General features: G+C 70.9%; 46 protein-coding genes, 1 tRNA gene and 1 pseudogene (2 of these 48 cut by a window edge). 18 read left to right on the top strand and 30 right to left on the bottom strand.

Going from position 1 to position 57,671, the window contains the following annotated elements:
- The 3 genes in view from OG485_RS34795 to OG485_RS34785 are tightly spaced (each overlapping or abutting the next) and all read left to right on the top strand, a layout consistent with a single transcriptional unit that may run on beyond the window.
- Positions 1–812, top strand: the 3' portion of a protein-coding gene (locus OG485_RS34795) for an ABC transporter ATP-binding protein (RefSeq protein WP_328672533.1). It extends 340 nt beyond the left edge of the window; the window shows 812 of its 1,152 coding nt (coding positions 341–1,152); the start codon falls outside the window, past its left edge; it ends in the stop codon at positions 810–812.
- Positions 809–1,519, top strand: coding sequence for an ABC transporter permease (locus tag OG485_RS34790; protein WP_328672532.1), 711 nt, complete (start codon positions 809–811; stop codon positions 1,517–1,519). Before OG485_RS34795 ends, OG485_RS34790 begins: the two co-directional genes overlap by 4 nt.
- Complete coding sequence (locus tag OG485_RS34785; protein ID WP_328672531.1) at positions 1,516–2,190, top strand: ABC transporter permease; 675 nt, start codon at positions 1,516–1,518, stop codon at positions 2,188–2,190. The genes OG485_RS34790 and OG485_RS34785 overlap by 4 nt, the downstream gene beginning before the upstream one ends.
- A gap of 97 nt (positions 2,191–2,287) precedes the next feature.
- Here the strand turns inward: OG485_RS34785 and OG485_RS34780 are convergent, their stop codons facing one another.
- From OG485_RS34780 to OG485_RS34765, 4 genes are read right to left on the bottom strand one after another with little or no spacing between them, the layout of a single operon-like run.
- Positions 2,288–2,926, bottom strand: a complete 639-nt coding sequence (locus OG485_RS34780; protein ID WP_443048812.1) for a GTP-binding protein — start codon at positions 2,924–2,926, stop codon at positions 2,288–2,290.
- Entirely contained in the window at positions 2,877–3,308 is a 432-nt protein-coding gene (locus tag OG485_RS34775; RefSeq protein WP_328672530.1) for a DUF742 domain-containing protein, read from the bottom strand. Before OG485_RS34775 ends, OG485_RS34780 begins: the two co-directional genes overlap by 50 nt.
- A 58-nt stretch (positions 3,309–3,366) precedes the next feature.
- Positions 3,367–3,843 (bottom strand): roadblock/LC7 domain-containing protein, encoded by a 477-nt coding sequence (locus OG485_RS34770; protein ID WP_328672529.1) that lies wholly within the window; start codon positions 3,841–3,843, stop codon positions 3,367–3,369.
- Positions 3,843–6,398: an ATP-binding protein gene (locus tag OG485_RS34765; protein WP_328672528.1), complete on the bottom strand. Its 2,556-nt coding sequence runs from the start codon at positions 6,396–6,398 to the stop codon at positions 3,843–3,845. The genes OG485_RS34770 and OG485_RS34765 overlap by 1 nt, the downstream gene beginning before the upstream one ends.
- A 400-nt stretch (positions 6,399–6,798) precedes the next feature.
- Between OG485_RS34765 and OG485_RS34760 the strand changes: the two genes are divergently transcribed.
- The 3 genes from OG485_RS34760 to OG485_RS34750 all read left to right on the top strand — a co-directional run bounded on the left by OG485_RS34760 (position 6,799) and on the right by OG485_RS34750 (position 11,185).
- Entirely contained in the window at positions 6,799–7,701 is a 903-nt protein-coding gene (locus OG485_RS34760; RefSeq protein WP_443048964.1) for an ABC transporter substrate-binding protein, read from the top strand.
- Positions 7,702–7,810: 109 nt separating this feature from the next.
- Positions 7,811–9,421, top strand: a complete 1,611-nt coding sequence (locus OG485_RS34755) for an aromatic amino acid lyase (RefSeq protein ID WP_328672526.1) — start codon at positions 7,811–7,813, stop codon at positions 9,419–9,421.
- Positions 9,422–9,487: 66 nt separating this feature from the next.
- Positions 9,488–11,185, top strand: a complete 1,698-nt coding sequence (locus OG485_RS34750) for a serine/threonine-protein kinase (RefSeq protein WP_328672525.1) — start codon at positions 9,488–9,490, stop codon at positions 11,183–11,185.
- A 40-nt stretch (positions 11,186–11,225) separates the two neighbouring features.
- Here the strand turns inward: OG485_RS34750 and OG485_RS34745 are convergent, their stop codons facing one another.
- From OG485_RS34745 to OG485_RS34720, 6 genes are all read right to left on the bottom strand, one after another.
- Positions 11,226–11,630 carry a hypothetical protein gene (locus OG485_RS34745; RefSeq protein ID WP_443048811.1) on the bottom strand — a complete coding sequence of 135 codons (405 nt, stop codon included), beginning with the start codon at positions 11,628–11,630 and terminating at the stop codon, positions 11,226–11,228.
- Positions 11,631–11,797: 167 nt separating this feature from the next.
- Positions 11,798–13,546, bottom strand: coding sequence for an oxalyl-CoA decarboxylase (oxc, locus tag OG485_RS34740; protein ID WP_328672524.1), 1,749 nt, complete (start codon positions 13,544–13,546; stop codon positions 11,798–11,800).
- Between the two features lie 161 nt (positions 13,547–13,707).
- Positions 13,708–13,920: a formate dehydrogenase subunit delta gene (locus tag OG485_RS34735; protein ID WP_328672523.1), complete on the bottom strand. Its 213-nt coding sequence runs from the start codon at positions 13,918–13,920 to the stop codon at positions 13,708–13,710.
- A gap of 1 nt (position 13,921) precedes the next feature.
- Positions 13,922–16,792: a formate dehydrogenase subunit alpha gene (fdhF, locus tag OG485_RS34730; protein WP_328672522.1), complete on the bottom strand. Its 2,871-nt coding sequence runs from the start codon at positions 16,790–16,792 to the stop codon at positions 13,922–13,924.
- Entirely contained in the window at positions 16,789–18,441 is a 1,653-nt protein-coding gene (locus OG485_RS34725; protein ID WP_328672521.1) for a formate dehydrogenase beta subunit, read from the bottom strand. The genes fdhF and OG485_RS34725 overlap by 4 nt, the downstream gene beginning before the upstream one ends.
- Entirely contained in the window at positions 18,438–18,917 is a 480-nt protein-coding gene (locus OG485_RS34720) for an NAD(P)H-dependent oxidoreductase subunit E (protein ID WP_328672520.1), read from the bottom strand. The genes OG485_RS34725 and OG485_RS34720 overlap by 4 nt, the downstream gene beginning before the upstream one ends.
- Positions 18,918–19,301: 384 nt before the next feature.
- On the opposite strand from OG485_RS34720, the gene OG485_RS34715 reads away from it, so the two are divergent.
- Positions 19,302–19,991: a GntR family transcriptional regulator gene (locus OG485_RS34715; RefSeq protein ID WP_328672519.1), complete on the top strand. Its 690-nt coding sequence runs from the start codon at positions 19,302–19,304 to the stop codon at positions 19,989–19,991.
- A 47-nt stretch (positions 19,992–20,038) separates the two neighbouring features.
- Here OG485_RS34715 and OG485_RS34710 read toward each other — a convergent pair whose 3' ends face one another.
- From OG485_RS34710 to OG485_RS34690, 5 genes are all read right to left on the bottom strand, one after another.
- Positions 20,039–20,890, bottom strand: coding sequence for an acyl-CoA dehydrogenase family protein (locus tag OG485_RS34710; RefSeq protein ID WP_328672518.1), 852 nt, complete (start codon positions 20,888–20,890; stop codon positions 20,039–20,041).
- 192 nt (positions 20,891–21,082) lie between these two features.
- Positions 21,083–21,634, bottom strand: coding sequence for a beta-class carbonic anhydrase (locus OG485_RS34705; RefSeq protein ID WP_328672517.1), 552 nt, complete (start codon positions 21,632–21,634; stop codon positions 21,083–21,085).
- A gap of 306 nt (positions 21,635–21,940) precedes the next feature.
- Positions 21,941–23,371, bottom strand: coding sequence for a HupE/UreJ family protein (locus tag OG485_RS34700; protein ID WP_328672516.1), 1,431 nt, complete (start codon positions 23,369–23,371; stop codon positions 21,941–21,943).
- The gene (locus OG485_RS34695; protein ID WP_328672515.1) at positions 23,368–24,570 is read right to left on the bottom strand and encodes a DUF3500 domain-containing protein; all 1,203 of its coding nucleotides are present in this window, start codon (positions 24,568–24,570) and stop codon (positions 23,368–23,370) included. The genes OG485_RS34700 and OG485_RS34695 overlap by 4 nt, the downstream gene beginning before the upstream one ends.
- Before the next feature lie 551 nt (positions 24,571–25,121).
- Positions 25,122–25,916: an SGNH/GDSL hydrolase family protein gene (locus tag OG485_RS34690; RefSeq protein WP_443048810.1), complete on the bottom strand. Its 795-nt coding sequence runs from the start codon at positions 25,914–25,916 to the stop codon at positions 25,122–25,124.
- Positions 25,917–26,248: 332 nt separating this feature from the next.
- On the opposite strand from OG485_RS34690, the gene OG485_RS34685 reads away from it, so the two are divergent.
- Positions 26,249–27,127, top strand: coding sequence for an ABC transporter substrate-binding protein (locus OG485_RS34685; protein WP_328672514.1), 879 nt, complete (start codon positions 26,249–26,251; stop codon positions 27,125–27,127).
- Positions 27,128–27,187: 60 nt separating this feature from the next.
- Here the strand turns inward: OG485_RS34685 and OG485_RS34680 are convergent, their stop codons facing one another.
- Positions 27,188–29,968: a SpoIIE family protein phosphatase gene (locus OG485_RS34680; protein ID WP_328672513.1), complete on the bottom strand. Its 2,781-nt coding sequence runs from the start codon at positions 29,966–29,968 to the stop codon at positions 27,188–27,190.
- A gap of 293 nt (positions 29,969–30,261) precedes the next feature.
- Here OG485_RS34680 and OG485_RS34675 point away from each other — a divergent pair, with 293 nt between their 5' ends.
- Complete coding sequence (locus OG485_RS34675; RefSeq protein ID WP_328672512.1) at positions 30,262–30,876, top strand: 2'-5' RNA ligase family protein; 615 nt, start codon at positions 30,262–30,264, stop codon at positions 30,874–30,876.
- A 334-nt stretch (positions 30,877–31,210) separates the two neighbouring features.
- Positions 31,211–32,398 (top strand): L,D-transpeptidase, encoded by a 1,188-nt coding sequence (locus tag OG485_RS34670; protein ID WP_328672511.1) that lies wholly within the window; start codon positions 31,211–31,213, stop codon positions 32,396–32,398.
- Positions 32,399–32,585: 187 nt separating this feature from the next.
- On the opposite strand, the gene OG485_RS34665 is transcribed toward OG485_RS34670, so the two are convergent.
- Positions 32,586–32,670 (bottom strand) — tRNA-Leu (locus tag OG485_RS34665).
- Positions 32,671–32,811: 141 nt separating this feature from the next.
- Between OG485_RS34665 and OG485_RS34660 the strand changes: the two genes are divergently transcribed.
- Positions 32,812–34,146 carry a DUF2254 domain-containing protein gene (locus OG485_RS34660; RefSeq protein ID WP_328672510.1) on the top strand — a complete coding sequence of 445 codons (1,335 nt, stop codon included), beginning with the start codon at positions 32,812–32,814 and terminating at the stop codon, positions 34,144–34,146.
- Positions 34,147–34,275: 129 nt separating this feature from the next.
- Here the strand turns inward: OG485_RS34660 and OG485_RS34655 are convergent, their stop codons facing one another.
- The 3 genes from OG485_RS34655 to sucC form a co-directional block, all read right to left on the bottom strand.
- The gene (locus OG485_RS34655) at positions 34,276–35,880 is read right to left on the bottom strand and encodes an aldehyde dehydrogenase family protein (protein WP_328672509.1); all 1,605 of its coding nucleotides are present in this window, start codon (positions 35,878–35,880) and stop codon (positions 34,276–34,278) included.
- Positions 35,881–36,021: 141 nt separating this feature from the next.
- Positions 36,022–36,960 carry a succinate--CoA ligase subunit alpha gene (gene sucD, locus OG485_RS34650; protein ID WP_328672508.1) on the bottom strand — a complete coding sequence of 313 codons (939 nt, stop codon included), beginning with the start codon at positions 36,958–36,960 and terminating at the stop codon, positions 36,022–36,024.
- 11 nt (positions 36,961–36,971) lie between these two features.
- A complete protein-coding gene (gene sucC, locus OG485_RS34645; protein ID WP_328672507.1) occupies positions 36,972–38,102 on the bottom strand; it encodes an ADP-forming succinate--CoA ligase subunit beta in 1,131 nt (376 codons plus the stop codon).
- A 164-nt stretch (positions 38,103–38,266) separates the two neighbouring features.
- Between sucC and frc the strand changes: the two genes are divergently transcribed.
- The 4 genes and pseudogenes from frc to OG485_RS34625 form a co-directional block, all read left to right on the top strand.
- Positions 38,267–39,499, top strand: coding sequence for a formyl-CoA transferase (frc, locus tag OG485_RS34640; protein ID WP_328672506.1), 1,233 nt, complete (start codon positions 38,267–38,269; stop codon positions 39,497–39,499).
- Between the two features lies 1 nt (position 39,500).
- The gene (locus OG485_RS34635; protein ID WP_328672505.1) at positions 39,501–41,648 is read left to right on the top strand and encodes an acetate--CoA ligase family protein; all 2,148 of its coding nucleotides are present in this window, start codon (positions 39,501–39,503) and stop codon (positions 41,646–41,648) included.
- A gap of 123 nt (positions 41,649–41,771) precedes the next feature.
- Entirely contained in the window at positions 41,772–43,160 is a 1,389-nt protein-coding gene (locus tag OG485_RS34630; RefSeq protein ID WP_328672504.1) for an OFA family MFS transporter, read from the top strand.
- Positions 43,161–43,168: 8 nt separating this feature from the next.
- A pseudogene (locus OG485_RS34625) lies at positions 43,169–43,414 on the top strand (MFS transporter); the annotation flags it as partial.
- Positions 43,415–43,527: 113 nt separating this feature from the next.
- Here the strand turns inward: OG485_RS34625 and OG485_RS34620 are convergent.
- From OG485_RS34620 to OG485_RS34595, 6 genes are all read right to left on the bottom strand, one after another.
- Positions 43,528–44,532 (bottom strand): sugar phosphate isomerase/epimerase family protein, encoded by a 1,005-nt coding sequence (locus OG485_RS34620; RefSeq protein WP_328672503.1) that lies wholly within the window; start codon positions 44,530–44,532, stop codon positions 43,528–43,530.
- 12 nt (positions 44,533–44,544) lie between these two features.
- On the bottom strand, positions 44,545–45,756 hold the full coding sequence (locus OG485_RS34615) for a Gfo/Idh/MocA family protein (RefSeq protein WP_328672502.1): 1,212 nt from the start codon (positions 45,754–45,756) through the stop codon (positions 44,545–44,547).
- A gap of 82 nt (positions 45,757–45,838) precedes the next feature.
- Complete coding sequence (locus tag OG485_RS34610; RefSeq protein ID WP_328672501.1) at positions 45,839–46,888, bottom strand: substrate-binding domain-containing protein; 1,050 nt, start codon at positions 46,886–46,888, stop codon at positions 45,839–45,841.
- A gap of 20 nt (positions 46,889–46,908) precedes the next feature.
- Positions 46,909–47,928, bottom strand: coding sequence for an ABC transporter permease (locus tag OG485_RS34605; RefSeq protein ID WP_328672500.1), 1,020 nt, complete (start codon positions 47,926–47,928; stop codon positions 46,909–46,911).
- A complete protein-coding gene (locus OG485_RS34600) occupies positions 47,925–49,463 on the bottom strand; it encodes a sugar ABC transporter ATP-binding protein (protein WP_328672499.1) in 1,539 nt (512 codons plus the stop codon). Before OG485_RS34600 ends, OG485_RS34605 begins: the two co-directional genes overlap by 4 nt.
- A gap of 155 nt (positions 49,464–49,618) precedes the next feature.
- Positions 49,619–50,800 (bottom strand): ROK family transcriptional regulator, encoded by a 1,182-nt coding sequence (locus tag OG485_RS34595; protein ID WP_328674767.1) that lies wholly within the window; start codon positions 50,798–50,800, stop codon positions 49,619–49,621.
- Between the two features lie 242 nt (positions 50,801–51,042).
- On the opposite strand from OG485_RS34595, the gene OG485_RS34590 reads away from it, so the two are divergent.
- Positions 51,043–52,314 (top strand): low temperature requirement protein A, encoded by a 1,272-nt coding sequence (locus tag OG485_RS34590; protein ID WP_328672498.1) that lies wholly within the window; start codon positions 51,043–51,045, stop codon positions 52,312–52,314.
- Positions 52,315–52,371: 57 nt separating this feature from the next.
- Here OG485_RS34590 and OG485_RS34585 read toward each other — a convergent pair whose 3' ends face one another.
- The 4 genes from OG485_RS34585 to OG485_RS34570 form a co-directional block, all read right to left on the bottom strand.
- Positions 52,372–53,046: a GntR family transcriptional regulator gene (locus OG485_RS34585; RefSeq protein ID WP_328672497.1), complete on the bottom strand. Its 675-nt coding sequence runs from the start codon at positions 53,044–53,046 to the stop codon at positions 52,372–52,374.
- A gap of 159 nt (positions 53,047–53,205) precedes the next feature.
- Positions 53,206–54,153, bottom strand: a complete 948-nt coding sequence (locus tag OG485_RS34580; RefSeq protein ID WP_328672496.1) for a beta-ketoacyl-ACP synthase III — start codon at positions 54,151–54,153, stop codon at positions 53,206–53,208.
- Positions 54,154–54,288: 135 nt separating this feature from the next.
- Entirely contained in the window at positions 54,289–54,423 is a 135-nt protein-coding gene (locus OG485_RS34575; RefSeq protein ID WP_326784583.1) for an MFS transporter small subunit, read from the bottom strand.
- Positions 54,392–55,723 (bottom strand): OFA family MFS transporter, encoded by a 1,332-nt coding sequence (locus OG485_RS34570; protein WP_328672495.1) that lies wholly within the window; start codon positions 55,721–55,723, stop codon positions 54,392–54,394. Before OG485_RS34570 ends, OG485_RS34575 begins: the two co-directional genes overlap by 32 nt.
- Before the next feature lie 445 nt (positions 55,724–56,168).
- Between OG485_RS34570 and OG485_RS34565 the strand changes: the two genes are divergently transcribed.
- Positions 56,169–57,140, top strand: a complete 972-nt coding sequence (locus OG485_RS34565; RefSeq protein ID WP_328672494.1) for a 2-dehydropantoate 2-reductase — start codon at positions 56,169–56,171, stop codon at positions 57,138–57,140.
- Between the two features lie 175 nt (positions 57,141–57,315).
- A protein-coding gene (gene fdhD / locus OG485_RS34560) for a formate dehydrogenase accessory sulfurtransferase FdhD (protein ID WP_328672493.1) crosses the window boundary here: on the top strand, positions 57,316–57,671 show its start. 508 nt of this gene lie beyond the right edge of the window; only the first 356 of its 864 coding nucleotides appear in the window; the start codon lies at positions 57,316–57,318; its stop codon lies beyond the right edge, outside the window.

Below are 57,671 nucleotides of genomic sequence, written 5' to 3'. Positions count from 1 at the left end.
GCGCCGCGGAACTGATGGAACGGGTCGGCCTCGATCCGGCCATGGCCCGCCGCTATCCGTACCAGCTCTCCGGCGGTCAGCAGCAACGGGTCGGCGTCGCCCGCGCGTTGGCGGCCGACCCGCCCATCCTGCTCATGGACGAGCCGTTCTCCGCGGTCGACCCGGTCGTACGCCGGGGACTCCAGGAGGAGTTGCTGCGCATCCAGGGCGAACTGGGCAAGGCCATCGTGTTCGTCACCCACGACATGGACGAGGCGATCACCATCGGCGACCGCATCGCCGTGCTGCGCACCGGCGGCAAGCTCGCCCAGTTCGCGGCCCCCGACGAGATCCTCTCGGCGCCGGCCGATCCGTTCGTCGAGCAGTTCCTCGGCGCGGACCGGGGCATCCGCGGTCTGTCGTTCCTCTCCACCCGCGATCTCGGACTCGACCGCTCCCGGGTCTTCCCCGTCGGCTCCGACTGGCGGGAGATCGCCGGACGCGACCCGGAGGGGACGCCCGTGCTGGTGACCGACGCCGACGGCAGGCCGCTCGGCTGGGCCGACCCCGGCACCTGGGGCGGAGACGTCGCGGACCTCGAACCGTACGGCCCGAGCTTCGAGGTGGGCCGCGACTCGCTGCGGGTCGCGCTGGACCGTGCCGTGCTGTCGCCGACCGGACAGGCCGTCGGCGTCGACGGTTCCGGGAAGGTCCTCGGGGTCGCCGGGCAGGAGACGGTCGCCGCGGCGATCCGGTCGGCCCGGAAGCGCCGGGCGGCGGACGCCCCGCAGGAGACGGCGTCGGCTCCGGCTTCGGCGAAGGCCGGGCGATGAACGAGTACTTCCACATGCCGAGCGCCATCCAGCACAGCTATACCGGCCTGATCCTCCTCCATCTGCAGGAGGCGCTCGTCCCCGTGCTGGCCGGTCTGCTGCTGGCCCTGCCGATCGGACTGCTGTGCGTCCACTACGACTGGCTCTACGCGCCGGTGCTGTGGACCTCGACGGTGCTCTACGCGATCCCCTCCATCGCCTTCTTCGTGGTGCTCATCGACTACACCGGGCTGAGCCTGCTGACGGTGATGATCCCGCTGTGCCTGTACAGCCTCGTCGTGCTCGTCCCGGCGGTGGTCGACGGGGTCCGCTCGGTCCCCGAGGAGACGAACGCCGCCGCCTCGGCCATGGGCATCGGTGTCGTGCGCCGCTACTTCCAGGTCCAACTGCCCATCGCCGTACCGGCGATCATGGCCGGGCTGCGGGTGGCCGTCGCGTCGAGCATCAGCCTGGTGAGCGTCGGCGCGCTGATCGGCAACCAAGGGGCGTTCGGGAATCTGCTGACCTACGCGCAGTTGTACGGTCTCCCCCGGCTCGCCGTGACCGCGGTGGTCACCACCGCCGTTCTCGCGGTCGTGATCGACGCCCTGCTGGTCCTGCTGCGGCGGGTCCTCACCCCCTGGCAGCCGCCGTCCGGCGGTGCCGCCGGGCGCTCCGGAGCCGCGACCGCGGACGTCGGCGTCGGCATCACGGAGGACGCCTCGTGAACGTACTGAACTTCATGCAGGCCTTCTTCAGCGACGGTTCGCACTGGCACGGCTACGACGGCATCCCGCAGCGGGTGTGGGAGCACGTCCAGTACACGGCGGCTGCCCTCGCGATCGCCTCGGCCATCGGTCTGCCGATCGGCCTGGTCACCGGGCACACCGGGCGCGGCGGCAACGCCCTGGCCTTCGTGTCCGCCGGAGCGCGCGCACTGCCGACCTTCGGGCTCCTGGTCCTGATGTTCGTCTGGCTGGGCCTCGGCATCGTGCCGGTGATGATCCCGCTCGTGGTGCTGGCGATCCCGCCGGTCCTCATCACCACCTACGAGGCGGTCCGCACCGTGGATCCCTCCCCCGTCGACGCCGCCCGCGGCATGGGCATGCCCGAGGCACGGATCCTCTTCCAGGTCGAGGTCCCGGCGGCGCTGCCCCTGATCCTCAGCGGGCTGCGCTCGGCGACGGTCCAGATCGTCTCGACGGCCACGATCGCGGCCTACGTGTCCCTCGGCGGGGTCGGCCGCTACATCCTGGACGGCCTGTACCAGCACAACTACGAGAAGGTGGCCGGCGGAGCCGCCCTCACGGCCGTCCTCGCACTGCTCGTCCTCGTGCTGTTCTGGGCCGTGGGCCGGGTGGCGGTCTCACCCGGGGTACGCAGCCGCCGCGCCGCGTAGCGACACCACCCGGTAGCGGTACCACCACGACGGGGACGGCCTTCAGGCCGTCCCCGTCCTCGTCCCGGCCGAACCGGCGGGCGGTACGTGCCCTCGCTCAGGCACCCTCTCCCCGGCTGTGCGCCGATCTCTCGGCCCTGGCCAGGGCGTGTTCGAGGACGACGAGCAGCGCGTCGCGTACGGACCCCCGGTCACGGGCGTCGAACACGGTCAGCGGCACGTGGTCGGCGACGTCGAGGGCCCACCGCACGTCGTTCAGATCGTGTTCGACCCGGCCGTCGAACGCGTTGACGGCCACCGCGAAGGGGATGTCCCGGTGCTCGAAGTAGTCGACGGCCGCGTAGCAGTCGTCGAGCCGCCGGGTGTCGACGATGACGAGTCCGCCGAGCGCGCCCTCGACGAGGTCGTCCCACATGAACCCGAACCGTTCCTGGCCGGGGGTCCCGAACAGGTAGAGCTTCAGGGTCGGATCGAGGGTGACACAGCCGAAGTCCATGGCGACGGTCGTCGTCACCTTCTCCGGGGTGTGGGAGAGGTCGTCGACACCGGCGGCGACCGAGGTGATGGACGCCTCGGTGGTCAGCGGCTCGATCTCCGAAATGGCCCCCACCGTCGTGGTCTTGCCCACGCCGAAGCCGCCCGCGATCACCATCTTGACGGGCAGCGGCGGCCGGGGACGCTCGTCGTCATCCCTCACGGATCGAGCCCCGGGAGTCGGGGACAGCTCGGAGACCATCGATCACCCTTCGCAGAACAGTCACATCGCGGTTGGAGCGGGCCTGCGGCGCGTACAGGGCCAGTTGACCGTCGGCGCGCAGGTCGTCGGCGAGAACCCGGACCACATTCAAGTGCATCCGGAGTCGCGCCGCGATCTCCGCGAGCGACTGCGGCTCACGGCAGACCGTGATGATGTCGCGGTGCTGGTCGAAGACGAAGCGGTCCAGCGTCGCCAGTCCCGCATCCGTGGCCACCACCTGTGTCTCGATCGGGATCGGCGGTACGAGACTGTCGCCGCCCGCGATCCGTCCCGCGGTCAGCAGGAACGGCCGGACGACCGAGGCGGGGCGCTCAGCTCCCCGTTCGGCGCCGCCGCCGGCCAATGGCTCGCCGGACGTCATCACGTCCTCCCCCTTCACCTGTGGGCGCGTCACCGGTCATGTGACGCGCCGTCGGACATCAGCCGGCCGGTGCGACGCCCACGGTTCTCTTCAGCTCCATCACCAGTTGCGGACTCAGCACCGCACCGGCCCGGTTGGCGAAGAGGGTCATCTCGTAGGCGATGTTGCCGAGTTTCGCCTCCTTCGAGGTGACCACGCCGAGCACCGCTCCGGCGCCGAGCGCGGACACCAGCACATGCCCTTCCTCCAGGTCGATGATGACCTTGTTGAGGCTGCCGAGGCCGTAGTTGCCGGAGGCCCCCATCGCGAGGCTGGTGATTCCGGAGACGATCGCCGCGAGCCGCTCGGAGTCGGCCTGGCCGCGCAGTTGGGACACCGCGATGAGCAGCCCGTCGGAGGAGACACCGATCACGTCCACGACCCCGGCCGTCTCGGTGGCGAATCGGTTGAGCAGCCAGTTGAAGTCGGCAGCGGCGGCCTTCACGTCCGCCGCGGGTTCCGCTGTCCGGGACTCGGGTCCGCCTGTCCACATCATCACGTGCTCATGCCTTCCGGGGAAGAGGGTCTTCTGTTCTGGGTGTCGGTCCCGGCGGGACCGCCGGTTCTGCCGCCCGGCCGGAGCACCGCGGTCGCGTGGTCCTCGGTAGCGCTCTCGCGCTCGGCCCGCAGGACGGCGGCCTCGAACTCGTCGAGTTCGGAGCGCGCGGCCTCGGCGTCCGTGGGCTGCCAGGAGGGCGGCCTGCGGTGGGTGGGTGGTTCGGTGGGTCTGGGGAGCCGGCTCGCGGCGGTGCCGGCCGACAGGGTCGCCCCGCGCACCCTGCGGCGCAGCGGACCGGTATCGCCGGACCGCGCCGGGCCGGTGGGTGCCGGGTCGGCTGCGGTGCCGGGCCGGGCACCGCCGTGCGTCGTCGCGCGCTCGGCGCCGGTGTCCGCCGCCTCCGAACGGCGGGCGTGATTGGGTGGCTCGGCGCCACGGGGCCGCGAGGGCACCCTGCGGGGCAGGCCCGCGGGTCCGGCCGGCGCCTCGAGCCGCGCCTTGCGCGGTTCACCGGGGCCGGGGCGGCGCGCGGCCGGCTGCATCCGCGGGGCCCGTACGGGGACGGAGGCCTGGTCACCGGGCACGAGGTGGGCCGCGGGCACCGCGACGGTGGCGGTGACGCCTCCGCCCGGGGTGCGGGACAGGGCGACCTCGATGCCCCAGCGCCGGGACAGACCGCCGACCACGAACAGACCGAGCACTTCCGTCGGCGCCAGGTCGAGACGCTCGCGCCGGATCAGCCGGGCGTTCTCCTGCGCCAGCCGCTCGGGGCTCATGCCGAGTCCGTGGTCGATGATCTCGACGAGGGCTCCGCCCCCTTGGTGCCGGGGCCGCAGGACGACCTCGACGCCGCTGGTCGCCGGGGAGAACATCACGGCGTTCTCCAGGAGTTCGGCGAGCATGAGGGTCAGATCGCCGACGATGTCGGGGACGACGGTGACATCGCCCTCGGCATGCGGAGTCACCCGCTGGAAGCCCTCGATCTGGCCGAGCGAGGCACGGACGATGTTGCTGAGCCGCATCGGCTCGGTGTTCAGACCGGTCTCGCTGATACCGGCGAGCAGCATGAGACTGTCGGCGTTGCGCTGGAGACGGACGGCGATGTGATCGATTCGGTAGAGCCGGTCCAGCACCTCGGGGTCGGTCTCGCCGCGCTCCACCGAGTCGATCAGGGCGAGTTGGCGGGCCGTCAGATTGCTGACCCGGCGGCCGACGTTGCCGAACATCTCGGCGATGTTGCGCCGGCTGACGACCTGGCGTTCCAGCAGCGCGCTCGCGGTCACCTGAACCTGGTTGAACGCTTCGGCCAGTTGACCGATCTCGTCGCGCACCAGCACGGGAACGGCCTCCAGCCGCGGAGGGCTCGCGTCGTCGGCGTCGTCGTCCGCGACGCGGGCGAGCTCGCTCCCCGCGGCACCGGCCACATGCTGGGCCGCCGCCGTCAGGGTCCGTACGGTGCGCACCACGGAACGCCGGGTCAGCACGGAGAACAGCAGCCAGGCCGCGAACGCGGCCAGGATGCCGGCGATCAGCCAGACCACCCGCCACCAGGCGGAGTTCGACGCGGACTGGGCGTTCCCCGCGATCCCGCCGATCAGCGACTGGACGATCTTCAGCCGGTTCTCGGCCTGCCGCTCATAGGTGGGCCCGGCGCGCAGCGCCTCGTCGAGCGCGGTCCGCAGCTGTGCCGCGTTCTCGGCGACCAGCGCTCCGGTGTCGACCTGGAGCGCGGCCCAGTGCTGGGTGATGACGCTCTGGTACGGGCTGTGCTCGATCTCGGCGAGGTCGCTGCCCTGTTCCGTGCCGGCGAACCGGGTGAACCGCTCGGCCTGGTAGGTGTACTGGTCGTAGTCGCCGACGGCACCGGTGAACTCGATGAGCGCGTTGGAGTCACGGGTGCGGGCGGCGAAGACGCTGGTCTCGAAGGACGCGTGGGCGGTGTCGGCGCGCAGCAGCGCGTCGAGCAGGCTGCCCGCGGACGCGGAGGACTCGCTGCCCGACCGGCCGAGACCGAGGCCGTCGATGAGCCCCTCGATCACCGATCCGTACGCGGGGTCGATGTTGTCGGCGGGGATCGGTCCCTGCTCGACGGTCTTGCGGAGGCTGTCCAGGCCTTCGAGCTCCTTCAGCGCCTGGGCCTCGCCGTCGGGCAGCCGGTCGCCGTAGGCGGCCCGGACCGCTTCGATGCGGGTGCCGACGTGCGCCTGCGCGGCCAGGTAGGCGGCGGTGTCCGGCGCGCTCTTCGCCGAGGGCGCGGCCTCGTAGCGCAGCGAGACCAGGAGGGCCTGCCGGTGCTCGGTCTGCACGGCGTCGATGAGTTTCGTCACCTGCGCGCTGTCGCGGACGAGTTGGGCGGTGTCGGCGGCGGACCGGGCACGGCCGATCTCGCCGGAGACGACATAGGCGAGCATCACGGAGATGACGGCGAGCGGCACGATCACCAGAACGTTGAGTTTCCGGCGGAAGGGCCAGCGGTCGAGCAGAGACGGTGTCCGGCCGGTCCCGAGAGCATTGGACGGCTGCCCCGAGGCGGCTTTTCTGTGCGCGGGCACCCAACCTCCTTGACTTCATTCCCCGTTGGAAGCCTCTAGCAGGCCGCCTGCATGGATCAAATGGTCACGAGCAGCGCGATCGGGCCGACAAGTGGAAGGGGGCCCTCGACGCGGCCAACACTAGCGGCTGCCGTCAGAGTACGGCCATGATCAACCGAAAAGTGGCACGCGAAGACGCCTGGTTCGCTCCTGTTTCGATCACGTTGTGCCTACAGGCTGAAGCTGTACGGTCCCCATCAGTGATCTATTCGTGTCTTGACGGTACTTGAGGCGGCTCGATTGGATCGTCAGGACCGTCACCCGTGCCCACCAGCCACCAACGCCCCACCGATTGCCAAGTCTGGATGAACAAGTGACCATCGCCCGAAGCACTCGAACCTCCGCAACCTCCGCTGTTTCCCTGCTGGTTGTGGCCGCTGCCGCGCTGACGGGCTGCGGCTCGTCCAACGACACGGACGGCAAAGACCCGTTGAAGGGCGACGCCGCCAAGGCCGGTACGGTCGTTGTCGGTTCCAACAACTTCCCCGAGAGCATCCTGCTCGCCGACATCTACGGCGAGGCCCTCAAGTCCAAGGGCATCAAGGTCAGTTACAAGCTGAACATCGGCAGCCGTGAGACCACGTACGGTCTGATCAAGAACGGTACGATCACGGTCCTTCCGGAATACAACGGCGCGCTGCTCGCCTATCTGGACGCCAAGGCCGCTCCGACGTCCGTCGAGGAGACCAGCCAGGCCATCTCGGCCAAGCTCGACCCCAAGCTCTCGCTGTTGGTCCCGTCCCAGGCCCAGGACAAGGACGCGATCGCCCTGAACGAGGCGACGGCCAAGAAGTACAACCTCACGGACAAGTCGTCCATCAGCGACCTCTCCGACGTGGCGAAGAGCCTGGTCGTCGGCGGCTCGCCCGAGTTCCAGACCCGGCAGCAGGGCCTGAAGGGCCTGAAGTCCGTATACGGTCTCGATTTCAAGAGTTTCAAGGCACTGGACGCGGGCGGCCCGCTGACCGTGGCGGCACTGAAGGGGAACAGCATCCAGGCCGCGGACATCTTCACGACGGACCCCGGAATCAGCAAGAACAAGTTTGTCGTGCTCCAGGATCCCAAGAATCTCTTCGGGTTCGAGAATGTCACTCCCCTGACATACAAGAGCGCTCTGCCCGCGGCCGGAGTCTCGGTTCTCAACGACGTCTCGGCGAAGCTCGACACCGAGACCCTGGTGAAGCTCAACAGCGAGGTGCAGGACGGCAGCAAGGACCCGCTGGACGTGGCCAAGAACTGGCTGGCCTCGGCGGGACTGAGCTGACGTCGGTATCGGCACCGGCAGCCGGACGAGCGCCCAGGGCCGGGAGGGTGACCCTCCCGGCCCGGCCTCCTGACGGCGACCGCGTACGGCTGAGGAGTGAACGTCCGTCATGCTCGAGCGCACGGCCGACACGGCCACCGGCGCCCCGGCCGCCGGGAGCGCGCCGCCGGGTGTCGTCCTCGACGGCCGGGGTCTCGACGCCGCCGCGGTGGCCCGGATCGCCGGTGGGGCGACACCGCTCTCCCTGTGCCCGAAGGCACTTGAGGCGATGGAACGCACGCGCCGGGCGGCCCATCGGCTGGCCGCCGAGGGGGCCCGCGTCTACGGACGCAGCACCGGCGTGGGAGCGCACCGGGGACTCGCCGTCGAGGAACACGACGGCGCGGGCCACGATCTGCGGCTGCTGCTGAGCCACGCGGGCGGTGTGGGAGAAGCCCTGCCGGCCCGCCGGGTCCGCGCGATGATGGTGGTACGCGCCAATCAACTCCTGGCCGGTGGTTCGGGGCTGGGCCCCGAGATCGCCGCGGCCGTCGCGCAGGCACTGCGAGCGGGGGTGCGTCCCCGGGTGCTCGAGTACGGGTCCGTGGGCACCGGTGACCTGACCGCGCTGGCCCGGCTGGGTCTCGCGCTCTTCGGCCACGACCCGTGGTTGCCCGAAGGTCCGCTGCCCCGGAGACCGTCGGCCGGGCACCCGTTCCCCGAGCGCCTTCCCCTGCGACGCGGGGACGCGCTGGCCCTGTTGAGCAGCAACGCCCTCACCCTCGGAGAATCCGCTCTCGCCTGGCACGACCTCGGGATCCCGCTGCGTGCCGCACCCCTCGTGGCCGCGCTCGCCCTGCACGCGGTGGACGGCTCCCTCGAACCGTACGCGCCCGAGGTCCACGAAGCCCACGCGCACCCGTCGACCGCACAGGTGGCGGCACACGTCCGGTGGCTGCTCGGAGCAACGACCGGTAGGGACACGGGTGTACCGGGGCTGCCGGACAGAATGCCGGCCCGGGTGCAGGACCCCTTCGGCTTCCGGTGCTTCCCGCAGGCTCACGGCCCCGCGACGGAGGCGTGGTCCGGCCTGGACCGGGTGCTGTCCATCGACCTCAACTCCGCCGCCGAGAACCCCCTCATCGGCTGGGACGACCTCACGGACCGTCCCGTCGCCCGGCATCACGGCGGCTTCTTCACCGCACCGCTCACTCTCGCGCTCGACCAGCTCGCCCTCGCCGTGCTCGGCACGGCCCGGCTCTCGGCGGCCCGGCTGTCCGCCCTGGGCCGCCCCGAACTGACCGGACTGCGCTCCTACTTGGCCGACGCCTCCTCGGCCGGGTCCGGGATGATGATCCTGGAGTACAGCGCCGCCTCGGCCCTCGCCGAGATACAGGCGTGCGCCACCCCGGCCTCGCTCGGGCATGTCGTGCTGTCCCAGGGCATGGAGGAGGCGGCGACCTTCTCGCCCCAGGCCGCCCGCAAGGCGCTGCGGGCGGCGCAGGCGTACCGGCTGGTCCTGGCCTGCGAACTCGTTGCCGCCGTACGGGCGTTGCGGCTGCGGGGCACCCCGCCCGCGCCCGGCACCCCGGCGGGCCGCGCCTACGCCCGCGCGGCGGCGGCACTGGACCCGGACATGCGGGACCGTCCCCTCACCGACGACGTGACCGTGGCCGCGGCCCTGCTGGACGAATTCGCCGAACTCACGGGCGACGCGTGGGAACCCGCACGGCTGGGCTAGAGTCGGCGCGGTCCCCGGCCGGACCCTCTGCCGTGGGTGGGCTGTGCGTTGGGGGATGACGGCACCATGCGGTACGAGCACGTGGAACTCTCCGGGTACGAGATCCAGGAGGTCCTCGGCCGGGGCGGCTTCGCCACCGTCTACCGGGCGCACCAGGTGGCGGTGGGCCGGGAAGTCGCGCTGAAGGTCGACAGCAGGGTGCTGGCCTCTGACCGCGACCGGCAGCGCTTCCTGCGCGAGGTCACGGCCGCGGGCCGGTTGTCCGGACATCCGCACGTGGTCCCGGTCTACGACGCGGGCGTCCTCGGCGACGACCGCCCGTACATGGTCATGGAGTTGTGTCCGGGCGGCTCGCTCGGCGAGCGCCTGCACCGCCATGGACCGCTCGCCGTCAAGGAGGCCCGGGACATCGGGCTCGGCATCGCCGACGCGCTGGCCGCGGCGCACGCCGCCGGGGTGCTGCACCGTGACATCAAGCCGGGCAACATCATGGTCAACCGGTACGGCACCGCCGCCCTCACCGACTTCGGACTGGCCGCCATGCCCAGACCCGGCCGGGACCTGTCGGTGACGCGCGAGGCGCTGACCCCGGCGTACGCGCCGCCCGAGGCCTTCCATCTGGCCGAACCCACGACGACGGGCGACGTCTACTCGCTCGCCGCGACGCTCTACGCCCTCCTGCGGGGCCGCCCGCCGCACCACCCCGACGACGGCACCCAGCTCAGCCTCGCGGAGCTCATCGTCCGGCACACCTGGCCCTACGCCGACCTGCCGGGAGTGCCGAGCGCCCTCAACGCCGTGCTCCGACAGGCCCTGGAGACGGATCCGGCCTCCCGGACCCCGGACGCGTCAACCTTGCGGGACGCCCTGGCCGCCGTCGACGTCGACAGCGCCGTACAGGACGGGTTCGGGCCGGTACCCCGTACGGCCCCCACCCGTCCCACCCATCGGGACACGCCCCCCACGTCCTACACCCCCCTTCCCCCACCGCCCCCGGACCCGCGTGCTCCGGGCCCGGCGCGGCCGGACGGCCGACCGGGCAGGGCGGGCGGGAACGGCGGGCCCCGGGCCGACGGCGGCCGGACGGAGGACGGTCACGGCCGGCCCGCCGCCGGTGGAGACGCGAGCACGGTGGCCGAACCGGCGACGCGCGGGGCCTCTCGGTGGCGTCCCGGCCTGATCGGCGTCCTGGCGGCCGTGGTCTCGGTGAGTGTGTCCGTCACCTGGGTGGTCAACGAGTACGGGTCGCCGGGCGGCCCCGGCTCCTCGGCGGGCGGATCCCCCACCCCCAGCACCTCGGCCAAGGCCTCGCCGGGCGCCGGGGCGGCCTTCGGCGGCGTACGGACCACCCGAAGCGGCTGCGCGGCCGCCGACGTCGAAGGGGTGGGCGGCCGCTGTGTCACGACCCCCGAGTGCTGGAGCGGCATCACCGACGTCTCGGGAACGATCACCGTCACCAGCGCGGACTGTCACGTCGCGCACGTGTGGCAGACCTTCGCCATCGCCCCGCTGCCCAAGGACGGGACGACGTACAACGCGAGGGATCTCGTCAAGCATCCCGACGTCAGGGCGCTGTGTTCGCAGCAGGTCATGCGTGACTCCCTGACGTCCACGAGCCGTTCGGACGGCACCCGCTGGAACGTGGACGTCCTGCCGCCGACCGCCCCCCAATGGGCCGAGGGGCTACGGGTGTTCCGCTGCGTCGCCGCGGCGATCACGGACGACGGCGAGACCACCGACAGCCACTTCGGAGCGAGCGGCTGACCCTCGCGCGGACCTGAACGGGCCCTGCCAGGCCGGGGATTCAGGCCACCGGGCGGTCCCTCCCGGCCCGACTCAGCAGCCACTGCCAGCGCCCGCGCTCCGTCACACAGGTCGCGGCGGCCAGCACGGTGACCGGGACCGCCGCCCAGGCGGGCCAGGCGAGCCACGAGAACACCACCGCGGCGACGAGTTGAAGCAGCACCAGCAGCACCGTCACCCAACCCGGCACCGGCACGACGACGTTGGCCTTGTCCCCCGGCGTCGAGAAGACCGTCGGCAGTCCGATGAGCACCACCACGGAAGCCACGGCGAGCAGCCACGAACGGTCGGACAGCGCCCAGGGGGTGGCCACCCAGGCCACGATCTCCGTCGCGAAGCGAAGAACGGACGGCAGACGGTCGTCGGGTCGCCCCGACGCGGTCGCTCCGTTGGCGATATCGGTCACCGCGGAACGATCCCACGCCGGACTCCGGATCACCAGCGGCTCACGGCTCCACCCCGCCGCCATCGTGTTCGCCCCCGGGGCTGCCGCAGAGGAAGGCTCGACGGCTGTTTCCCTCCCGTGAATGATGTCGGTGCCGAAACCGAATGTCCGGATGGAGAGTTCGGGGCTCACCTGGCCGGCGCGATGTTGCCGCCCGTGATGCCCTTCGGGTTCAGGTGGGCGATGTGGCCGCTCTCGGTCCCGGCGGAGGGGTCGATGACGCAGTCGATGAGCGCCGGGCCGCCGGAGGCCAGTGCCTCGGTGAGGGCCGCGGTGACCTCGGCCGGTGTGGTCGCGCGGTAGCCCTTGCCGCCGAACGCCTCGATCATCCGGTCGTGGCGGGCCGCGGGCATCAGGGTGGTCGGTGAGGGCGCGTCGCCGAGGGGATTGACGTCGTCGCCGCGGTACACCCCGCCGTTGTTCATGACGACCGTGACGACAGGCAGCCCGTACCGGCAGATCGTCTCCAGTTCCATGCCGCTGAACCCGAAGGCGCTGTCGCCCTCCACGGCGACGACCGGGGCGCCGCTCTCGACGGCGGCGGCGATCGCGTATCCCATGCCGATGCCCATGACACCCCAGGTACCGCTGTCGAGGCGGTGCCTCGGTACGTGCATGTCGATGACGTTGCGCGCGATGTCCAGCGCGTTCGCACCCTCGTTGACGATGTACGTCTCCGGGCGCTCGTGCACGACGTCGCGTACCGCCTTCAGGGCGCCCATGAACTGCATGGGGTGCGGATCCGCCTTCAGCCGCTCCGCCATCTTCGCGACGTTCTGCGCGGACCGTGCGCCCAGTTCGGCGCGCCAGGCGGCGGGGGCCGCGATCCGGCCGGGCTTGGCGCGCTCGGCGATCGCGTCCAGTACCGACTCGATGTCGCCGACGAGCGGGGCCGCGATGGGCTGGTTGCTGTCCATCTCCCTGGCCTCGATGTCGACTTGGATGAACCGGGCACCGGGGTTCCACTGCGGTGCCCGGCCGTGGTTCAGCAGCCAGTTGAGGCGGGCCCCGACGAGCATCACGACATCGGCCTTCTTCAGGGCCAGCGAGCGGGCGGTGGCCGCCGACTGCGGGTGGTCGTCGGGCAGCAGGCCCTTGGCCATCGACATCGGGATGAACGGGATGCCGGTGGACTCCACGAACTCGCGGACGCGTTCGTCGGCCTGCGCGTACGCGGCGCCCTTGCCGAGCACGAGCAGCGGCCGTTCGGCGCCCGCGAGCAGTTCCACGGCCCGGTCCACCGCCTCGGGCCCCGGGAGCTGGCGCGGCGCGGGGTCGACGAGCCGGCTCAGTGTCCTCGCGCCCGCCTCCGCGTCCATGACGGAGCCGAGGACCGCGGCGGGGATGTCGAGATACACACCGCCCGGACGTCCCGAGACCGCGGTGCGCAGGGCGCGGGCGATGCCCCGGCCGATGTCCTCCACGCGGCTCACCCGGTAGGCGGCCTTGCAGAACGGCTGCGCGGCGGCGAGCTGGTCCATCTCCTCGTAGTCGCCCTGCCTGAGGTCGACCAGGTGCCGTTCGCTGGAGCCGGAGATCTGCACCATGGGGAAGCAGTTGGTGGTGGCGTTGGCCAGTGCGACCAGACCGTTGAGGAATCCCGGCGCGGACACGGTCAGACAGATGCCGGGCTTCTTGGTGAGAAAGCCGGCGGCCGCCGCGGCGTGACCCGCGTTGCTCTCGTGCCGGAAGCCGATGTAGCGGATGCCCCGCGCCTGCGCGAGGCGGGCCAGGTCGGTGATCGGGATGCCGACGACGCCGTAGACGGTGTCGACGTCGTTCATCCTCAGCGCGTCGACGACCAGGTGATACCCGTCGGTGAGCTCGGTCCGCGCGGCGGCGTCCGCCGCGGTCTCCGTTGTCGAGGGGGCGGTCATGGTCCGAGGTCCTCCTTGGGCTGGTCCTGTCGGTTTCCGGTCCTGGCGGTGGCTGGTCCTGGCGGTGCGGCTGCTTCTCCCGCTCGCACCGCTCACTGCTGGCTCCCGCCTCTTGCCTCTTGCCTCTTGCTTCTTGCCTCTTGCCTCTTGCGGCGCCTCGCTCAGCGCAGGAGCCGCACCGCCGCGATCACCAGCGGATCCAGGCCGTCGGCTCCGGCGTCGGCGTACGTGAGGAGCCGGGAACGCATGCGCGGGTCCCAGAAGCGGCCGATGTGACCCGCGATGGCCTCGACGGCCGACTCCCGCGGCAGGTGACCGAGGTTCGCGGCGATGTCGTTCGCCATCCGGCGCTCGGGAGGCACGGTCGCCGCCATCTCAGTCCACCACCGTGAGTACGTCGGCGGCGGTCGGCCGCGGCGTCTCGTCCCCAGCGCCTACGGACCGCGCGCCCGGAGCCCCCTGCGGTGTCCCGTCGCCGTGCCCGAGCGGATGGGCGAGCCCGACCTGGACCGCGGTCACCTTGTACTCGGGGCAGTTGGTCGCCCAGTCCGAGTTCTCGGTGGTCACCACGTTGGCGCCGGTCACCGGATGGTGGAACGTGGTGTAGACGACGCCGGCCGGCATCCGGTCGGAGATCTCCGCCCGCAGTGTCGTCCGCCCGACCCGGCTGGCCAGTGTCACCAGCGCTCCGTCGGTGATGCCGCGGACCTCGGCGTCGTGCGGGTGCAGTTCCAGGATGTCCTCGGGATGCCAGGCGACATTGCCGGTACGCCGGGTCTGCGCGCCGACGTTGTACTGGCTGAGGATGCGCCCGGTGGTGAGCACCAGCGGGAAGCGCCGGGTGCTGCGCTCGCTGGTCGGCACGTACGAGGTGACGACGAACCGGCCCTTGCCGCGGACGAATTCGTCGACGTGCATGACCGGTGTCCCCTCGGGTGCGGAGGCGTTGCACGGCCACTGCACGCTGCCCAGTTTGTCGAGCAGGTCGAAGGACACTCCCGTGAACGTCGGCGTGACCGCGGCGATCTCGTCCATGATCCGGCCCGGATGGTCGTACGCCATCGGGTAGCCCATGGCGGTGGCGATCTCGCACACGATCTGCCACTCGTGCCTGCCCGTCCTCGGCTTCATCACCGCGCGCACCCGGTTGATCCGGCGCTCGGCGTTGGTGAACGTGCCGTCCTTCTCCAGGAAGGACGCGCCGGGCAGGAAGACATGCGCGAACCTGGCCGTCTCGTTGAGGAACAGGTCCTGCACGACGACGAGTTCCATCGCCTCGAGGGCGGCGGTGACGTGCTGGAGGTTGGGGTCGGACTGCGCGATGTCCTCGCCGTGCACGAACAGGCCGCGGAAGGTCCCGTCGATCGCGGCGTCGAACATGTTGGGGATGCGCAGCCCGGGTTCGGCGAGGAGCGTGCCGCCCCACAGGTTCTCGAACACCTCGCGGACGGCGTCGTCGGACACATGGCGGTAGCCGGGCAGTTCGTGCGGGAAGGAGCCCATGTCGCAGGAGCCCTGGACGTTGTTCTGGCCGCGCAAGGGGTTGACCCCGACGCCGTCGCGGCCGATGTTGCCGCACGCCATCGCGAGGTTGGCCATTCCCATGACCATGGTCGAGCCCTGGCTGTGCTCGGTGACGCCGAGCCCGTAGTAGATCGCGCCGTTGGGTGCTGTCGCGTACAGGCGTGCGGCGGCGCGCAGTCGGCCGGCGGGGACGCCGCTGATCTCCTCGGTGGCCTCCGGGCTGTTCTCGGGCAGGGCGACGAACTCCGCCCAGGCGTCGAACCCTTCGCACCGGGTGTCCACGAAGGACCGGTCGACCAGTTCCTCGGTGACGACCACGTGGGCCATGGCGTTGACGACGGCGACATTGGTGCTGGGCCTGAGCTGGAGGTGGTGCGCGGCCTCGACGTGCGGTGAGCGCACCAGGTCGATGCGGCGGGGGTCGGCGACGATCAACTGTGCGCCCTCGCGCAGGCGTCGCTTCATGCGGGAGGCGAACACCGGGTGTCCGTCGGTGGGATTGGCACCGATCACCATGATGACGTCGGCCTCCGCCACGGAGCGGAAGTCCTGGGTTCCGGCCGATTCGCCGAAGGTCTGCTTGAGCCCGTATCCGGTCGGGGAGTGGCAGACGCGGGCGCAGGTGTCCACGTTGTTGTTGCCGAACGCGGCGCGGACCATCTTCTGGACGACGTACACCTCCTCGTTGGTGCACCGCGACGAGGAGATCGCGCCGATCGAACCCGACCCGTGCCGACGCTGGATGTCCCGCATCCGCCGGGCGACCGTGCCGATGGCCTCGTCCCACTCGACCTCGCGCCAGGGGTCGGTGATCCTGTCACGGACCATGGGCTTGAACACCCGGTCGGGGTGGGTGGCGTAGCCGAAGGCGAAGCGCCCCTTCACACAGGAGTGGCCCTCGTTGGCGCCGCCGTCCTTGTACGGCACCATGCGGACGAGTTCGTCGCCGCGCAGCTCGGCCTTGAAGGAGCAGCCGACACCGCAGTAGGCGCAGGTGGTGACCACCGACCGGGTCGGCATGCCGAGTTCGACCACCGACTTCTCCTGGAGCGTGGAGGTCGGGCAGGCCTGGACGCAGGCCCCGCAGGAGACGCACTCGGAGTCCATGAACGTCTCCGCGGCGCCGGGCGAGACCTTGGAGCCGAAGCCGCGTCCCTCGATGGTGAGCGCGAAGGTGCCCTGGACCTCGCCGCAGGCGCGCACGCAGCGGGAGCAGGCGATGCACTTGGCGGGGTCGAAGTCGAAGTACGGGTTGGAGGTGTCCTTCCCGGCGTCGAGGTGGTTCTCGCCCTCGTAGCCGTACCGCACCTGCCGCAGCCCCACCACGCCCGCCATGTCCTGGAGTTCGCAGTCGCCGTTGGCGGGGCACGTGAGACAGTCGAGCGGATGGTCGGAGATGTACAGCTCCATGACTCCCCGGCGGAGCTTCTCCACCTTCGGTGTCTGGGTCCGCACCGTCATCCCGTCCGCCACCGGAGTGGTGCAGGAGGCCGGGGTGCCGCGCCGGCCGTCGATCTCCACCACGCACAGCCGGCAGGAGCCGAACGGCTCCAGGCTGTCGGTGGCACACAGTTTGGGTATGTCCACTCCGGCGAGCGCGGCGGCGCGCATCACCGAGGTGCCCTCGGGGACGGTCACCGCCAGCCCGTCGACCTCCACCACCACCGTGGCCTCGCCGGGCCGTTCCGGGGTTCCGAAGTCGGGTTCCTTGAGCAGTGTCATGACGTGGCCTCCCTCCTCGCGCCGCTCGGCGGGCGGGAGTTGGCCCCCCGGCCGGCCTCGCGGGCGAGGAAGTCGTCAGGGAAGTGGGTGAGGGCGCTCCGTACGGGCATCGGTGTCAGCCCGCCCATCGCGCACAGCGAGCCGTCGGTCATCAGGTCGCACAGGTCTTCCAGGAGCGCCAGGTTCTCGTCCGGGTGCCGGCCGGCCACGATCTTGTCGATGACCTCGACGCCGCGTACCGAACCGACCCTGCACGGTGTGCACTTGCCGCAGGACTCCGCGGCGCAGAACTCCATCGCGAAGCGGGCCTGGGCGGCCATGTCGACGGTGTCGTCGAAGACGACGACACCTCCGTGGCCGACCATCGCGCCTGCCTCCGCGAAGGCCTCGTAGTCCATCGGCAGATCGAACATCGACGTCGGCAGATAGGCGCCGAGCGGTCCGCCGACCTGCACCGTGCGCACCGGACGCCCGGAGAACGTGCCGCCCCCGTAGTCCTCGACCAGTTCGCGCAGGGTGACGCCGAACGCGGTCTCGACGATGCCGCCGTGCGCGATGTTGCCCCCGAGCTGGAAGACCTGGGTGCCGCGCGAGCGTTCGACACCGAGTTCCTCGTAGGCCCGGGCGCCGTCCGCGAGCACGACGGGGACGGTCGCGAGGGTGAGCACGTTGTTCACCACGGTCGGTCTGCCGAACAGGCCCTCGATCGCCGGGATCGGGGGTTTGGCGCGGACCATGCCGCGCTTGCCCTCCAGGCTCTCCAGCATGGAGGTCTCCTCGCCGCAGATGTACGCGCCGCCGCCGACGCGGACGTGCAGCTCGAAGTCGAGCGCGGAGCCGAGAATGCCCTCGCCGAGCCAGCCGTGTTCCTGTGCGATGCCGATCGCGGCCCGCATGGTGGCCACCGCGTCCGGGTATTCCGAGCGGATGTAGAGGTAGCCCTCGCTCGCGCCGACCGCGTACGCGGCGATGGTCATGCCTTCGATGAGCATGAACGGGTCGCCCTCCATGACCATCCGGTCGGCGAAGGTTCCGCTGTCGCCCTCGTCGGCGTTGCAGCAGACGAACTTCGGCTCGTCCGCGCAGTCGAGGACGGTCTTCCATTTGACGCCGGCCGGGAAGCCCGCGCCTCCGCGGCCGCGCAGGCCGGACGCGGTGATCTCGGCGACCACGTCCGCGGGCGGGCGTTCCAGCGCGGCACGCAGCCCGGCGAGGCCACCGTGCGCCACGTAGTCGTCCGTGGACAGCGGGTCGGTGACACCGACCCGGGCGAAGGTGACCCGGTTCTGCCCGGCCAGCCAGGGGAGTCGGTCCACGACACCGAGCCGCAGCGGATGGTCGGCGCCGTCGAGCATGCCGGCGGCGAGCAGGGCCTCGACGTCGGCCGGGGCCACGGGTCCGTATCCGACGCGTCCGTGCGGGGTCACCACCTCGACGAGGGGTTCCAGCCAGAGCATGCCGCGTGATCCGTTGCGTACGACGTCGAGGGCGAAGTCGCCTCGTACGGCGGCCTGTCGCAGGGCGTCCGCGACGTCGTCCGCGCCGACGGACCGGGCCGCCGAGTCGCGGGGTACGTACACGGTGGCCGTGGGGTGCTTCGTGCCGTCGGTCTCGTCGCTCACGACGGGAGTACCGGCCTCGCCCCTCATGACGAGACCTCCCCGTTCAGCATCGAGCCCAGCCGGGCAGGTCCGACGCGGCCGTACAGCCGGCCGTTCACCTCGACCGACGGGCCCAGGGCGCAGTTGCCGAGGCAGAAGACCTGCTCGACGGTGACGGCGCCGTCCGCGCTCGTCTCCCCGAGGACCAGTCCGGCCTCACGGACGTAGGTCACCAGGCCGTCGGCGCCGAGCGCCTGGCAGGCCTCGGCCCGGCAGATGCGCACGGCGGTGCGTCCGGCCGGTTCCGCGCGGAAGTCGTGATAGAAGGTCACCACTCCGTGGACGTCCGCCCGGGAGAGGTTGAACTCGTCGGCCAGCACGGGAATCGCCTCTTTGGGCACACACCCCAACTCGGCCTGTACGGCATGCAGTACGGGCAGGAGCGCGCCGCGCTGATCCCGGTGAACGGCCGCCGCCGTCCGGACCACGCTCTCGACCGTCACGTCACTCACGCCTGCCGTCATGATCGCTCCGCCTTCCGTCGTGCGGGTCCCCGGCGATGCGTGCTGGAGACTTGAACACTACCCCATACAGGCTTCTGTATACAGAACTCAATCCGAATCAACCCTCTTGCTCCGAGCGGCAATTGACCGCGCGGTGTGACAGCGACGGGCACCGCGGCCAGCGGACGGCACCCGCCGAGGAGCACCCCGCACACGGACGTCACCTCGCTCGCGGGCGCCACCGACCGCCGGCGGCACCCCGGCCGACCTGGGATCACCTCCCGACAACCCCCCATCCTGCATACGAAAACCTGTATGCTGACGCAGCCGTCGGCGACCCTCTCGGCGGCCACCTCTTGGCAGAGCCGTCGGCCCCGCGGGGGCCGGTGGCGGAACGGGGCTCCCATGCGCGAGGCACTCACGGCCGCCGCGACCCGGCGCGTCACCCGCCCGGCACCGCTGCGGCAAGCGGTTTACGACGCCCTGACCGAGCTGATCGTCAGTGGCTCCCTCAAGCCCGGCCAGCATCTCGTCGAGGCCGAGCTCGCCGAGCACCTCGGGGTGAGCCGCCAGCCCGTCCGGGAGGCGCTCCAGCGGCTCCAGACCGACGGCTGGGTCGACCTGCGTCCCGCCCAGGGAGCCTTCGTCCACTCCCCCACCGAGGAAGAGGCCGCCCAACTCCTCGGTGTCCGCGCGGTTCTGGAGACCTACTCGGCCCAACTCGCCGCCCAGCACGCGAAACCCGAGGATGTCGAGCGACTCTGGACGTTGCACCAGGAGGGTGTCGACGCGCTCGCCGCGAGCGACATCGAGCGCCTGGTCGCGGCCAACACCGCACTGCACACCTTCATCACCTCGATCGCCGACAACGCCGTCCTGGCCGAACTGATCGCGGGTGTGAGCCAGAAGGTGCGCTGGTACTACACGCCGATCGCGCGGCCCCGCGGCAAGGAGGCCTGGAACGAACACGCCCAGCTGATCAGGGCCATCGCCAAGGGCGACTCCGACCGCGCCGGCGAGGTCATGCGCAAGCACACCGAGCGCACCACCGGCTTCTATCGCAAGCAGCTCGCCGCCGGGGCGAACCAGGACTGACCGAGGGGCCCCTCGCAGGGGACACATCACCCGCGCCGCCCGCCGGATCACGCCGCGGACGCCGGCCGGAGGCCTTCGCCCCCGGGCCGGAGCGTGTCGGCGCCGGGCCGTAGGTCGCCGCCGGGCCGGAAGGTGTCGGCGCCGTAGCCAGGTCCGGGCAGTGCGCCCTCGACGGCGGCTCTCAGTTCCAGCAGCCACGGCCGCACGCTGCCCATCAGGACGCCGAGTCCTCCACCGTCCCGTCCGAGCATCACGTCGGCGGGAACGAGCACGGGATCCGCGTACAGGGTGGAGGCGCCACTGCCGCTGGGCCCTGCCCCGGCGGGCTTGGCCGGGACGAACAGATCCGTGGCCTGCGCCGGAACGACCCACAGCGTCAGACCGTCCCGCCCCGCGAGCGGTCGCGAGGACCAGAGGTAGCTGTCTGCCTCACCCGCCGCGACCACCTGCCGCTTACGGCCCCGCAGGGCGACCACGTCCGCGAAACGGACGGCGCCCGAGGGGGACCCCTCGAACTCCCTCCCGTACGGCTCGCCCTCCCACGGCCCGCCGGATCCGCCCTCGGACAGGGCGAGGCCGACCAGGTGCCGTCCGGCGGCGATCTCCTCCTGCACCCAGGAACCACCACAGGACTCGATGGCGGCGACCGCGGCGAAATGGGACGTGAGCACGGCAGCGGTCGCCGGGCAGACACGGGCGGTCCGCGCGACCACGTCGACGGCCTCGGACAGCCCGAGCCCACCGCCTCCGGACTCCGGGGCGACGGTGAGACCGAGGAGTCCGCCACGACCCAACGCCGACACGGCATCCCGGGGGAACCTGTCTTCCCTGACGGCCAGTTCGGCCGCGGGCGCGACGACTTCGGCCAGGACGACCGAGAGAGAAGTGCGATAGGACACGGGACGCCCCCTCCTCGCGAACAGCTTCCCAAGACTGCATACAGTATGCAGACAGTCGTCGAAGCGCGCCAGGGAGTTGCGGGGACGAATCCCGGAGGACTGCGCTCTCGCCGCCGGACGACGACCGGACACCCGGCGGCGAGCGCGCGACGACCCGTGACCGGCGACAAGAGAAGGGAAGAAGAGCGCGGCTCAGACGCGCGGGTCGATCTCCCTCAGCAGCCCGGTCGTGACGTCGAAGACGAAGCCGCGGACATCGTCGGTGTGGGGAAGGAACGGTGACGTACGGACGCGCTGCATCGACTGCCGTACGTCCTGGTCGACATCACGGAACGCCTCGACCGCCCAGGCCGGCCGCTGCCCGACCTCCATCTCCAGCTCGTGCCGGAACTCCTCCGTGATGCTCTGCAGCCCGCAGCCCGTGTGATGGATGAGTATGACGCTGCGGGTACCGAGGGCACGTTGACTGATCGTCAGGGAACGGATGGCGTCGTCGGTGACGACACCGCCCGCGTTGCGCACGGTGTGGCAATCGCCCAACTGGAGTCCGAGCGCGGCATGGAGGTCGATCCGGGCGTCCATGCATGCCACGACGGCGACGCGCTGGACAGGGCGGGCGTCCCTGCCGGTATCCACGAACTCGGCCGCGTACGCACGGTTGGCCGTCACGAGCCGGTCTATGACCGTCCCGCCGCCCGGAAGACGGTCGGCGGACCGGGCGGATCGGGGTGCTGGAGTCGACATGGCGGGCTACCTCACTCCGGTCGGTATCGAAAAGACCACTCATCAGCCGTGAACACGGACGGGAACGCCCGAGGACGCCCGAGAACGAGCACCCGGACACCGACTCGCGACCACCTGCTCACGGACGCACGTTCGCGACCACGGGAGAACGCCGTGGACCCGGCCGCATCCATGAGCATTCCCAGACACCGCCCCGTCAGGCACGTACCGCGGATCAAGGCGGCGAGGCCCGAGTGAACCACGGAGGGGCGCTTGCGTGCATAGTCCATACGGTATGGAGTGTTCGGTATTCTCGGGCCGGGGTCGCTACCTGTCCAGAGCCTCGGCACCGACCGCACCCGACCGTGACCGCAGCCGTGACCGCGGCCGTGACAGGGGTCCGGGGTGGAGGTCACCGTCCGGACCGGCCGGTGCGCGCCGGCGCGTGGACAGCGCCCAGCCGATGGCGGCGACCGCGGTCAGCGCGAGGGCGGCCGGTATCAGCGTGGTGTGCGACCCTGCGCTGTCGGCCGCCCGGGCGACCGGGTTGGGCACGCCGAGCCGGTCGAGCAGCCATCCGACCGCCGCCGTGGCGGTCAGCAGCGCGCCGCCCACCCGGAGCGCGGGCTGTACCCGCAGCCGCGCGAGGACCAGCAGCGCGGGCAGGGCCAGGCAGACGAGCAGGAGCTGGACCAGTTCGATGCCCAGGTTGAAGCCGAAGAGGCTGAACACCAGCTGTCCGGTCGACAGATGCATCTCCGCGAGCACGAACGAGAACGCCATGCCGTGGCCGAGGCCGAAGACGCCCGCCACCACAGCTTCCCGGCCCGGGAACAGGGGACGGATCGCGTGGACGGCACCGACGAGGATGCTTGCGGCGATGAAGGCCTCGACCGGTCGGCCGGGAATCTCCAGGCGCCCGAGGGCGGTGGCGGCCAGGGCGACGGAGTGACCGGCGGTGAAGGCGATCGTGATGCGGCCGATGCGCCCGAGCGCGGCACGGGCGCCGACCAGGCCGTGCCAGCGTCGACCGGCGGTCCGCAGCGGTGCGGGCAGGAGCAGGACGAGCAGGAACAACAGGTGGTCGGTACCGGTGAGAATGTGCTCGCCGCCGAGTTCGGTCATGGCGAGAAAGCCGCGCCAGGTACTGCCGTTCCCGAGGTCGACAGTCAGGGGCGGGACCTTCATGTGCCGGATGTCGAGACCGACCGTGCCGACCTGGGTGGCCCCTTTGCCGTCGACCCGGCCTGCGGCCCAGTCCTGTCGCACCGTCACCAGTGTTACGTGGGTGACGACCTGATGGACGATCACGTCGTAGTCCAGGGTGAAGTGCCGCACGTCCCCGCCGTTCGGAGGGGTGAGCACCGCTTCGGCGACCAGCTCGCGGTAGGGGCCGGTGGAGGTCTGCTCGGTGCGGCTGAGACTCAGCGCGCCGATACCGACCTGCCACGCCTTTCCCTGGAGGGTGGTCGGGCGGATGTGCCGGGCGAGGTAGGCGCGGACGGCCGTCGCCCTGGCGGGCAGGGCGGCCGGTTCGATGCCGGCCAGATCGATCCCGCTCGCCCGGGAGAAGTCGTCGACGGGCAGTTCCAGGCGCGCGGTGACCGATGCCTTGTACACGTCGAGCTGGACCACCGAGTGCGGCATCGGGTGCGCGGCGGCCGGCGGCGCCCCGAGCAGGAGCGCCGCCGGTACCGCGATCGCGATCCCGGCCACCAGGCGTAGTGCTGTGGTCAGCCAGTTCCGCGATCGGGTCATGAGAAGGTGAACTCGCTTCCGTAGTCGCGGGTGTGGTCCCGGTACACCGTGTGGTAATGGATCTGGTCCCGGAAGACGACGCCGCCCTGGCAGACGAACTCGATCCAGACGCCGGGGCCGTCGATCCGCACGTAGTCGCCCTGGGCGTCCAGGCCGGTGCCGCCGGAGTAGCCGACGTAGGTCTGGTTCAGCTCGTGCTCGTACGTCTTCATGAGCCGCTTCGCGGTGGCGTCGTCCACGTTGGCGACCCAGGGGTGGATCGCCTTCAGGACGAGTTGCTTCTGCTTGGGTGTGAGCGAGCTGACCGGGATGCCTTCCTTGGTCTCAGGGAACTTCCCGTCCTTGCCCGGACCGAGGAGCACGTCGCTGAACGACTCGGACAGCTTGGCCTTCGCCGACTGTTCCGTGCTCAGGCTGCCGGTCAGGGCGAGCAGGCCGTTCCGCTGCTTCGCCAGGGGCGTGTACGTGGTGCCGTCGTCCGCGGTCCATGTGCTCGGCTCGACCCCGATGAAGAACGGGCTGCCGCTCACCGGCTTGCCGTCCCGGTAGGTGAGGTTCACGGCGAGGTGGTGGCCGCCGAAGTGCAGCTGCCAGGCGCCGTCCGCCGAGGGCGTGCCGAGGAACGCCATGAAATAGACACCGCTGCCGTACCCGAACGCGCCACCTCCACCGCCAGGACCGCCGGGACCACCGGACGGCGGGGTGCCTGTCGGCGCGTCCGTGGCCGACGGAGCGTCGGTGGGCGACGAGCTCGGGTCCGCGGAGGCGGACGGGTCCGTCGAGGCCGCACTGGACGCGCTGCCCGTAGGCGCGGGCGCGGAGGCGGAGCCGGAGTTCTGCGCCGCCTCGAGTACGTCGTCGGCCTTGACGACCTGCGTGACCTGGTCGTACCCGGTGCCCTTGCCGCCGCCCGTGGCCACCTTCAACACCTTCATGGCCGCGGCCAGTTGAGTGTCCGTCAGCGAGCCGAGCTGAATGCCGGGCCGGCAGGACGAGCCGCACGGAAGGTTCGACCAAGCCGTCGCGTTCGCCTCGGAGAAGTCCAGCAGCACCTCCGACTGCTGATCGGCGTCCAGCGTGTTCAGGAACGCGTTGGCGGCGCTGACCACGGCTTTCGCACCGGTGGCGTGCTGGTCTACCGGGCGCTTGACACCTTCGGCCGAATTACCGGCCTGCACGTCCGTCGAGGCATTTGCCACGGCAAAACCGCCACCGACCAGCAAAATTGCGGCGACGGCACCGCCTATACCTCGCCAAGTCCGCCGCGTGCGAACTCGTCGGGTTCTTTCTCTGCTCACGAACCACTCCTTTGAACCTGGAATGACGTCCCGGCCGCACGGGCAGCACCCATGGGCCGACTTCGAGATCACTACATCCGGATGAATTCCGGACAATTACCCACGCCTGTAGGCCGTTTGGCAACGGCTGAGGGCAGGAGCGAGACGCGCAAGGGGTATCTGTCCACCCCTGCGCGATTGTTGACAACATTATCAACGCTCTCACTGAAATCTCAACGCACCATCAGATTGACGGGAGATTCTTGAGCCGCACACAGAACGGCGCGAATTCAAGGAATTTGCTTATGTATTTGACAGGCTGCTCTTATCGCGTAAATAGAGTTTCCTGTTACGCGGGACAACGCCTGCCCGGGATCGGATCCCGCCGCGCCGAGTCGCGCTACCGCCCCCGGTGAAACGGACGCGCCGCCCCGCCCTGGGGTCAGGGCGGGGCGGCGCGTCCGCGGGGGAGGTCAGCTGTTGGCGTTGAGGACGGGGTAGTAGCCGCTGGCGTGGCCGGTGGCGGTGGGGTGGTACGACTCCCAGCCAGGGGAGATCACCAGGGAGTGCAGCCAGTCGTCGCTGGAGCACAGTTCGTGGCCGCCGAAGGTGGTGCGGACGTCACCGAAGACGAAGCCGTGGGCGGCGGCACGGGCGGCGATGACACTGTCGAGGACGTCCGCGGCCTCGTCGATCTTGCTGTGCTTGGTGCCGCTGAGGCCGACGCAGAAAACGTCGAGCGTATACACGCGCGGGTAGCCGAGAACGACCACCTTGGCGTTCGGTGCCTTGGCGCGGATGGCGTCGTAGGTGGCGTCGAGGCGGGCGGGGAGCGTGTTCCGGGCGTAGGTCTCGGCCTGGTTCACCCGGTTGACGCAGGTGGTGTCGGAGCCGGTCACGCAGGTGGTCATGACGTCCGAGAAGCCGGCGTCATTGCCACCGATGGTGAGGGAGACGAGCCCGGTGGCGGAGCTCAGCGGGCCGAGCTGGCTGTTCGTCACGTCCGTGGTGACCGCGCCGGAGCAGGATGTGTCGGCGAACGAGGACGGTGCGTGGGCGTTTTTCCACAGATAGGGGTAGGCACTGAGACTGCGGTGGCAGTCTCCACTCGAACTGTCGTAGTTTCCTGCGCCGTTGCCTGCCGAGTACGAGTCACCCAGCGCGACATAGGCCGGCCCGGCAGCATGTGCCGGACCGGTCAGCGCCAGGCTGAACATCATCGCGAGGCCGAACGTGGCAAGGGCTGACAGCAGTTTGACGCGTCTCACGAGACCTCCCTGAGCGGGAAAGCTGGCCCTCATTTGGTACAACAGGCAACCACCCGAAGGAAGTGTTCATGTCAAAACTGTTTCCGGGGTTAACGTCACGTTTCACGGCAGAGAGGCACGGGACGCGGCCCGGCTGATCACACCGGGATGCGGCACAGCCGGGAAACGGCCCGGCAGGGCAACGGCTCGCTCCTGCGGCCGGCCGCGGCGACACCGCCGGAAGAGGGGAACCCGACCCGCGCCCCGGAGTCCTCCCACGTGGCTCCGGCAGTCGTATGGTTCGGGGTGATTTATGGTGAATCAAGGAGTATGCCCCTACCGGAGGTGCAATGATGCGCGCCGCGGCAGCGACCGTCTCTCTGGCTGTCAGCGTGGCGCTCATCGTCGCGACATCGGCTTGTGACCAGGGCGGGTCGGAGTCACCGAAGGCCCACTACGGCGACTGCGAGATCTCGGGACGTTACGGGGAGTTCCACCTGTCACCCATGACAGCGGGCGCCCTCACGGTCAAAACGACCCTGCCCGCACCCGGCTGGTGGAACGGCGACACGCCCGACTCCATCAAGAGCGGCTACGAGTACTGCATGGCCGCCAACATCGCGTACCGGTCCGGACTCGACCGGGTGAAGGTGGAGAACGCTCCCTTCCCTGAGGTCGTGTCCGGAAAGACCAAGGACTTCGACCTGGCCCTGGCGCAGATCACGATCACCCCCGAACGGAGCAAGGTCGCCGAGTTCTCCCCGCCCTACCTCTCCTCGACCCTGGGAGTGCTGATCAGGGACGGCGAGAAGATCAACGGGGACAACATCCGTGACGTCCGCATCGGAGTGGCCGAGGGCACCACGGGCCAGGAGTTCGTCGAGAAGCGCCTCAAGCCGACCAAGCCCGTCACCTCCTTCCCCAACGACCCGGACATGGTCACGGCGCTGGAGGAGGGACGGATCGACGCGGTCGTCCACGACACGACGATCCTGCTGGCGTATCCCCAGAAACGGGAGGGCAAGGTGCGCCTCGTGGGCCAGTACAAAACCGACCAGGGTTACGGCGCCCTGTATCCGAAGGGGTCGGTCAACAAGGACGAGCTGGACCGGATCGTCAAGCAGCTGATCGACGACGGGACGCTCACCAAACTGTCGGCCGTCTATCTCGGGGCCGCCTTCGGACAGGACCCGGCCAAGATCCCGTACTTCACGGTCGACGACGGCTCCTGAACGCTGCGGGCGTGTGTATACCCCGGGACGGCGGTCCGGCTTCCGTCGCTCCGTCCCGCCTCACAGGTCCGCCATCAGGAGACCGCTCAGGTCCCCTACGGCTCCGGCCTCGAGCGACTGCTCAGCCCAGATGATCTTGCCTCGGTCGGTGTACCGGGTCCCCCAGCGGCGGGACATCTGCGCGACGAGGAACAGACCACGGCCCCCCTCGTCGGTGAAGGCCGCGCGGCGCAGGTGCGGGGAGGTGCTGGTGCCGTCGGCGACCTCGCAGATCAGGCTGTCGCGGTCGCGCAGCAGCCGCAGACTGATGGGACTTCCTCCGTACCGGATGGCGTTCGTCACCAGTTCGCTGAGGATCAGCTCGGTCGTGAAGACGGCCTCGCCGAGCCCCCAGGATTCCAGCCTGCGGGTGGCCTCGGCGCGGATCCGGGGGACGGCCGCGGGGTCGTCGGGCACCTCCCACTCCGCGACCTGCTCCGGGTCGAGCAGCCGCGTGCGTGCGACGAGCAGGGCGACATCGTCGCTCGACCTGGTGCGCAGCATCGCGTCGAGCACCGCCCGGCAGGTCTCGTCCGGGCTGTCGCCGTCCGTCTCCGCGAGCGCGTCCCTCAGCATGCCGAGCCCGACGTCGATGTCACGGCCGCGGGCCTCGACCAGGCCGTCGGTGTAGAGGACGAGCTGGCTGTCGGCGGCCAGCCGGAGTACGGCCGTCTCGACCGGCAGGCCTCCTCCCACGCCGAGTGGCGGGGCGACGGGAATGTCGGGGAAGGTCACGGAGCCGTCGGGCGAGACCAGCGCCGGACCGGGATGACCGGCCCGGGCGAGAACACACCGCCCGGTCACCGGATCGTAGACCGCGTACAGGCAGGTGGCCCCGGTGACGGCCTCGGTGTTGCCCTCCGCCGCCGCGTCCTGGTCGATCCGGGTGATCAGGTCGTCCAGGTGCGCGAGGAGCTCGTCCGGGGGCAGGTCCAGGGCGGCGAAGTTGTGCACCGCGGTCCTCAGGCGGCCCATCGTCGCCGCGGCGTGCAGACCGTGTCCGACGACGTCGCCGACCACCAGGGCCACCCGGGCGCCCGGCAGCGGGATGACGTCGTACCAGTCGCCGCCCACCCCCGCCTGGGCGGGCAGGTAGCGGTGCCCGACCTCCAGGGCGGACAGCTCGGGGAGTATGCCGGGCAGCAGGCTGCGCTGGAGGGTGACGGCCGTGGTGTGCTCGCGGGTGTAGCGGCGCGCGTTGTCGATGCACACGGCCGCCCGGGCGGCGAGTTCCTCGGCGGGGGACAGGTCGTCCGCCTCGAAGGGCTCCTGCTCCGAACGCCAGAACTCCACGACCCCGAGCAACTGGCCCCGGGCCCGGAGCGGTACCGAGATCATGGAGTGGATACCGAATTCGATGACCTTCTGGGCCCGCACCGGGTCCTGGGCCCGCCATCCGTCGGCCAGGGCGAGCTGCTCCACCAGGACCGGCCGGCCGGTGGTCATGCCGATGGCCACGGGATTGCCGGGCACGTAGCGCATCCGCGCCCCGACAGCGTGAAGGGGCGCGTCCTCCCGGATGCCCGCGGCCGCGATGCGGCGTATCTCCATGTTCGCCCCCGTCGGCTCACCGCCTTGCAGCACCGGCTCCAACAGCTCGACGGTGGCGAAGTCGGCGAAGCGGGGGACCGCCACCTCGGTCAGCTCCTCGGTGGTGCGCTTGATGTCGAGGGTGGTACCGATCCGCGTGCTGGCCTCGTAGAGCAGTTGCAGGCGTCCGCCCGCCACGTCCGCCCGGCCCGCGAGGGCGCGCAGCTCCGTGGTGTCCCGCAGGGTGGCCACGCTGCCCCCCTTCGCGCCCACCAGCCGCACGTTGACCGCGAGCAGGGTGTCCCCGGCCAGGAAGACCTTGTCCGTGGCCGCCCGGCCCGATCCCAGCAGTGCGGCCAGGGCCGGGCTCAGCCCGAGTCCGGTGACCGGCTTGCCCTCGACCTCCGGCGGCAGTGCGAGCAGCCGGCGCGCCTCGTCGTTGACCAGCTGCAGCCTGCCGTCACCGTCCAGAATGATCACGCCTTCACGGACCGCGTGCAGCACCGCGTCGTGGTGCTCGTACATACGGGTCATCTCCACCGGCCCCAGGCCCCGGGTCTGGCGCCGCAGACGCCCGCTGACCAGTGCCGACCCACCTGCGGCCAGCAGCAGCGCGACACCGCCGGAGACGAAGATCACCGGCAGTTGGCGCTGCACCACACTGGTCACCTTGTCCACCGTGACCCCCACGGTGACGAGGCCGACCGCGTTCCCCTTCTCGTCGAAGACGGCCACCGTCGAGTCGACCGCCTTCCCCAGACTGCTGTCGAACGTGGTCTGGTGGGGCTCGCCTCCGAGCGCCTGGTCGTAGGAGGTGGAGACGTGCTTCCCGATCTGGTCCGGGTCCGGGTGGGTCCACCGGAAGCCGTAGGGGCTCAGGCACACGACGTAGTCGACGCCGGTCTTCTTGCGCACCACCTCGGCATGAGGCTGGAGTTCCGCCGTCGGGTCGTCGCTCGTCATCGCGTCCGCGGTGCCCGGGGCGTTCGCGAACGACTCGGCCGCCACCAGCGACCGGTCGCCGGCTTCCTGGATCGCGCGGTTGCGGTCCTGGATGACGAGCACCACCACGGCCGTGGCGATGAGCAGCAGGACGACCACCAGTTGCAGCAGGAAGACCTGACCGGCGACGCTGCGCGGCTTCCGAAACGGCAGCAGACGCCGGACGCCCGAATGGCGACGGGCTTCCGAGCCGGCTTCCGGCGCCCCGGCCTTCGGCGGAACGCGGTCGCCCCGTCGGCTCGCTGGGACGTTTCGCCCAAGTTTGCCCATTTTCTCAGTATCAGTGACCTGCCCGGAGGGCGCGGCTCAGGACAGGCCGATCCCGGGTTCCCGGGCGATGCGGCCGACCGGGTCCGGCCCGCCGTTCGACGGCGACGACGCCGTAGAGGGCGTCCGCGGCCTCCACGCACGGCTCGCCGGGCCAAGGCGCCCCCGCGAGCCGGCGACTCCGTCATGCACCGCACCTGAACCGTCGCGGCACCGCGGCGCATGAGGGACAACCGCCGAAGACCGGATGCGCGGCACCCTGGAGGAGGAAGTGCGACGGCGGGAGTGGACGCGTGATGCGAACCAGCGACGAGATGCGTCACTCGGCGGTCGCCTGGATCCCGCCCGCGGAGCTGTGGCGGCCGATCCAGGACATCCGCCGGGAATACGATCCGCAGATCCACCGCTGGCCGCCGCACGTCAATGTGCTTTTCCCGTTCGTGCCCGAGTCCGACTTCGATCGGGCCGCCTCACTGCTCGCCGCGGCGACGGCCGAGGCGCCGGTCTTCACCGCCCGGCTGGACGGGGTACGGACCTTCCGGCACAGGGCGTACTCCACCGTGTGGCTCGATCCGGCAGCGGCCGGCAAGGCGCCTTGGGCGGACCTGTACCACGTGCTGCGGCAGCGCTTCCCGCTCCACCCCGGGCCCGCCAGGAACTTCACTCCACATCTGTCCCTGGGCCGGACCCGGGATCCGCGGCGAGTCGGCGCCGACTGTGCCACCCGGCTCGACGCCATGACGGCGACGGTCTGGGAACTCGTCCTGCTCTCGCGCAGGGGTCACGGGCCGATGCAGCCACGGGCCACGATCGCCCTGCGCACGGGCGAGGTCCGCCGGCTGCCCGCACCCGGCCTCGAAGCGCCCGGCCCGGAGGACACGGCATGGCTCTCCGAGATCTCCGACAGGTGAGACCACGGCCGGGCGGCCTGGTGGCGGTCCGGGCGCCGGCCACACAGGACCAGGGCCGGGCACCGGTCACGCCGGCCCCCTCGCCTCCCTGTCGCCGTACGGCCCGCGCCGATCGGCGAGAGCGGATCGACCACGCGCCGTCCGGCCGTCGAGCGGAGCTTCGGCGACGCACGCGCAACACGTGAAACCCGCCACAATCCACCCACCAAAACGGACTAATGCGCAAAAATGCTTCTTTGGAGTGGGTGGCTCACCTGGCAGTCAGCCCCGGATTCAACGACCAGCGGCATGGGAGAAGCGTTTGATCACCGCACGCAAGCGACACATCGGGCTGATGGCTACGGCCGGCGCACTCGCACTGACGGCGCTGGGCGGTACCAGCTACGCCGCCACCAACGACTCCGGCGCTCAGCCGGAAACGCAGGCACAGGCGAATCAGGCGGACACCCAGGACGCTTCCGACGCCCGAATAAGGATCACGCCCGGCCAAGCCCACGGCGTCGGGATCAACGACCCCGTGAACGTCACCGTCAGCGACGGCAGGCTCACCAAGGTGACCATGACCGCCGTCGCGACCGGCACCGAGGTTCCGGGCACCCTGTCCGCGGACGGCACGTCCTGGAAGCCGAACGGCCCGCTGAAGCAGGCCACCCGATATCAGGTCGCCGCGGAGGCCGAGGACGCGAAGGGCCGTTCCGCCACCGAGAACGCCGCGATCTCCACGGTCTCCCCGGCCAACGACTTCCTCGGGCACCTCTCCCCCGAGAACGGTTCGACCGTCGGTGTGGGCATGCCGGTGAGCTTCAGCTTCGACAAGGCGATCGGCGACAAGGCCGCCGTGGCGTCGAAGATCCAGGTCAGCTCCAGCAGCGGCGAACAGGTCGTCGGTCACTGGCTCAACAGCAGCCGACTGGACTTCCGCCCCGAGCACTACTGGAAGCCCGGTTCCACCGTCACCGTCAAGATGAGCCTCGACGGCGTCCAGGAGACGGTCACGTTCAAGATCGGCCGGAGCCAGATCAGCACCGTCGACGCCAAGACGAAGCAGATGTCCGTCGTACGGGACGGCAAGACGATCAAGACCATCCCGATCTCGTCCGGCAGCGCCGAGCACCCGACGTACAACGGCCGGATGGTCATCTCCGAGAAGTACCGGCAGATCCACATGAACGGTGCGACCGTCGGCCTCACGGAGAAGGACGGCAAGCCCTCGTACGACATCAAGGCCGTACCGCACGCCATGCGCCTGACCGCCTCGGGCACGTTCATCCACGGCAACTACTGGGGCGGCGACTCAGTCTTCGGCAAGGTCAACACCAGCCACGGCTGCGTGGGCCTGAAGGACGTCAGGAACGCCGGCGACGGCAAGCAGCCCGCAGCGTGGTTCTTCGACAACTCGATGACCGGTGACGTCGTGATCGTCAAGAACTCCGCGGACAAGGCCACGGTGTCCCCGGACAACGGCCTCAGCGACTGGAACATGCCCTGGAGCGAGTGGGTCTCGGGCAGCGCATCGAACTGACGCCGCGTCGCTCACGCACGCGAGCCTGAATCCCTCCGCCAGCGGCGGCCGGCACCTCACCGGCCGCCGCCGGCGGTGCCGAGGAAGCTCGGACGGCCCTCATCCCGGGGAGTCCTCGAGCCAGGAAAACGCAACGAGGACCTCGACCTGACGGTCGTGGTCCTCATTCGTATATCGCTGCAAAGAGTGTCCGAGGGGGGACTTGAACCCCCACGCCCGATAAAGGGCACTAGCACCTCAAGCTAGCGCGTCTGCCATTCCGCCACCCGGACAAGGTGTCTGCCGCCTGGCCGGGGGTGTTCCCCGTGGCGACATGGATAACAATACCAAGCTTTCGCAGTGCCTTTCACCTGCATATCCGGGCCCCGGAGCGGGTCCACGGAGCCGGGTGAGGGTGCGCCTACAGTCGCACCATGGGTGACTGGATGACTACCGGGGGTCTGCGGGAAGGGCGGCGGCCGAGAACGCTGTCGCCGTTGCGGGAACACCTGCGGGACACGTTCTGGTTCGCGCCCACCGCGGCCATGGTGCTGGTCTTCGTGGTGTGGGCGGCGGCGACCGCGGCCGACACCGCGATCGTCGACGCGCTGCACGACGCGCGCGACTACGACACCCTGGACGATCTGCTGCGTCTGGCCGACGACGCGAAGGCCGTGGTGACCGTGGTCAGCTCGGCGATGATGACGTTCATCGGTGTGGTCTTCAGCATCTCGCTGGTCGCCGTGCAGATGGCGAGCGGGCAGTTCAGCCCGCGCGTGGTGCGGATCTTCGTACGGAGCCGGATCACCAAGGCCACCTTCGCCGTGTTCCTGGCCACGTTCCTGCTGTCGCTCCTCGTGCTGACCTCGTACGAGGGGCAGGCCGACGCACGGTACGTGACCTCCATCCCGCTGATCCAGTCGGTTCTGACGCTGGCGATGCTGGGGCTGAGCCTGCTGCTCTTCGTGCTGTACGTGAACCAGACCCTGCGGCTCATGCGCATCAGCCATGTCATCGACCACATCACCCACGAGGCGTTCAAGGTCGTCGCGCACATGCCCGTGGCCCGCTCGACCGGCGAGGAGGACGCGCTCGGGCCCGAGACCGCCCAGGTCGTCCACCACGGGCGGGCCGGCGTTCTGCGGGACGTGAACATCGCCCGGCTGGTGCGGGCGGCCCGGCGGGAAGGTGTCGTACTGAGGCTGATCCCCCGGATCGGGGACTTCGTCGTACCGGGCACACCGCTGTTCGCCGTGCACGGAGGCCCCGCCCCCGCGGGCCGGCGGCCCCTGAGCCACACCGTGTCGGTCGGGGTGGAGCGCACCTTCCATCAGGACTTCGCGTTCGGGATGCGCCAGCTGGCCGACATCGGGCTGCGGGCGCTGTCGGCCGCGGTGAACGACCCGACCACGGCCGTCCAGGCGATCGACCGCATCGTCCAGTTCCTGGCCGCCGTCGCCGGCCGGCCCCTCGACGCGGCGCTCCACCGGGACCGGCACGGGAACGTACGGCTGGTGCAGTCCGTGCCGGGCTGGACGGAGCTGGTCGATCTGGGGTTCACGGAGATCCGCGGCTGTGCGGTGGGTGCTCCGCAGGTCACCCGGCGCATCGTCGCCGGACTCGACGATCTCGCCGCGATCGCTCCCGCGGACCGGCGTGAGCCCCTGCTCCGGCACCGCGCCCTGCTCGTCGAGGCCGTGGAGCGCTCGGTCGCCGAGCCCTCGGACCGCGCCTTCGCGCTGCGCCCGGACCGGCAGGGCATCGGGTAGCCGCCCCGGCGCACCGAACCGCGCACGAGCGGCTCCCCGGCACGGACGCCACCCCGCTCACCCCCAGGACCACGCCCGGCCGACGGGACTCACGCCGGGTCACCGCGTCGCCCGTTCGCCCGGCCGAGCTCACGGCATCAAGTGGTACTCCGGGAAGTTCCCCGGCAGCCGCTCCCCCGCCGGGCCCCGGGTCACCGCTCGCACCAGGAGTTCCCCGCCCACGAACGCGCCGCGCCACGAGGCGCCGAAGCCGCCGAACAGTTCGTCGCGGTCGCCACGGGAGCGGGGCCTGCCGTGGCCGACCTTGAACGCGCGGATCTGGGGGGCCAGCCGGGTGTACGTCGCCTCGTCGTCCGTGGACAGCGTGGCGACCAGCGCGCCGTTCGACGCGTTCATCGCCGCGAGCAGTTCGGCCTCGGTGTCGACCAGGACGATGGTGTCGACCGGTCCGAAGGGTTCCGCGTGATGCAGCGGTGAGGAGGGCGGCGGGTTGAGGAGCGTGACGGGCTGGACGTACGCCGCCGTGTCCTGGCCGGGCAGGAAGCGGGCGTCGGACGGCTTGCCGCGGTGGAGCGGGACGGCACCCCGGTCGATGGCCTCGGTGACCTGGTCGTTCAGCTCCTTGGCCTTGGCCGCGTTGATGAGCGGGCCGAAGTCCAGCGAGGGGTGGGGGTCGTCGGGGTGCTCGACGGCGAGCGGGTGGCCGGTGCGCAGGGTGTGGACGGCCGGGAGGTACGCCGCGAGGAAGTCGTCGAACAGCGCGCGCTGGACGACGAAGCGCGGGTAGGCGGTGCAGCGCTGCTTGCCGTAGTCGAAGAGCTTGGGGACGACCGCCGTCAGCGCGTCCCAGTCGCTGAAGTTCCAGACGCCCCAGGTGTTGAGCCCCTCCTGCTCGAGGACATGGCGCTTGCCGAGGTCGGCGACGGCGGTGGCCACCGCCGCGCCGGTGTCCCGGCCGCCGACGAAGGAGACGCAGCCGATCTCGGGCGCGCGCACGAGCGCCTCCGACAGCTCACGCCCGCTGCCGCTGACCAGGGTGAGGGGGATGCCTTCGCGCACGGCGAGCGCGCAGGCCAGCGTCAGACACGCGACACCGCCGTCGGTCGGGGCCTTGGCGATGACCGCGTTGCCCGCCAGTGCCTGCACCAGCATCGCGTGGACGAGAACGCTCATCGGGTAGTTCCAGCTCGCGATGTTGGAGACGGGCCCGTCGAGCGGGGTCCGGTCCTCCAGCATGGGCTCGATGCCGTCGACGTACCAGCGCACGCCGTCGATCGCGCGGTCCACGTCGGCCTGGGCCAGCCGCCAGGGCTTGCCGATCTCCCAGACCAGCAGGAGGGCGAGCAGTTCACGGTGTTCGGCGAGCGCGTCGAGGGTCGCCGCCACGCGGGCCCGGCGTTCGGCGAGGGGCACATGGCGCCAGGCGCGGTGCTGGTCGAGCGAGGCGCGGACGGCCACCTGGGCGGTGGCGCCGTCGAGCCGTGGCGGTCCCGCGATGGGGCCGCCGTCGACGGGGCTGGTGGCGGGCAGCGCACGGCCGTCCGCCTGCCAGCCGGAGTTCCAGAGGTTGAGCACCCGGTCGTCGCGGAACGCCTCGGGGGCGACGGCGAGGGACCGCCGCCAGGCGTCGGCCCAGGACGTGCCGGACTTGAGGACGAGGCGGGCGGGAGCGAGGGGGCTGCGATGGCCCGGCGTGGGGGTGGGCGGTGTGGGGGTGGGGTCGTGGGTTGTCATGGGTGTCTCCGCTCTCGGTGCACAGTCGGGGGCGGGGGCCCGGATCCCGCCGGAACGGCAGGCCGCGCGGGCCGGCGCGAACAGTCGTCGCGTACGTCAGGGAAGGTATGAGGTCCGACGGATTCCGGCAGTCACCTCACATCAACTATGAGTGACGTCACTCGGGGCCGCTCGCTCCGCCAGCCGCGCCAGGACCAGCCGTGCCGTGTCGGCCGGGGTGTCGCCGACCTGCACCCCGGCCGCCTCCAGGGCCTTCTTCTTGGCCTGGGCGGTGCCCGAGGAGCCGGAGACGATGGCCCCGGCGTGGCCCATGGTCCGGCCCTCGGGGGCGGTGAATCCGGCGATGTAGCCGACGACGGGCTTGGTGACGTGATCGCGTACGTACGCCGCCGCCCGCTCCTCGGCGTCGCCGCCGATCTCCCCGATGAGCACGATCAGCTCGGTGTCGGGGTCCTTCTCGAAGGCCGCGAGGCAGTCGATGTGCGAGGTGCCGACGACGGGGTCCCCGCCGATGCCCACGCAGGTGGAGAAGCCGATGTCCCTGAGTTCGTGCATGAGTTGGTAGGTGAGGGTGCCGGACTTGGAGACCAGGCCGATGCTCCCGGGCCCGGTGATGTCGGCGGGGACGATGCCCGCGTTCGACCGTCCGGGGGAGATGAGGCCGGGGCAGTTCGGGCCGATGACACGGGTGCCCCGGTCGGCGGCGTGCGCGCAGAAGGCGACGGAGTCGTGGACGGGGATGCCCTCGGTGATGACGACGGCGAGCCCGATCCCGGCGTCGGCGGCCTCCAGCACGGCCGTACGGGCGAAGGCGGGCGGCACGAACACCACGCTCACATCGGCTCCCGTCGCCTCGATCCCCTCGCGCACCGACCCGAAGACGGGGACGGTCCGCGGGGTACTGCCCCGGCCCTCGGTGCCAGGGATGTCGAACGCCACGGCGAGGCCGGCCTTGCGCGGATTGACGCCGCCGACGACGTTCGTGCCGGCGGCGAGCATGCGCCGGGTGTGCCGCATGCCCTCGGCTCCGGTCATGCCCTGGACGAGGATCCTGGACTCCTCGGTGAGAAAGACGGCCATGTCCCGCTCCTTCAGCTGATGTGGGCCAGTCGGGCGGCGAGGCGGGCGGCGTCGTCCATGGTGGCGGCCTGGTGCACCAAGGGGTGCGCCCGTTCCGCGAGAACGGCGCGGCCCCGGGCCGCGTTGTTGCCGTCGAGCCGGACCACGAGCGGTTTGGTCGGCCGTACGGCGTCCAGCGCCCGCACGATCCCGTCGGCGACGGCGTCGCAGGCGGTGATGCCGCCGAAGACGTTGACGAGGACGGACCTGACGCCGGGGTCGGACAGGACGACGGACAGTCCGTCGGACATGATCCGCGCGGAGGCCCCGCCGCCGATGTCGAGGAAGTTGGCGGGGCGGGCGCCGCTTCCGGCGACGACGTCGAGCGTCGACATGACGAGGCCCGCGCCGTTGCCGATGACACCGACCTCGCCGTCCAGCTTCACGTAGTTGAGGCCCTTGGCGGCGGCCGCGGCCTCCAGCGGGTCGTCGCGCAAGGTCTCCTGTCCGTCCCAACGCGCCTGGCGGTAGCGGGCGTTGCCGTCGAGCGTGACCTTGCCGTCCAGGGCCATGAGCTGCCCCTGGGCGGTGCGGACGAGGGGGTTCACCTCGACGAGGAGGGCGTCCTCACGGATGAGCACCTGCCAGAGCCGGACGAGGACGTCGGCGGAGCGCGGTGGCAGTCCGGCCGCCCGGACGATCTCGGCGGCCTTCTGCGGGGTGACGCCCTCCGCGGGGTCCACGGGGACGCGCGCCACCGCCTCCGGCCTGGCCGCCGCCACCTCCTCGATCTCGGTGCCGCCCTCGGCGGAGGCGATCGCGAGGAAGCGTCCGGCGGCGCGGTCGAGGACGTACGAGACGTAGAACTCGCTCTCGATGTCGACGGGTTGGGCGAGCATCACCGCCCGGACCGGGTGGCCCTTGATGTTCATGCCGAGGATCTCGCGCGCCGCGCGTTCGGCGGCTTCCGGGTCCTCGGCGTGCCGTACTCCCCCCGCCTTGCCGCGCCCGCCCGTCCTCACCTGGGCCTTGACGACGACCCGGCCGCCGAGCCGTCGGGCGATGCCGCGCGCCCGGCCGGGCTCGTCGGTGACCTCGGCGCGCGGCACCAAGATGCCGTGTTCTTCGAAGAGTTGCCGCGCCTGATGCTCGTACAGGTCCACGTTTCGGCTCCGTCCTGAAAGTGGTGCACGACCCCTGGACATCACCCATCGGATGCGGGATAACAATCTTCATACAGTATTCGTCGACTGTATGCAATGTGCCGAACCTGGCCCACCGCCGCCGCACCGGGGCGGCTCAAGGCAACGGACAAGTGAGGTGACCTGTGACGACCAAGGCTCTCGAAGGCATCCGGGTCCTGGACATGACGCACGTTCAGTCCGGTCCCTCGGCGACCCAGTTGATGGCATGGCTCGGCGCCGACGTGGTCAAACTCGAGGCGCCGACCGGTGACATCACCCGCGCCCAGCTGCGGGACATCCCGGACGCCGACTCCCTCTACTTCACCATGCTCAACAGCAACAAGCGCAGCATCACCCTCAACACCAAGACCGAGCGCGGCAAACAGCTTCTGACCGAGCTGATCCGCCGCTCCGATGTCATGGTGGAGAACTTCGGCCCCGGCGCGATCGACCGCATGGGCTTCACCTGGGACCGCATCCGCGAGATCAACCCGCGGATCGTCTACGCCTCCATCAAGGGTTTCGGGGACGGCCCGTACACCGACTTCAAGGCGTACGAGGTGGTCGCGCAGGCCATGGGCGGTTCCATGGCCACCACCGGATTCGAGGACGGCCCGCCGATGGCCACCGGTGCCCAGATCGGCGATTCGGGCACCGGCGTCCACGCCGTCGCCGCCGTCCTCGCGGCCCTCCTCCAGCGCACCCGCACCGGACGCGGGCAGCGCGTCAACGTGGCCATGCAGCACGCCGTCCTCAACCTCTGCCGGGTCAAACTGCGCGACCAGCAGCGCCTGGCCCACGGGCCGCTCGCCGAGTACCCCAACGAGGACTTCGGCGACGAGGTCCCCCGCTCCGGCAACGCCTCCGGGGGCGGCCAGCCCGGCTGGGCCGTCAAGTGCGCGCCCGGCGGCCCCAACGACTACGTCTACGTCATCGTCCAGCCCGCCGGATGGAAACCCATCACCCGGCTGATCGGCCGGCCCGAGCTGGCCGAGGACCCCGGCTGGGCCACCCCGGGGGCCCGGCTGCCGAGGCTCGCCAAGATGTTCCAGCTCATCGAGGAATGGACCACGACATTGCCCAAATGGCAGGTGCTGGAGAAACTCAACGCCGAGAGCATCCCCTGCGGACCGATCCTGTCGACCAAGGAGATCATCGAGGACTCCTCGCTCGCCGCCAACGACATGGTCGTCGAGGTCGAGCACCCCGAGCGCGGCTCCTACGTCACCGTCGGCAGCCCGCTCAAGCTCTCCGACTCCCCCGTCGACATCACCGCCTCCCCGCTGCTCGGTGAGCACAACGAGGAGATCTACATCGGCGAACTCGGCCTCGGCGACGAGGAATTGCGGCTTCTCAAGTCGGGCGGGGTGATCTGAGATGGCGGATCAGGACCGGGTGGCCCGGGTGCGGGCGCTCCTCGACGGCGTGCGGCGCCAGGGGCGTACCGCGCTGACGGCACCGGAGGGCAAGCGGATCGCCGACGCCTACGGGATCGCCGTGCCCGGCGAGGAGCTGGCCCGCGACGAGGACGAGGCGGTCACGCACGCGGAACGCCTCGGCGGCCCCGTGGTGATGAAGATCGTCTCCCCCGACATCCTGCACAAGACCGACGCGGGCGGTGTGCTGGTCGGTGTCGAGGGAGAGGCCGAGGTGCGGGCGGCCTTCCGGGCGATCGTCGAGAACGCCCGCGCGTACGACGTCCGCGCCCGGATCGACGGCGTCCAGGTGCAGGAGCTGATCCCTGCGGGGCAGGAGGTCATCGTCGGCGCGGTGACCGACCCGACGTTCGGAAAGGTCGTGGCCTTCGGGCTCGGCGGGGTGCTGGTCGAGGTGCTGGGGGACGTCACCTTCCGGCTGGCGCCGGTGGACGCGGACGAGGCGCTGTCGATGCTCGACTCGATCCGCTGCGCGCAGGTCCTGCACGGGGTGCGCGGCGGGCCCGCGGTGGACCGCTCGGCCCTCGCCGAACAGATCCGCCGCGTCTCCGAACTCGTCACGGACTTCCCCGAGATCGCCGAGGTGGACCTCAACCCGGTGATCGCCGGCCCGCGGGGCGCTATCGCGGCGGACATCCGCGTGATTCTCGGCGCGGGCCCTCCGGCCGGCCGGCGCCGGTACACCCGGGACGAGATCCTCGCCTCCATGGACCGGCTGATGCGGCCGCGGTCGATCGCCGTGATCGGCGCCTCGGACGTCCCGGGCAAGATCGGCCACGCGGTGCTGAAGAACCTCGTCGACGGGGGCTTCGCGGGCGAGATCCATCCGGTGAACCCCAGGGCCGACGACATCCAGGGACGCAAGGCCTACGCGAGTGTCGCGGACATCCCCGGCGAGGTGGACGTCGCTGTCTTCGCCGTCCCGGCCCGGGCGGTGGCCCGGGTCCTGGAGGAGGCGGGACGCAAGAACATCCCCAACGCGGTCCTGATCCCCTCCGGGTTCGCGGAGACCGGCGAGCAAGGACTCCAGGACGAGATCACGGCCATAGGCGAGCGGTACGGCATCCGGCTGCTCGGCCCGAACATCTACGGCTACTACTCGACCTGGCAGGACGTGTGCGCCACGTTCTGCACGCCCTACGACGTGAAGGGCGGTGTCGCGCTCTCCTCGCAGTCCGGTGGGATCGGCATGGCCGTGCTGGGGTTCGCCCGGACCACGAAGACGGGGGTCTCGGCGATCGTGGGGCTCGGCAACAAGGCGGACCTGGACGAGGACGACCTGCTCACCTGGTTCGGCGAGGACCCGAACACCCGGTGCGTGGCGATGCATCTGGAGGACCTCAAGGACGGCCGCGCCTTCGTGGAGGCGGCCCGCGCCACCGTCCCGAGGAAGCCCGTCGTCGTCCTCAAGGCCGGGCGGACCGCCGCCGGCGCGCGGGCCGCGGGCTCGCACACCGGGGCGCTCGCGGGCGACGACGCCGTGTACGACGACATCCTCAGGCAGGCCGGTGTCATCAGGGCTCCCGGGCTGATCGACATGCTGGAGTACGCGCGGGCCCTGCCGGTGCTGCCCGCTCCCCGGGGCGACAACGTCGTGATCATCACCGGAGCGGGCGGCAGCGGTGTCCTGCTGTCGGACGCGGTCACCGACAACGGGCTGTCCCTGATGGAGATCCCGCCGGACCTCGACGCCTCCTTCCGGGAGTTCATCCCGCCCTTCGGAGCCGCGGGCAACCCGGTGGACATCACGGGCGGCGAGCCGCCGTCGACGTACGAGGCGACGATCCGGCTCGGGCTGGAGGACCCGCGCGTCCACGCGCTCGTCCTCGGCTACTGGCACACCGTCGTGACCCCTCCCATGGTCTTCGCCGAACTCACCGCGCGCGTGGTGGCCGAGTTCCGCGAACGCGGCATCGAGAAGCCCGTGGTGGCGTCGCTCGCGGGCGACGTCGAGGTCGAGGAGGCGTGCCGGTACCTGTACGAGCGGGGGGTCGTGGCCTACCCGTACACCACCGAGATGCCGGTGGCCGTCCTCGGCGCGAAGTACCGCTGGGCGCGTGCGGCGGGCCTGTTGGGAGGTCGTTCATGACATGAGGACGCAGGGGGCCGGCCGACGGTGCGCGTCGGCCGCCCCCGGGACCCGTGAGCGCACGAAAGGCATGTGGCAGGGGGCGCTGACCAGATCTTTCGACGCAAGGGGATCTCGATCGACATGACAACCACCGGCTATTCGACATCGGTGCCACATCGAGAGGTGAGGGACCGGCACGGACGCGTGTACCGCGTCGGTGAGACCGACATCGACATCATGGGCCGAAAACGCGCCTGGATGGTCTTCCTGCCCTGGGCGGGCATGATGGGCATCAGCTCCGCCGAGTACGCGTTCACGTCGGCGGAGGACACACTGCACGAGGCCCATCTGTGGAGCAGCGGACACATCTTCTGGCTGATGGGCGTCTGGATCTTCTTCCAGGCGGCCGTGGCCTTCCCCGCCGGGCAACTGCGCGAGAGCGGCAGGCTCCCCGCCCGTACGGCGATGCTGCTGGGCGCGCTGGGCACCCTGCTCGGCTATGTGTCCCTGGCCTTCGCGCCACATGTGGCGGTCGCCTATCTCGGCTTCGGCATGTGCAGCGGCATCGGAGCGGGTCTCGTCTACGCGACCTGCGTGAACATGGTCGGCAAGTGGTATCCGGAGCGCAAGGGCGGCAAGACGGGCTTCGTCAACGGCGGTTTCGCCTACGGGTCCGTGCCCTTCGTCTTCCTGTTCACCTCGTACATGGATCTGGGCAACTACCGGGGTGTCCTGGTGGGTGTCGGTCTGCTCTGCTGCGCGGTGGTCGCGGCGGCCGGCTGGTTCTTCAAGGACCCGCCGAAGGGCTGGTGGCCGCCGGACGTGGACCCGCTGAAGGTTCCGGACGACCCGAAGGTCCGGCGGGCGCTGGAGAAGAACCCGCCGGCGGTGAAGCAGTACACCCCGAGGGAGGCCGCGCGTACCCCTGTTCTGTGGATGATGTGGTTCTGTCTGCTGTGCACGGCCGGGATCAACATCTTCGGCATCGCCTTCCAGGTCCCGTTCGGCAAGGACATGGGCTTCGCGGGCGGGATCGTGGCCACGGCGATGTCGCTGAAGGCCATCGTCAACGGCACCGGGCGCGGGATCATCGGCTGGATCTCCGACCGCGTCGGACGGCGCCACACGCTGATCATCGTGTGCCTGGTGCTGGGTTCCGCCCAGTTCGGTGTGCTGGTCTCCGGCCAGATGGGCAGCATGCCGTTCTTCCTCTTCTGTTCCATGGTCTCCGGCTTCGGCGGCGGCGCGATCTTCCCGCTGTTCGCGGCCATGACGGCGGACTACTTCGGCGAGAACAACAACGCCTCCAACTACGGGATGGTGTACAGCTCGAAGCTGATCTCGGGCCTCGTGGGCTCCGGCATGGGCGCGGTCGTCGTCGGCGCGTGGGACTACCACGGCGCCTTCGTGCTCGCCGGGTCCATCGGTCTGGCGTCCGCCGTACTGGCCCTGTTCCTCAAGTCACCGGACCGGCCCGAGTCCCGCGTCGTCCCCAATCCGCAGCCGCTCGGAGAGGAGATGACGTCATGACGGCGGGACCCGTCGCGGCGAAGGACTCGCCGGACGAGCCCGGCGCCCGGGGGCGCGCGTACGGCGGAAAGCTGATCAGCGGTCTGTTCGGCGGCGGGCTCGGTTCGATGGTGGTCGCCGCCTGGGGCTACGACGGCGCCTACGCGATGGCCGGCGGCATCTCCATGGTGGCGGCCGCGGTCGCCCTGCTGTTGCGGCAGCCGGGGCGCAGCACCGCGGACAGCTCGGCGCCCCGGCCACAGCCCGTCGGCTGAGCGCCCGCGGGCACCGGTGGAAGCGGCCCTCCTCGCGGCACGGCGAGGAGGGCCGCTTCCGTGTACGGGGCCCGGCCCCCCGTCCCGGGCCCCGCCCCCGTCCCCCGACCCCGCTACCCGTTGCCCGAGAACGCCGCGTCGAACGATGCGGACGGCGGCTCGAAGTCGTAGGCCTTGAGGCGGGTCAGGGCCTCGGGCGCGCCCTGGAGCCGGTCCATACCGGCGTCCTCCCACTCGACCGAGACGGGCCCGGCGTAGCCGATGGAGCGCAGCATGCGGAAGACGTCCTCCCAGGGGACGTCGCCGTGGCCCGCGGAGACGAAGTCCCAGCCGCGGCGCGGGTCTCCCCAGGGCAGGTGGGAGCCGAGCCGGCCGTTGCGTCCGTCGAGGCGTTTGCGGGCCTCCTTGCAGTCGACGTGGTAGATGCGGTCGCGGAAGTCGTAGAGGAATCCGACGGGGTCGAGGTCCTGCCAGACGAAGTGGGAGGGGTCGAAGTTGAGGCCGAAGGCCGGCCGGTGGCCGACTGCCTCCAGGGCCTTGTGTGTTGTCCAGTAGTCGTAGGCGATCTCGCTCGGATGGACCTCGTGCGCGAACCGGACGCCCTCGGCGTCGAAGACGTCGAGGACCGGGTTCCAGCGGCCGGCGAAGTCCTCGTAGCCGCGCTCGATCATGGATTCGGGGACGGGTGGGAACATGGCGACGAGGTGCCAGATCGCCGAACCGGTGAAGCCGACGACGGTGTCGACTCCGAGGGCGGCCGCCGCGCGGGCGGTGTCGGCCATCTCGGTGGCGGCCCGCCTCCGTACGCCCTCCGCCTCGCCGTCGCCCCAGATGCGGGCGGGCAGGATCGCCTTGTGGCGTTCGTCGATGATGGCGTCGCAGACGGCCTGGCCGACGAGATGGTTGGAGATCGCCAGGCACTTGAGCCCGTACTTGTCGAGCAGCGCACGCCGGGACTCCACATAGGCGGGATCCCCGAGCGCCTTGTCGACCTCGAAGTGGTCTCCCCAGCAGGCGAGTTCGAGGCCGTCGTAGCCGAAGTCGCGGGCGAGTCGGCAGACCTCCTCGAGCGGCAGGTCGGCCCACTGGCCGGTGAAGAGAGTGAATTCGCGCGGCATTTCCGGGCCTCCTCAGACCGCTACGGGGGTGTACGTGGAGTTCTTCCCGGCGCTCTCCTCGACCGCGGCGAGGACGCGCTGGACCTGGAGTCCGTCGGCGAAGGACGGTGCGGGAGGCCGCCCTTCCGCGATGGCCTGGACGAGGTCGCGGGCCTGGTGGATGAAGGTGTGCTCGTAGCCGAGGCCGTGTCCCGGCGGCCACCAGGCGTCGAGGTAGGGGTGGTCGGGTTCGGTGACGAGGATGCGCCGGAAACCCGCGTGGGCGGCCGGCTCGGTGTGGTCGTGGTACGCGAGTTCGTTGAGCCGCTCCAGGTCGAAGGCCAACGAGCCGCGCTCGCCGTTGAGTTCGATGCGCAGGGAGTTCTTGCGGCCGGCGGCGAAGCGGGAGGCCTCGAAGGAGGCGAGGGCTCCGGAGGCGAAGCGGGCGGTGAACAGGGCGGCGTCGTCGACGGTGACGGCGCCCGAAGGGGAGGCCGGTGCGGGCCCGGAGGCGGACAGTCCGCCGGACGCCCGCGCGGGCAGGGGCCGTCGGCGGACGAACGTCTCGGTGAGCGCGGAGACCCCGTCGAGCGGCTCGCCCGCCAGGTGCTGCGCGAGGTCGACGATGTGGGCCCCGAGGTCGCCGAGGGCGCCGGAGCCCGCCTTCTCCTTGCGGAGCCTCCAGGTGAGCGGGAACTCCGGGTCGGTGAGCCAGTCCTGAAGGTACGTCACCCGCACGTGCCGCAGGGTTCCGAGGCGGCCCCCGGCCACCATGGAGCGGGCGAGCGCCGCGGCGGGGAGGCGGCGGTAGTTGAAGCCCACCATGGAGATCTGGCCGCGTGCGGCGGCTTCGGCCGCGGCCGCCGCCATCGCCTCGGCCTCCTCGACGGTGTTCGCGAGCGGTTTCTCGCACAGCACGTGCTTGCCCGCGGCCAGCGCGGCGACGGCGATCTCGGCGTGGCTGTCGCCGGGGGTGCAGATGTCGACGACGTCGACGTCCTCCCGGGCGATCAGCGCGCGCCAGTCGGTCTCGGCGGCTCCCCAGCCGTGCCGGCCGGCCATCGCGCGCAGGGCCGGTTCGTCGCGGCCGCACACGGCGGCGAGGACCGGGCGGCGCGGCAGGTCGAAGACACGGCCCACGGTGCGCCAGCCCTGCGAGTGGGCGGCGCCCATGAACGCGTAACCGACCATGCCCACGCCCAAGGGCGGTTTCGCGGCCTCGTCGCCCTGGTCCGGCTGTGCCATACGGGGGTCCTCCTCGTCGTCGTGGCGCGGTGGGGGTGGGGCCCGGTCCCGCCGGACCGGGCCCGGGTGTCGGCGAGACGCATCACTTGAAGCCGGTGGCCATGTACTGCTGGACGTTGTCCTTGTCGACGACGGCCGAGTAGAGGGTGAGCGACGCGGGGATCTCGAACTCGGCGAGCCCGCTGATGCCCTTGCCCTGCCCGAGGGTGCGGGCGAGGTCGATCGCGGACGCGGCCATGGTCGGCGGGTACAGGACGGTGGCCTTCAGGACGCTGTCGTCGGCGTCGATGGCCTGGAAGGCGGAGAGCGCTCCGGCCCCGCCGACCATGAGGAAGCCGTCGCGGCCGGCCTGCTCGATGGCCCGCAGCGCTCCTACGCCCTGGTCGTCGTCGTGGTTCCACAGCGCGTCGAACCTCGGCTGGGCCTGCAGGAGCTGGGACATCTTGGCCTGGCCGGTCTCGACGGTGAACTCGGCCGCCTGGCGGGCGACCTTCGTGATGTTCGGGTAGTTCTCCAGAGCGGCGTCGAAGCCCTGGGTGCGCTGTTTGGTGAGTTCCAGGTTGTCGAGCCCCGCGAGCTCGATGACCTTGGCGTTCTTCCTTCCCTTGAGTTTCTCGCCGATGTAGTGGCCGGCGCTGAGGCCCATGCCGTAGTTGTCGCCGCCGATCCAGCACCGGTACGCCTGGGGCGAGTTGAAGACGCGGTCGAGGTTGATGACCGGGATGCCCGCGCGCATCGCCTTGAGACCGACCTGGGTCAGGGCCTTGCCGTCGGCCGGCAGCACGACCAGGACGTCGACCTTCTTGTTGATCAGGGTCTCGATCTGGCCGATCTGCGCGGCCGTGTCGTTGGAGCCCTCGGTGATCTCCAGGGTGACGTCCTTGTACGTCCCGGCCCTGCTCTTGGCGTTGTCGTTGATGGCGTTGAGCCAGCCGTGGTCCGCCTGGGGGCCGGCGAAGCCGATCGTGACGTGCTTGCCGGGCTTGCCGTCGGCGGCCGGCCCGGAGTTCGCGGCGGGGTTCGCGTCCTTGGTGTCGTTGCTGGTGCAGCCGGTGAGGAGGGCGCCGGCCGAGACGGCGGCGGTCCCGAGGAGCAGTCCTCTGCGACTGGTCGGGCTCGTGGGTTCTGGCATGGCGGTGGACCCTTCCCGTGTCAGGTCGTGCTGGCTGTGCGCCGCTGGACAAGGACCGCGGCGACGATGATCGCGCCCTTGGCGATCTGCTGGACGTCGCTCTGGAGGTTGTTCAGCGCGAAGATGTCGGTGATCGTCGTGAAGATCAGTACGCCGAGCACCGAGCCGGTGATGGTGCCGCGGCCCCCGCTGAGCAGGGTGCCGCCGATGATCGCCGCCGCGATGGCGTCGAGCTCGTAGAGGTTGCCGTTGGTGTTCTGGCCGGAGCCGGACAGGATGACCAGCAGGAACGCGGCGATGCCGCAGCACAGTCCGGAGAGCAGATAGAGGTGGAGCCGCTGACGTCGTACGTCGATGCCGGCGAGCCGGGCCGCTTCCGCGTTGCCGCCGACGGCGACCGTGCGCCGGCCGAAGGTGGTGCGGTTCAGCACCAGCCAGCCGATGAGGGTGACGACGGCGAAGACCAGGACGAGCGGGGGGACGCCGAGGACGTAGGAGTCGCGTTCGCCGAGCTTCAGGATGCCGTCCACGGTGACGATCTGGGTCCGGCCGTCGGTGATCTGGAGGGCCAGGCCGCGGGCCGAGGCGAGCATGGCGAGCGTCGCGATGAAGGGGACCAGCCCGCCGTACGCGACGAGCAGTCCGTTGACCAGGCCACAGCCGAGACCGACGAGCACCGCGGTGACGAGGATGCCCGTGAAGCCGTACTCCTGGGTCGCGACCGTGGTCGCCCAGACCGAGGAGAGCGCGACGATCGCGCCCACCGACAGATCGATGCCTCCGGAGGTGATGACGAACGTCATGCCGACGGTCACGACGCCGATCACCGAGGCCTGGGTGAGGACGAGTTGGAGGTTGCGGGTGTCGAGGAATTCGTCGGGTCGGGTGACGCCGCCGATGACGACGAGGACCGCGAGAACGCCGAGGAGCGAGAGCGTACGGACGTCGGCGTGGGCCACCACGGCTCGCCACGTGGGGACTTCACCCGTGGCGGGCACCTTGCCGGTGCCGTCCCGGGGCGGGGACACGAACTGCGTCATGACGCCGGACTCCCTTCACTGGCCACGGGGCCTCCTTCCAGCACGAGGTCGAGGACGCGGTGTTCGTCGAGTTCGCGGGCGGGCGCCGTGTGCACGACCCGCCCTTCGCGGAGCACCAGGACACGGTCGGCGAGCCCGAGCACCTCGGGGACCTCGCTGGAGACCAGCAGGACGGCCAGCCCCTCGTCGGCGAGCCGGCGGATCACCGCGTACAGCTCGGCGCGCGCCCCGACGTCGACACCGCGTGTCGGCTCGTCGAGGAGCAGGACACGGCAGCCGCGCAGCAGCCAGCGCGCCAGCACGGCCTTCTGCTGGTTGCCGCCGGACAGGGTCCTGACCGGGAGGCCCGGATCGTCGGGGCGCAGGGAGAGTTCGCGGGTGGCCGCCCGGGCCGCCCCGCGTTCGGCCCACCGGTCGATCCATCCCCCGTGCGCGTAGCGGGACATGGAGGAGAGGGAGACGTTGCGGGTGACCGACTCCAGCATCAGCAGGGCCTGCGCCTTGCGCTCCTCGGGGGCCAGTCCGAGTCCGGCGCGCACCGCGGCGCGTACGCTGCCGGTGCGCAGCGGCTTCCCGTCGACGCTGACCCGGCCTGTGGTGGGCCTGCGCGCTCCGTAGATCGTCTCCAGGATCTCGGAGCGGCCGGAGCCCACCAGTCCGGCCAGGCCGACGATTTCACCCGGGCGCACGTCGAGGTCGAGCGGGGCGAATTCCCCCTGGCGGGACAGCCCTTGGACCGACAGCACCGGTTCGCCCGGCGGCCGGGCTCGGGGCCGGTCCGGGAAGACGTACTCGACGCTGCGCCCCGTCATGAGTGCCACCACGTCGCGCGTCGGGGTCGACCTGGCGGGCAGTCCCCCCGCCACCGCGCGCCCGTCCTTCAGCACGGTGACGCGGTCGCCGATGCGGCGGATCTCCTCCAGGCGGTGCGAGATGTAGACGACGGCCACGCCGTCCGCGGTGAGATCGCCGACGATCCGGAAGAGGTTGCCGACCTCGTCGGGGTCGAGGGCGGCGGACGGCTCGTCCATGACGATGAGCCGTACGTCGTGGGAGAGCGCCCGCGCCATGGAGACGATCTGCCGCTGGGCGGCGGAGAGTTCACCGACGAGGCGGGCCGGGTCGATCTCGGGGTGTCCGAGCCGCTTGAGCAGCAGGGCGGTCGCCGTCCTGGCGGCCCTGCCCCTGACGACGAACCCCGCGGTGGTGGGTTCGTGTCCGAGGTGGACGTTCTCGGCGACCGACAGCCCCTCCACCAGGTCGAGTTCCTGGTAGATGGTGGCGACACCCAGGCGCATGGCGGCGATCGGGGACCTGAGGGTGACGGGCTCGCCGCGCCAGGCGATGGTGCCGGTGTCGGGCTGGTGGGCGCCGGAGAGGACCTTGATGAGCGTGGACTTCCCGGCGCCGTTCTGGCCGAGCAGGCAGTGCACCTCGCCGGCCTGGACGTCGAGGTCGACGCCGTCGAGGGCCCGGACTCCGGGGAACGACTTGGTGATGCCGGACATGGTGAGCAGCGGTGGTTCTGGTGCCATGACGGTTCCCTCGGACAGGCGTGCGGGCCGGTTGCCGGGCGGTGCGCGTACGGGCGGGGGTTCGGGTACGGAGCAGGGGATTTCGGGTACGGGGCGGGGATTTCGGGTACGGCGGAGCGCGACCCGGCGCCGTTGGTCCGATTTCCGGAGGTGGTCTACGCGGTCGAGAACAGGTGGTCGCTGATCAGCCGGGCCCCGCCGATGACTCCGGCGGCCGGGCCCAGTTCCCCGAGGACGATGGGCAGGTTGCCGGTCGCGAGGGGCAGCGACTGGCGGTAGACCTGGGTGCGGATGGCGGCGAGCAGGGTGTGGCCGAGCCCGGTCACCCCGCCGCCGATCACCACCAGGGCGGGATTGAAGAAGCTGACGAGCGCCGCGATGACCTGGCCGGTGCGGTTGCCGCCCTCGCGGATCAGATCGAGCGCGGTGGCGTCGCCCGCCGCGGCGGCCGCGGCCACGTCGACGGCGCTCAGCGTGCCGTTCGCCGCCAGTCGCGTGGCGAGTTCGGCCGAGCGGCCCTGCTGGGCCGCCTCGACGGCGTCGCGCGCGAGCGCGGCACCGCTGAAGTGGGCTTCCAGGCAGCCCCGGTTGCCGCAGGCACACGGACGCCCGTCGGGCACGGCCTGGATGTGCCCGATGTCGCCGGCGCTGCCCGTCGCACCACGGTGGACCTCTCCGCCGACGACGATGCCGCAGCCGATGCCGGTACCGATCTTGACGCAGAGGAAGTCGCCCACGGAGCGGGCGACACCCGCGTGCTGCTCCCCCATGGCCATCAGGTTCACGTCGTTGTCGACCATGACCGGACAGCCGAGTTCCTGGCTGAGTGCCTCGCGGACCGGGAAGCCGTCCCAGCCCGGCATGATCGGCGGGGCGACCGGAACACCCTCGGGGAAGCGGACGGGACCGGGAACGCCGATCCCCGCCCCGTCGAATCCCTCCGCGATCCCCGAAGCCCTCAACTTGGCCGCCATGGACAGCACTTGCTCGGACACGGCGACCGGGCCCTCGCGTACGTCCATGGGCTGGTTGATGTGTCCGAGGATCTCCAGCTCGGCGTTGGTGACGGCCACGTCGACCGAGGTGGCGCCGATGTCGACGCCCAGGAACCGCAGCGCCGGTGCGAGCCGGATGTTGTGGGAGCGGCGGCCGCCCCGCGAGGCGGCGAGTCCGTCGGCCACCACGAGGCCGGTCTCCAGCAGCCGGTCCACTTCGACGGCCAGCTTCGACCGGGAGAGGTCGATGTGATCGCCGAGCTGGGCACGGGAGTTGGGGCCGCCGTCACGCAACAGCCGTAGCAGCCGGGCCTGATGGGCGTTCGCGGGTCGCGCCGTCATACGTCTCACGAACCCCTCCCCGCCCCGGTCGGCACCCGCGTCGGCAGGTTCCGGCCACCGTCACCGGTCGTGCTTTCGAGGGGAACGTAGCAGTGGCTGCCGGGAGTGGGAAGAAGTCGTGCAGGGATTGCAGCACACTTTCTCCACTCGCAGGACAAAGAGAGATCGGAGGGCGAAGGACCCCGCCTCGCGGCGAGACAGCCGCATACGATCTCCGCAGACCATCTGTCGCGGGGGGACACATGAACAGGGCAGGGGACGGTCCGGGGCACACACCGGTGGCCGAGGCGGAGCGTTCGGCGGCACAGGGAACCACGCGGTCGGCGGGCGGGACCGCCCAGTCGGCGGGCGACGAGGCGGGGCGGCGCGTCAGTACGCTGGAGCTCTTCTTCGACCTCGTCTTCGTCTTCACCCTCACCCAGCTCACCGTGCTGCTCGCCGCCGATCTGTCGTTCGCGACGGCGGCCCGCGTCGCGCTGATCTTCGTGGTGCTGTTCTGGATGTACGGCGCGTACGCGTATCTCACCAACCAGGTTCCGCCCGACCGGCCTTCACGGCGGATCCTGCTGATGCTGGGCATGGGTGCGTTCCTGGTGTGCGCGCTGGCCATCCCGCGCGCCTTCGACGACGGCGGTGTGGTCTTCGGCCTGGGCTTCCTGGCCGTCGTCCTCGTACACAGCGCGCTCTACACCCGCAGCCACGGCCGTGATGTCGTCTGGTACGCGGTGCCGAACGCGCTCGCCGCGCTGGCCGTCACGGCGGCGGGGCTGTTCGACGGCCCGCGCGCCGACGGTCTGTGGCTGCTGGCTCTGGTCCTGCAGTTCGTCACACCGTTCCTCGCCGAACACGGGGCCAGGCGCCGGGGCGGGCGTGACGCCGTGGTGCTGCGCACGCAGTTGGGGGCGCTCGACCCGGCCCACTTCGTCGAGCGGCACGGGCTGCTGCTCATCGTCGCGTTCGGCGAGTCCGTCATCGCGATCGGCATCGGGATCGGGAGCCGGCCGCTCACCGTGGATCTGTTCGTCGGTGCCTTCCTCGCGCTCGCGCTGGCCGGTGCCCTGTGGTGGACGTACTTCGTACGCGACGAACACGCGGCGGAGGCCGTGTTCACGGCGACACCGCCGGACCGTCGCTGGCGCCTGGCGATGAACGCGTACTACTACGCCTTCCTTCCCATGCTGCTCGGCATCGCCTACTGCGCGGCCGGTGTGAAGAAGACGCTCGGCCATCTCACCGAGCAGTCCGCCACCGGGCCCGCGCTGACGCTCGCGGGCGGGGTCGCGCTGTTCCTCGCCGGGGACGTGGCGTTCCGTTCGGTGCTGCGGCTGTGGCCGGTGACGTTCCGCGCGGTCGCGGTACCCGTCGCGGCGGCCACGGCGCTGCTCGGCATCCGGTTCTCGGCGGTCGTCGAACTGCTGGCGCTGGTGGGGGTGCTGGTGGTGATGCTCGGCGCGGAGGCCCGCTGGTCGCCCTCAGGCACCGGCCCCCGCACGGTGACGGCGCCCGCCGCCTGACGGTGGGAGACGGCATCCACCGACCGACCGGCGGAGCTGGCGGCGGCCGCGGGCCGGCTACTTCTCGCGGTCGTGGTACATCTGCCGCGTGTGCTCCGTGTGCGCCCGCATGACCGCGGTGGCCCGCTGTCCGTCGCGCTCCGCCATCGCGGCGATCAGTTCGCGGTGTTCGGTCCAGGACTGCCGCCCGCGCTGCCGGGCCACGGGTGTGTAGTACCAGCGGACCCGGCGGTCGACCTGCGCGGCGAGCTCGGCGAGGACGGTGTTGCCGGCGAGTTCCATGACCTTGGCGTGCAGCCGCGCGTTCGTCGCGACCGCGGCGTCGACGTCGTCCTCGGCGACCGCCCGTTCGCCCTCGGTGCACAGGTCTTCGAGCGCGCTGATGGCGGCGGGATCCGCGTTGGCGGCGGCGAGCCGGGCCGCCTCGGCCTCCAGGAGCGTACGGACCGTGAGGAGCTGGTCGGCCTCCGCCTCGGTCGGCTCGTGCACGAACGCGCCCTGGGCGGGCCGCAGATCGACCCAGCCCTCGGTGCTCAGCCGCTGCAGAGCCTCCCGCACCGGCTGCCGGGAGACTCCGAGATGACCGGCGAGTTCGCTCTCGACCAGGTGCTGGCCCGGCTGCAGGGCGCGGGTGGTGATGAGTTCGAGCAGCGCCTCGTAGACGCGGTCACGGAGCGGGCCGGGCCGCTCGAGCCTGGGTACCGCTCCCTGAGGCAGGCCTGTCGACAACATCACGGTCCCTCCCTGGGCAGCGTCGTCGCCGCGATAGGAAAGTCGATTATCAATTGTCTTTCGCCTACAGTCTACGGCGCACAAACCCGTCACAGGCATGGGAGTCGGGCTTGTCACACCCGGGGAAGCGGGGGGGCCGCACGGACGACTCGGGTCGCCTCACGGGCAGCGGACGACCTGCCCCGCGTAGGAGAGGTTGCCGCCGAAGCCGAACAGCAGGACCGGGGCGCCGGTGGGGATCTCCCCGCGCTCGACGAGCTTGGAGAAGGCAAGCGGGATGCTCGCGGCGGAGGTGTTCCCGGAGTCGACGACATCGCGCGCGACGACGGCGTTGACCGCGCCGATCTTCAGGGCGAGCGGCTCGATGATGCGCAGGTTGGCCTGGTGCAGGACGACCCCGGCGAGATCCTCGGGCACGAGGCCGGCCCGCTCGCAGGCCTTGCGGGCGAGCGGCGGGAGCTGTGTGGTGGCCCAGCGGTAGACGCTCTGCCCCTCCTGCGCGAACCGCGAGGGGGTGCCCTCGATGCGTACCGCGTGCCCCATCTCGGGCACCGAACCCCAGAGCACCGGCCCGATGCCGGGCTCCTCGCCCTCGGGACAGGCCTCGACCACGGCGGCCCCCGCGCCGTCCCCGACGAGGACGCACGTGGTGCGGTCGGTCCAGTCAGCCACGTCGGTCATCTTGTCGGCGCCGATGACGAGCGCCCGGGTCGCCGCACCGGCGCGCACGGCGTGGTCGGCGGTGGCGAGGGCGTGGGTGAACCCGGCGCAGACCACGTTGACGTCCATCGCGGCCGGCGAGGGGATACCGAGGCGGGCGGCGACGCGCGCGGCCATGTTCGGGGAGCGGTCGACGGCCGTGGAGGTGGCGACGAGGACGAGGTCGATGTCGCCGGGCGCCAGACCGGCGGAGGCGAGCGCCTTGGCGGCGGCGTGCGCGGCCAGCTCGTCGACCGGTTCGTCGGGCCCGGCGACATGGCGGGTCCGGATGCCGACACGGCTCCGGATCCACTCGTCACTGGTGTCGACCATGCCCGCCAGGTCCTCGTTGGTGATGACCTTGGCGGGCTGATAGTGACCGACGGCGGCGATCCGTGTGCCGTTCATGAGTGGTCCCCCTCGTGCTTCGTGTGCGGGATCCACCAGTCTGATCAATGACTCACGAGTACGGCGGCAGGTGAAGCCACAGGATTGCGGCGCCAGGCTTGTCGGCTTCTGTCAGACCTTGGGATGTCCGAACAACTACCCCGAGAACAGTTGGGTGGCCTTCTGTACGAGCTCGTAGACGCCGTAGCACAGGGGCGCGCCCACCCACAGCCAGGCGAAGGCGGTCAGGGCCCGCCGGTCAGGCGGACTCGGGCTGCTGTCGTGCGACATCGGCGGCCTCCCTCGGTGCGGGGATGTGATGGCGGGCGTCCACGGGGCGTACGAGCTCGTTGGCGACGAAGCCGACGGCGAGCAGCCCGATCATGATCAGGAACGACATTCCGTACAGGGACGATCCGTGTCTGCCCGCCGCCTCCTGGTGGTCGGCGATCCGGTTGACGATCAGCGGTCCGAGGACCCCGGCGGTGGACCAGGCGGTGAGCAGCCTGCCGTGGATGGCGCCGACCTGGTAGGCGCCGAACAGGTCCTTCAGGTACGCGGGGACCGTGGCGAAGCCTCCGCCGTAGAAGGAGAGGATCACCAGCGCGCTCAGGATGAACAGCGGTTTCGAGGAGTCTCCGAGCCAGGCGATGAGCGCGTACATCAGGGCGCCGACCCCGAGGTAGACCCGGTAGATGTTCTTGCGTCCGATCAGGTCGGAGGTCGAGGACCAGCCGATCCGGCCGGCCATGTTGGCGGCGGAGAGCAGGGCGACGAACCCGGCGGCGGCGGAGACGGTGACCGGGGTGGAGGTGTCCGCGAAGAAGTCCGTGATCATCGGGGCGGCCTTCTCCAGGATGCCGATGCCGGCGGTGACGTTCATGCACAGGACGACCCACAGGCACCAGAACTGCGGGGTGCGGACGGCGTTGCGGGCCGAGACCTGGACTCCGTCGAGCGCGCTCGGAGCGGATGGGGACGGCTTCTCGCCGCGCGGCACGCGCACCAGCAGCACGCCGAGGCTCATGAACACGGCATACGTCAGCCCGTGGACGAGGAAGGCGACCGCGATCCCGGAGGAGTCGGAGCCGAACGACTTCAGCATCTGGGCGGACCAGGGCGAGGCGATCAGCGCGCCGCCGCCGAAGCCCATGATCGCGATGCCGGTGGCCATGCCGGGCCTGTCCGGGAACCACTTGATCAGGGTGGAGACGGGTGAGATGTAGCCGATGCCGAGGCCGGTGCCGCCGACGAAGCCGTAGCCGAGGACGATCAGCCAGTACTGCTCGGTGGCCGCGCCGAGCGCGGAGATGAGGAAACCGGAGGAGAAGCAGACGAGGGCGACGGTCATGGCCCAGCGCGGACCGTTGCGCTCGACGAGGGTGCCGCCGAACGCGGCCGACAGGCCGAGCATCACGATGGCGAGCTGGAAGGGCAGGGCGCTCTGGGTTCCGCTGAGACCGAGCGCGGATTCGAGCGGCGGTTTGAAGACGCTCCAGGCGTAGGCCTGGCCGATGGAGAGATGGACCGACAGGGCGGCCGGCGGGACGAGCCAGCGGCTCCAACCGGGGGGTGCGACAGGAGGGCTCATGATCCGGGACGATAGAAAGCGGTCGCCCGGCTGTGAAGCGGCCTGACCAAAACCCGTCGACCGTATGCGATGAGCGGTATCCCTGACGCGACGAACGGTCACCCGACCGGGCGCCGGCGGCCACCCGGGCCCGTCCGGCGGCGGCCACCCCACCGGTCCGCCCGTACCACCCACCGGTCCGTCCCTACCGCCCACCGGTCCGCCCGTACCGCCTCGCAGCCCGGCCGCATCACCCCGGCGTTCCGCCCGCCTCACCGGCCCACCCGCGCCACCCCGGCTGCCCGCCCGCCTCGCCCTGGCCGCTCAGCCCGCGGCGGCGGCCACGGCGGCGCCGGGTCCGGTCCGGTGCGGACCCTTGTCACCCCTCATTCCATCCTGTAGACAATATTTCGTCGACAGAGTTCGGCAGTTCCTCGGTACCCTCGACCGAACGGAGCGCCACACCGTGAGAGTCGCAGTTCTCGGCGCCGGTGCGATCGGCGCCTACGTCGGCGCCGCTCTGCACCGCGCGGGCGCCGACGTGCATCTCGTCGCCCGTGGACCGCATCTCGCGGCCATGAGGCAGCACGGCGTCCAAGTCCTCAGTCCACGCGGTGACTTCACCGCGCACGCCCACGCCACCGACGACCCGGCCGAGATCGGTCCGGTCGACTACGTCTTCCTCGGCCTGAAGGCCAACTCGTACGCGGCGTGCGGGCCGCTGATCGAGCCCCTGCTGCACGACACCACGGCGGTCGTCGCCGCCCAGAACGGCATTCCCTGGTGGTACTTCCACCGGCACGGCGGACCCCACGACGGCCACCGGGTGGAGAGCGTGGACCCGGGCGGCGCGGTCAGCGCGGTGCTGGCCCCGGAGCGGGCCGTCGGGTGCGTCGTGTACGCCGCGACCGAACTGGAGGGACCGGGCGTCGTCCGCCACCTCGAAGGCACCCGGTTCTCCCTCGGGGAACCGGACCGCTCCGTCTCGGCGCGCTGCCGGTCGTTCAGCGACGCCATGCGGGAGGGCGGGCTGAAATGCCCGGTCGAACCGGACCTGCGCAACGACATCTGGCTCAAGCTGCTCGGCAACATCTCCTTCAACCCGATCAGCGCGCTGGCCCGCGCCACGATGCGGCAGATGTGCCTGCACGGCGGGACACGCAGGGTCATCGAGATCATGATGACCGAGACGCTGACCGTCGCCCGGGCGCTCGGCTGCGAGGTGGGCGTGTCCATCGAGCGGCGCCTCGCGGGTGCCGAGCGGGTCGGCGACCACCGCACCTCCACGCTCCAGGACCTGGAACGCGGCAAGCCGCTGGAACTCGACGTGCTGCTCGCGGCCGTCGTGGAACTGGCGGAGATCACCGGGGTGCCGGTCCCGACCCTGCGCACCGTGCACGCCATCTCGGATCTGCTCGCGCTACGGTGCGCGGCATGAGCGCGGAGCGGGCCGCCCGCCCGGCGAGGCGCCCCCCGGCCCGCTCCGCGGGTGCAGGACAATGAGAACGTGAAGGTCGCCCGTACGGCACGCCCCCGGACGACCCGAACGCCAACCGGCGATCGCGACAGCCGATCCGGCCGGCCGCACGTACGGAAGCGGGACTGATCAGGACATGGGACGAGTCACGGAACGACGCAAGGTGATCCGCGTCCGGAACGGAGCCGTGAGCTCCCGCCCGGACACGCTCGTCGCGGAGGAGCCGCTGGAGATCCGGCTCAACGGAAAGCCCCTGGCGATCACCATGCGCACTCCGGGCGACGACTTCGCGCTGGCCGCGGGCTTCCTGGTGAGCGAAGGGGTGCTGGGCCGGGCCGACGAGCTCCAGAACATCGTGTACTGCGCGGGAGCCACGGAGGACGGCTCCAACACGTACAACGTCGTCGACGTGCGGACGGCACCCGGTGTCGTCGTCCCCGACATCACCCTCGAACGCAATGTGTACACGACGTCCTCGTGCGGCCTGTGCGG

The sequence above is a fragment of the Streptomyces sp. NBC_00328 genome, from assembly GCF_036139655.1.
GTDB lineage: Bacteria > Actinomycetota > Actinomycetes > Streptomycetales > Streptomycetaceae > Streptomyces.
Note: the sequence above shows the minus strand (reverse complement) of the source record. Positions and strands in the feature narration are given on the sequence as shown.

Bases quoted from the DNA above. Each gene is read 5' to 3' on its own strand.
- OG485_RS34630 (WP_328672504.1), top strand. From the start codon at position 41,772: ATGACAACCACCGGCTATTCGACATCGGTGCCACATCGAGAGGTGAGG.
- oxc (WP_328672524.1), bottom strand. From the start codon at position 13,546: ATGACCGCCCCCTCGACAACGGAGACCGCGGCGGACGCCGCCGCGCGG.
- OG485_RS34655 (WP_328672509.1), bottom strand. From the start codon at position 35,880: ATGACAACCCACGACCCCACCCCCACACCGCCCACCCCCACGCCGGGC.
- OG485_RS34585 (WP_328672497.1), bottom strand. From the start codon at position 53,046: ATGTTGTCGACAGGCCTGCCTCAGGGAGCGGTACCCAGGCTCGAGCGG.
- OG485_RS34775 (WP_328672530.1), bottom strand. From the start codon at position 3,308: ATGACGTCCGGCGAGCCATTGGCCGGCGGCGGCGCCGAACGGGGAGCT.
- OG485_RS34605 (WP_328672500.1), bottom strand. From the start codon at position 47,928: ATGACGCAGTTCGTGTCCCCGCCCCGGGACGGCACCGGCAAGGTGCCC.
- sucD (WP_328672508.1), bottom strand. From the start codon at position 36,960: ATGGCCGTCTTTCTCACCGAGGAGTCCAGGATCCTCGTCCAGGGCATG.
- OG485_RS34720 (WP_328672520.1), bottom strand. From the start codon at position 18,917: ATGACGGCAGGCGTGAGTGACGTGACGGTCGAGAGCGTGGTCCGGACG.
- OG485_RS34635 (WP_328672505.1), top strand. From the start codon at position 39,501: ATGGCGGATCAGGACCGGGTGGCCCGGGTGCGGGCGCTCCTCGACGGC.
- OG485_RS34790 (WP_328672532.1), top strand. From the start codon at position 809: ATGAACGAGTACTTCCACATGCCGAGCGCCATCCAGCACAGCTATACC.
- OG485_RS34685 (WP_328672514.1), top strand. From the start codon at position 26,249: ATGCGCGCCGCGGCAGCGACCGTCTCTCTGGCTGTCAGCGTGGCGCTC.
- OG485_RS34700 (WP_328672516.1), bottom strand. From the start codon at position 23,371: ATGACCCGATCGCGGAACTGGCTGACCACAGCACTACGCCTGGTGGCC.
- OG485_RS34590 (WP_328672498.1), top strand. From the start codon at position 51,043: ATGAACAGGGCAGGGGACGGTCCGGGGCACACACCGGTGGCCGAGGCG.
- OG485_RS34580 (WP_328672496.1), bottom strand. From the start codon at position 54,153: ATGAACGGCACACGGATCGCCGCCGTCGGTCACTATCAGCCCGCCAAG.
- OG485_RS34770 (WP_328672529.1), bottom strand. From the start codon at position 3,843: ATGATGTGGACAGGCGGACCCGAGTCCCGGACAGCGGAACCCGCGGCG.
- OG485_RS34705 (WP_328672517.1), bottom strand. From the start codon at position 21,634: ATGTCGACTCCAGCACCCCGATCCGCCCGGTCCGCCGACCGTCTTCCG.
- OG485_RS34735 (WP_328672523.1), bottom strand. From the start codon at position 13,920: ATGGCGGCGACCGTGCCTCCCGAGCGCCGGATGGCGAACGACATCGCC.
- OG485_RS34675 (WP_328672512.1), top strand. From the start codon at position 30,262: ATGCGAACCAGCGACGAGATGCGTCACTCGGCGGTCGCCTGGATCCCG.
- OG485_RS34750 (WP_328672525.1), top strand. From the start codon at position 9,488: ATGCGGTACGAGCACGTGGAACTCTCCGGGTACGAGATCCAGGAGGTC.
- OG485_RS34620 (WP_328672503.1), bottom strand. From the start codon at position 44,532: ATGCCGCGCGAATTCACTCTCTTCACCGGCCAGTGGGCCGACCTGCCG.
- OG485_RS34615 (WP_328672502.1), bottom strand. From the start codon at position 45,756: ATGGCACAGCCGGACCAGGGCGACGAGGCCGCGAAACCGCCCTTGGGC.
- OG485_RS34570 (WP_328672495.1), bottom strand. From the start codon at position 55,723: ATGAGCCCTCCTGTCGCACCCCCCGGTTGGAGCCGCTGGCTCGTCCCG.
- OG485_RS34715 (WP_328672519.1), top strand. From the start codon at position 19,302: ATGCGCGAGGCACTCACGGCCGCCGCGACCCGGCGCGTCACCCGCCCG.
- OG485_RS34725 (WP_328672521.1), bottom strand. From the start codon at position 18,441: ATGAGGGGCGAGGCCGGTACTCCCGTCGTGAGCGACGAGACCGACGGC.
- OG485_RS34680 (WP_328672513.1), bottom strand. From the start codon at position 29,968: ATGGGCAAACTTGGGCGAAACGTCCCAGCGAGCCGACGGGGCGACCGC.
- OG485_RS34610 (WP_328672501.1), bottom strand. From the start codon at position 46,888: ATGCCAGAACCCACGAGCCCGACCAGTCGCAGAGGACTGCTCCTCGGG.
- OG485_RS34780 (WP_443048812.1), bottom strand. From the start codon at position 2,926: ATGGTCTCCGAGCTGTCCCCGACTCCCGGGGCTCGATCCGTGAGGGAT.
- OG485_RS34755 (WP_328672526.1), top strand. From the start codon at position 7,811: ATGCTCGAGCGCACGGCCGACACGGCCACCGGCGCCCCGGCCGCCGGG.
- OG485_RS34660 (WP_328672510.1), top strand. From the start codon at position 32,812: ATGGGTGACTGGATGACTACCGGGGGTCTGCGGGAAGGGCGGCGGCCG.
- OG485_RS34575 (WP_326784583.1), bottom strand. From the start codon at position 54,423: ATGTCGCACGACAGCAGCCCGAGTCCGCCTGACCGGCGGGCCCTGACC.
- OG485_RS34600 (WP_328672499.1), bottom strand. From the start codon at position 49,463: ATGGCACCAGAACCACCGCTGCTCACCATGTCCGGCATCACCAAGTCG.
- fdhF (WP_328672522.1), bottom strand. From the start codon at position 16,792: ATGACACTGCTCAAGGAACCCGACTTCGGAACCCCGGAACGGCCCGGC.
- OG485_RS34595 (WP_328674767.1), bottom strand. From the start codon at position 50,800: ATGACGGCGCGACCCGCGAACGCCCATCAGGCCCGGCTGCTACGGCTG.
- OG485_RS34670 (WP_328672511.1), top strand. From the start codon at position 31,211: ATGGCTACGGCCGGCGCACTCGCACTGACGGCGCTGGGCGGTACCAGC.